Annotated in this window: 66 protein-coding genes (1 of these 66 cut by a window edge); 22 read left to right on the top strand and 44 right to left on the bottom strand. The window is 60.2% G+C overall.

The genetic code is table 11. The features are described from left to right. The 4 genes from ribBA to nrdR form a co-directional block, all read right to left on the bottom strand. A protein-coding gene (gene ribBA, locus AC1MDC_RS12285) for a bifunctional 3,4-dihydroxy-2-butanone-4-phosphate synthase/GTP cyclohydrolase II (RefSeq protein WP_011336136.1) crosses the window boundary here: on the bottom strand, positions 1-416 show its start. It extends 676 nt beyond the left edge of the window; only the first 416 of its 1092 coding nucleotides appear in the window; the start codon lies at positions 414-416; the stop codon falls past the left edge of the window. Positions 417-432: 16 nt separating this feature from the next. Next, a complete protein-coding gene (locus AC1MDC_RS12280) occupies positions 433-1095 on the bottom strand; it encodes a riboflavin synthase (protein WP_480393058.1) in 663 nt (220 codons plus the stop codon). Between the two features lie 62 nt (positions 1096-1157). Then, complete coding sequence (gene ribD / locus AC1MDC_RS12275; RefSeq protein WP_480393057.1) at positions 1158-2276, bottom strand: bifunctional diaminohydroxyphosphoribosylaminopyrimidine deaminase/5-amino-6-(5-phosphoribosylamino)uracil reductase RibD; 1119 nt, start codon at positions 2274-2276, stop codon at positions 1158-1160. Beyond that, complete coding sequence (gene nrdR, locus AC1MDC_RS12270; protein ID WP_007906838.1) at positions 2273-2737, bottom strand: transcriptional regulator NrdR; 465 nt, start codon at positions 2735-2737, stop codon at positions 2273-2275. The genes ribD and nrdR overlap by 4 nt, the downstream gene beginning before the upstream one ends. Before the next feature lie 128 nt (positions 2738-2865). On the opposite strand from nrdR, the gene AC1MDC_RS12265 reads away from it, so the two are divergent. The 3 genes from AC1MDC_RS12265 to trxA are packed head-to-tail and all read left to right on the top strand — an operon-like array spanning position 2866 to position 4895. Next, entirely contained in the window at positions 2866-3330 is a 465-nt protein-coding gene (locus tag AC1MDC_RS12265) for a YbaY family lipoprotein (protein ID WP_007955577.1), read from the top strand. Further along, positions 3327-3983 carry a class I SAM-dependent methyltransferase gene (locus tag AC1MDC_RS12260; protein ID WP_085697652.1) on the top strand — a complete coding sequence of 219 codons (657 nt, stop codon included), beginning with the start codon at positions 3327-3329 and terminating at the stop codon, positions 3981-3983. The genes AC1MDC_RS12265 and AC1MDC_RS12260 overlap by 4 nt, the downstream gene beginning before the upstream one ends. A 39-nt stretch (positions 3984-4022) precedes the next feature. Next, positions 4023-4895 carry a thioredoxin gene (trxA, locus tag AC1MDC_RS12255; protein WP_480393056.1) on the top strand — a complete coding sequence of 291 codons (873 nt, stop codon included), beginning with the start codon at positions 4023-4025 and terminating at the stop codon, positions 4893-4895. 4 nt (positions 4896-4899) lie between these two features. Here trxA and AC1MDC_RS12250 read toward each other — a convergent pair whose 3' ends face one another. Further along, positions 4900-5256: a hypothetical protein gene (locus AC1MDC_RS12250; protein WP_227233673.1), complete on the bottom strand. Its 357-nt coding sequence runs from the start codon at positions 5254-5256 to the stop codon at positions 4900-4902. 134 nt (positions 5257-5390) lie between these two features. Here AC1MDC_RS12250 and AC1MDC_RS12245 point away from each other — a divergent pair, with 134 nt between their 5' ends. The 5 genes from AC1MDC_RS12245 (at position 5391) to AC1MDC_RS12225 (ending at position 9430) form a co-directional block, all read left to right on the top strand. After that, a complete protein-coding gene (locus tag AC1MDC_RS12245; RefSeq protein WP_085705107.1) occupies positions 5391-5987 on the top strand; it encodes a DUF2796 domain-containing protein in 597 nt (198 codons plus the stop codon). 14 nt (positions 5988-6001) lie between these two features. Next, complete coding sequence (locus tag AC1MDC_RS12240; protein ID WP_085705109.1) at positions 6002-6712, top strand: ABC transporter ATP-binding protein; 711 nt, start codon at positions 6002-6004, stop codon at positions 6710-6712. A gap of 1 nt (position 6713) precedes the next feature. Continuing rightward, positions 6714-7979 (top strand): ABC transporter permease, encoded by a 1266-nt coding sequence (locus AC1MDC_RS12235; protein ID WP_085697656.1) that lies wholly within the window; start codon positions 6714-6716, stop codon positions 7977-7979. Between the two features lie 11 nt (positions 7980-7990). Continuing rightward, complete coding sequence (locus tag AC1MDC_RS12230; RefSeq protein WP_480393055.1) at positions 7991-8509, top strand: DUF3299 domain-containing protein; 519 nt, start codon at positions 7991-7993, stop codon at positions 8507-8509. Between the two features lie 222 nt (positions 8510-8731). Continuing rightward, positions 8732-9430, top strand: a complete 699-nt coding sequence (locus AC1MDC_RS12225; RefSeq protein ID WP_085697657.1) for an OmpW/AlkL family protein — start codon at positions 8732-8734, stop codon at positions 9428-9430. A 177-nt stretch (positions 9431-9607) separates the two neighbouring features. Here the strand turns inward: AC1MDC_RS12225 and AC1MDC_RS12220 are convergent, their stop codons facing one another. Then, the gene (locus AC1MDC_RS12220) at positions 9608-10537 is read right to left on the bottom strand and encodes an NAD-dependent epimerase/dehydratase family protein (RefSeq protein ID WP_480393054.1); all 930 of its coding nucleotides are present in this window, start codon (positions 10535-10537) and stop codon (positions 9608-9610) included. Then, positions 10530-11414 carry a sugar nucleotide-binding protein gene (locus tag AC1MDC_RS12215; protein WP_085697659.1) on the bottom strand — a complete coding sequence of 295 codons (885 nt, stop codon included), beginning with the start codon at positions 11412-11414 and terminating at the stop codon, positions 10530-10532. Before AC1MDC_RS12215 ends, AC1MDC_RS12220 begins: the two co-directional genes overlap by 8 nt. A gap of 178 nt (positions 11415-11592) precedes the next feature. Here AC1MDC_RS12215 and AC1MDC_RS12210 point away from each other — a divergent pair, with 178 nt between their 5' ends. Then, positions 11593-15885: a DEAD/DEAH box helicase gene (locus AC1MDC_RS12210; RefSeq protein WP_480393053.1), complete on the top strand. Its 4293-nt coding sequence runs from the start codon at positions 11593-11595 to the stop codon at positions 15883-15885. Here the strand turns inward: AC1MDC_RS12210 and AC1MDC_RS12205 are convergent. Further along, on the bottom strand, positions 15879-17984 hold the full coding sequence (locus AC1MDC_RS12205) for a mechanosensitive ion channel family protein (protein WP_227233678.1): 2106 nt from the start codon (positions 17982-17984) through the stop codon (positions 15879-15881). The genes AC1MDC_RS12210 and AC1MDC_RS12205 overlap by 7 nt on opposite strands. 319 nt (positions 17985-18303) lie before the next feature. Between AC1MDC_RS12205 and AC1MDC_RS12200 the strand changes: the two genes are divergently transcribed. The 5 genes from AC1MDC_RS12200 (at position 18304) to AC1MDC_RS12180 (ending at position 23605) form a co-directional block, all read left to right on the top strand. After that, a complete protein-coding gene (locus tag AC1MDC_RS12200) occupies positions 18304-19515 on the top strand; it encodes an MFS transporter (protein ID WP_085697662.1) in 1212 nt (403 codons plus the stop codon). Positions 19516-19618: 103 nt separating this feature from the next. Continuing rightward, complete coding sequence (locus AC1MDC_RS12195) at positions 19619-20545, top strand: DUF72 domain-containing protein (RefSeq protein WP_480393052.1); 927 nt, start codon at positions 19619-19621, stop codon at positions 20543-20545. Next, a complete protein-coding gene (locus tag AC1MDC_RS12190) occupies positions 20542-21339 on the top strand; it encodes an endonuclease/exonuclease/phosphatase family protein (RefSeq protein ID WP_085697664.1) in 798 nt (265 codons plus the stop codon). The genes AC1MDC_RS12195 and AC1MDC_RS12190 overlap by 4 nt, the downstream gene beginning before the upstream one ends. Next, positions 21336-22622 carry a cardiolipin synthase ClsB gene (clsB, locus tag AC1MDC_RS12185; RefSeq protein WP_480393051.1) on the top strand — a complete coding sequence of 429 codons (1287 nt, stop codon included), beginning with the start codon at positions 21336-21338 and terminating at the stop codon, positions 22620-22622. Before AC1MDC_RS12190 ends, clsB begins: the two co-directional genes overlap by 4 nt. Further along, on the top strand, positions 22619-23605 hold the full coding sequence (locus AC1MDC_RS12180; RefSeq protein WP_085697666.1) for a lysylphosphatidylglycerol synthase domain-containing protein: 987 nt from the start codon (positions 22619-22621) through the stop codon (positions 23603-23605). Before clsB ends, AC1MDC_RS12180 begins: the two co-directional genes overlap by 4 nt. 111 nt (positions 23606-23716) lie before the next feature. On the opposite strand, the gene AC1MDC_RS12175 is transcribed toward AC1MDC_RS12180, so the two are convergent. The 3 genes from AC1MDC_RS12175 to AC1MDC_RS12165 form a co-directional block, all read right to left on the bottom strand. Further along, complete coding sequence (locus tag AC1MDC_RS12175) at positions 23717-24475, bottom strand: alpha/beta hydrolase family protein (protein ID WP_085705118.1); 759 nt, start codon at positions 24473-24475, stop codon at positions 23717-23719. Further along, positions 24465-25571 (bottom strand): DUF3182 family protein, encoded by a 1107-nt coding sequence (locus AC1MDC_RS12170; protein ID WP_480393050.1) that lies wholly within the window; start codon positions 25569-25571, stop codon positions 24465-24467. Before AC1MDC_RS12170 ends, AC1MDC_RS12175 begins: the two co-directional genes overlap by 11 nt. Positions 25572-25748: 177 nt before the next feature. After that, positions 25749-26744: a GlxA family transcriptional regulator gene (locus tag AC1MDC_RS12165; protein ID WP_085697668.1), complete on the bottom strand. Its 996-nt coding sequence runs from the start codon at positions 26742-26744 to the stop codon at positions 25749-25751. 101 nt (positions 26745-26845) lie between these two features. Between AC1MDC_RS12165 and AC1MDC_RS12160 the strand changes: the two genes are divergently transcribed. From AC1MDC_RS12160 to AC1MDC_RS12130, 7 genes are all read left to right on the top strand, one after another. Next, complete coding sequence (locus AC1MDC_RS12160) at positions 26846-27400, top strand: cysteine hydrolase family protein (RefSeq protein ID WP_266200606.1); 555 nt, start codon at positions 26846-26848, stop codon at positions 27398-27400. Positions 27401-27555: 155 nt separating this feature from the next. Further along, a complete protein-coding gene (locus AC1MDC_RS12155; RefSeq protein ID WP_007955624.1) occupies positions 27556-28224 on the top strand; it encodes a YjfI family protein in 669 nt (222 codons plus the stop codon). Between the two features lie 17 nt (positions 28225-28241). Beyond that, positions 28242-28940 carry a PspA/IM30 family protein gene (locus tag AC1MDC_RS12150; RefSeq protein ID WP_007955625.1) on the top strand — a complete coding sequence of 233 codons (699 nt, stop codon included), beginning with the start codon at positions 28242-28244 and terminating at the stop codon, positions 28938-28940. 123 nt (positions 28941-29063) lie between these two features. Next, entirely contained in the window at positions 29064-29714 is a 651-nt protein-coding gene (locus AC1MDC_RS12145; RefSeq protein ID WP_085697670.1) for a DUF2491 family protein, read from the top strand. Between the two features lie 13 nt (positions 29715-29727). After that, on the top strand, positions 29728-30153 hold the full coding sequence (locus tag AC1MDC_RS12140; RefSeq protein WP_085697671.1) for a DUF350 domain-containing protein: 426 nt from the start codon (positions 29728-29730) through the stop codon (positions 30151-30153). Between the two features lie 17 nt (positions 30154-30170). Continuing rightward, the gene (locus tag AC1MDC_RS12135; protein ID WP_108563377.1) at positions 30171-30863 is read left to right on the top strand and encodes a DUF1190 domain-containing protein; all 693 of its coding nucleotides are present in this window, start codon (positions 30171-30173) and stop codon (positions 30861-30863) included. Positions 30864-30865: 2 nt separating this feature from the next. Next, positions 30866-32023: a glutathionylspermidine synthase family protein gene (locus AC1MDC_RS12130; RefSeq protein WP_480393049.1), complete on the top strand. Its 1158-nt coding sequence runs from the start codon at positions 30866-30868 to the stop codon at positions 32021-32023. A 76-nt stretch (positions 32024-32099) separates the two neighbouring features. Here the strand turns inward: AC1MDC_RS12130 and AC1MDC_RS12125 are convergent, their stop codons facing one another. Together AC1MDC_RS12125 and AC1MDC_RS12120 are read right to left on the bottom strand one after the other, a co-directional pair. Next, complete coding sequence (locus AC1MDC_RS12125) at positions 32100-32618, bottom strand: single-stranded DNA-binding protein (RefSeq protein WP_007966163.1); 519 nt, start codon at positions 32616-32618, stop codon at positions 32100-32102. A gap of 9 nt (positions 32619-32627) precedes the next feature. Next, positions 32628-34025, bottom strand: coding sequence for an MFS transporter (locus AC1MDC_RS12120; RefSeq protein ID WP_085697674.1), 1398 nt, complete (start codon positions 34023-34025; stop codon positions 32628-32630). 191 nt (positions 34026-34216) lie between these two features. On the opposite strand from AC1MDC_RS12120, the gene uvrA reads away from it, so the two are divergent. Next, the gene (uvrA, locus tag AC1MDC_RS12115; protein ID WP_085705126.1) at positions 34217-37051 is read left to right on the top strand and encodes an excinuclease ABC subunit UvrA; all 2835 of its coding nucleotides are present in this window, start codon (positions 34217-34219) and stop codon (positions 37049-37051) included. Between the two features lie 65 nt (positions 37052-37116). On the opposite strand, the gene bfr is transcribed toward uvrA, so the two are convergent. From bfr to AC1MDC_RS11960, 31 genes are all read right to left on the bottom strand, one after another. Further along, a complete protein-coding gene (gene bfr, locus AC1MDC_RS12110) occupies positions 37117-37584 on the bottom strand; it encodes a bacterioferritin (RefSeq protein WP_085697676.1) in 468 nt (155 codons plus the stop codon). A gap of 149 nt (positions 37585-37733) precedes the next feature. Next, entirely contained in the window at positions 37734-39188 is a 1455-nt protein-coding gene (locus tag AC1MDC_RS12105) for a catalase (RefSeq protein ID WP_480393048.1), read from the bottom strand. A 237-nt stretch (positions 39189-39425) separates the two neighbouring features. Further along, complete coding sequence (gene rplQ / locus AC1MDC_RS12100; RefSeq protein WP_007955635.1) at positions 39426-39812, bottom strand: 50S ribosomal protein L17; 387 nt, start codon at positions 39810-39812, stop codon at positions 39426-39428. A 42-nt stretch (positions 39813-39854) separates the two neighbouring features. Beyond that, on the bottom strand, positions 39855-40856 hold the full coding sequence (locus AC1MDC_RS12095) for a DNA-directed RNA polymerase subunit alpha (protein WP_003186012.1): 1002 nt from the start codon (positions 40854-40856) through the stop codon (positions 39855-39857). Between the two features lie 22 nt (positions 40857-40878). Next, entirely contained in the window at positions 40879-41499 is a 621-nt protein-coding gene (gene rpsD / locus AC1MDC_RS12090; protein WP_003176404.1) for a 30S ribosomal protein S4, read from the bottom strand. An 18-nt stretch (positions 41500-41517) separates the two neighbouring features. Continuing rightward, positions 41518-41907, bottom strand: coding sequence for a 30S ribosomal protein S11 (gene rpsK, locus AC1MDC_RS12085; RefSeq protein ID WP_002555466.1), 390 nt, complete (start codon positions 41905-41907; stop codon positions 41518-41520). 30 nt (positions 41908-41937) lie between these two features. Then, the gene (rpsM, locus tag AC1MDC_RS12080; RefSeq protein WP_009045849.1) at positions 41938-42294 is read right to left on the bottom strand and encodes a 30S ribosomal protein S13; all 357 of its coding nucleotides are present in this window, start codon (positions 42292-42294) and stop codon (positions 41938-41940) included. A 130-nt stretch (positions 42295-42424) separates the two neighbouring features. Then, entirely contained in the window at positions 42425-42541 is a 117-nt protein-coding gene (gene rpmJ / locus AC1MDC_RS12075; RefSeq protein WP_002555468.1) for a 50S ribosomal protein L36, read from the bottom strand. Between the two features lie 27 nt (positions 42542-42568). Then, positions 42569-43897 carry a preprotein translocase subunit SecY gene (secY, locus tag AC1MDC_RS12070; RefSeq protein WP_003228718.1) on the bottom strand — a complete coding sequence of 443 codons (1329 nt, stop codon included), beginning with the start codon at positions 43895-43897 and terminating at the stop codon, positions 42569-42571. After that, positions 43898-44335, bottom strand: coding sequence for a 50S ribosomal protein L15 (rplO, locus tag AC1MDC_RS12065; RefSeq protein WP_011336169.1), 438 nt, complete (start codon positions 44333-44335; stop codon positions 43898-43900). 3 nt (positions 44336-44338) lie between these two features. Continuing rightward, the gene (gene rpmD, locus AC1MDC_RS12060; protein ID WP_003176408.1) at positions 44339-44515 is read right to left on the bottom strand and encodes a 50S ribosomal protein L30; all 177 of its coding nucleotides are present in this window, start codon (positions 44513-44515) and stop codon (positions 44339-44341) included. 2 nt (positions 44516-44517) lie between these two features. Beyond that, positions 44518-45018: a 30S ribosomal protein S5 gene (gene rpsE, locus AC1MDC_RS12055; RefSeq protein WP_007955637.1), complete on the bottom strand. Its 501-nt coding sequence runs from the start codon at positions 45016-45018 to the stop codon at positions 44518-44520. A 3-nt stretch (positions 45019-45021) separates the two neighbouring features. Then, positions 45022-45372 carry a 50S ribosomal protein L18 gene (rplR, locus tag AC1MDC_RS12050; protein WP_003186037.1) on the bottom strand — a complete coding sequence of 117 codons (351 nt, stop codon included), beginning with the start codon at positions 45370-45372 and terminating at the stop codon, positions 45022-45024. Between the two features lie 10 nt (positions 45373-45382). Next, entirely contained in the window at positions 45383-45916 is a 534-nt protein-coding gene (gene rplF / locus AC1MDC_RS12045) for a 50S ribosomal protein L6 (protein ID WP_085697678.1), read from the bottom strand. 12 nt (positions 45917-45928) lie between these two features. After that, a complete protein-coding gene (gene rpsH, locus AC1MDC_RS12040; protein WP_011336171.1) occupies positions 45929-46321 on the bottom strand; it encodes a 30S ribosomal protein S8 in 393 nt (130 codons plus the stop codon). Between the two features lie 208 nt (positions 46322-46529). Beyond that, the gene (gene rpsN / locus AC1MDC_RS12035) at positions 46530-46835 is read right to left on the bottom strand and encodes a 30S ribosomal protein S14 (RefSeq protein ID WP_007955639.1); all 306 of its coding nucleotides are present in this window, start codon (positions 46833-46835) and stop codon (positions 46530-46532) included. Between the two features lie 13 nt (positions 46836-46848). After that, positions 46849-47388 carry a 50S ribosomal protein L5 gene (gene rplE / locus AC1MDC_RS12030; RefSeq protein WP_003194642.1) on the bottom strand — a complete coding sequence of 180 codons (540 nt, stop codon included), beginning with the start codon at positions 47386-47388 and terminating at the stop codon, positions 46849-46851. Between the two features lie 20 nt (positions 47389-47408). Further along, complete coding sequence (gene rplX, locus AC1MDC_RS12025; RefSeq protein ID WP_003186046.1) at positions 47409-47723, bottom strand: 50S ribosomal protein L24; 315 nt, start codon at positions 47721-47723, stop codon at positions 47409-47411. Between the two features lie 11 nt (positions 47724-47734). Then, the gene (gene rplN / locus AC1MDC_RS12020; protein WP_002555479.1) at positions 47735-48103 is read right to left on the bottom strand and encodes a 50S ribosomal protein L14; all 369 of its coding nucleotides are present in this window, start codon (positions 48101-48103) and stop codon (positions 47735-47737) included. A gap of 23 nt (positions 48104-48126) precedes the next feature. Further along, a complete protein-coding gene (gene rpsQ, locus AC1MDC_RS12015) occupies positions 48127-48393 on the bottom strand; it encodes a 30S ribosomal protein S17 (protein ID WP_003194644.1) in 267 nt (88 codons plus the stop codon). 2 nt (positions 48394-48395) lie between these two features. Next, positions 48396-48587: a 50S ribosomal protein L29 gene (gene rpmC, locus AC1MDC_RS12010; RefSeq protein ID WP_002555481.1), complete on the bottom strand. Its 192-nt coding sequence runs from the start codon at positions 48585-48587 to the stop codon at positions 48396-48398. After that, complete coding sequence (rplP, locus tag AC1MDC_RS12005) at positions 48587-49000, bottom strand: 50S ribosomal protein L16 (protein ID WP_003228729.1); 414 nt, start codon at positions 48998-49000, stop codon at positions 48587-48589. Before rplP ends, rpmC begins: the two co-directional genes overlap by 1 nt. A 12-nt stretch (positions 49001-49012) precedes the next feature. After that, the gene (rpsC, locus tag AC1MDC_RS12000; protein ID WP_085688068.1) at positions 49013-49699 is read right to left on the bottom strand and encodes a 30S ribosomal protein S3; all 687 of its coding nucleotides are present in this window, start codon (positions 49697-49699) and stop codon (positions 49013-49015) included. A gap of 13 nt (positions 49700-49712) precedes the next feature. After that, the gene (gene rplV, locus AC1MDC_RS11995) at positions 49713-50045 is read right to left on the bottom strand and encodes a 50S ribosomal protein L22 (protein ID WP_003103908.1); all 333 of its coding nucleotides are present in this window, start codon (positions 50043-50045) and stop codon (positions 49713-49715) included. Between the two features lie 11 nt (positions 50046-50056). Next, positions 50057-50332, bottom strand: a complete 276-nt coding sequence (gene rpsS, locus AC1MDC_RS11990) for a 30S ribosomal protein S19 (RefSeq protein WP_003228731.1) — start codon at positions 50330-50332, stop codon at positions 50057-50059. A gap of 16 nt (positions 50333-50348) precedes the next feature. Continuing rightward, positions 50349-51173, bottom strand: coding sequence for a 50S ribosomal protein L2 (gene rplB / locus AC1MDC_RS11985; protein WP_007924198.1), 825 nt, complete (start codon positions 51171-51173; stop codon positions 50349-50351). 14 nt (positions 51174-51187) lie between these two features. Next, positions 51188-51487, bottom strand: coding sequence for a 50S ribosomal protein L23 (rplW, locus tag AC1MDC_RS11980; protein ID WP_002555488.1), 300 nt, complete (start codon positions 51485-51487; stop codon positions 51188-51190). Next, positions 51484-52086 carry a 50S ribosomal protein L4 gene (gene rplD, locus AC1MDC_RS11975; protein ID WP_003228735.1) on the bottom strand — a complete coding sequence of 201 codons (603 nt, stop codon included), beginning with the start codon at positions 52084-52086 and terminating at the stop codon, positions 51484-51486. The genes rplW and rplD overlap by 4 nt, the downstream gene beginning before the upstream one ends. Positions 52087-52098: 12 nt before the next feature. Further along, positions 52099-52734, bottom strand: coding sequence for a 50S ribosomal protein L3 (gene rplC / locus AC1MDC_RS11970; protein ID WP_007955641.1), 636 nt, complete (start codon positions 52732-52734; stop codon positions 52099-52101). Between the two features lie 80 nt (positions 52735-52814). Then, complete coding sequence (gene rpsJ, locus AC1MDC_RS11965) at positions 52815-53126, bottom strand: 30S ribosomal protein S10 (RefSeq protein ID WP_003186070.1); 312 nt, start codon at positions 53124-53126, stop codon at positions 52815-52817. 157 nt (positions 53127-53283) lie between these two features. Beyond that, positions 53284-53482, bottom strand: a 199-nt coding sequence (locus AC1MDC_RS11960; protein WP_455752439.1) for an EF-Tu C-terminal domain-related protein, incomplete at its 5' end; no start/stop codon positions are given.

Genomic DNA, 53482 nt, shown 5'->3' with positions numbered 1-53482 from the left:
GCCAGGGTGCCACCGGCCTGGGCCATCAGCGGGAAGATGTGGCCCGGGCTGACGATATCTTCAGCCTTGGCGTCTTTCGCAGCCGCCGCTTGCACGGTGCGCGCGCGGTCAGCGGCGGAGATACCGGTGGTCACGCCTTCGGCCGCTTCGATCGAGACGGTGAACTTGGTGCCGAAACCGGAACCGTTGCGTGGCGCCATCAGCGGCAGCTTCAGGGTTTCGCAGCGCTCGCGGCTCATCGGCATGCAGATCAGGCCACGGGCGTACTTGGCCATGAAGTTGATGTGCTCGGCCTTGCAGCACTCGGCGGCCATGATCAGGTCGCCTTCGTTCTCGCGGTCTTCGTCATCCATGAGGATGACCATCTTGCCTTGGCGGATGTCTTCAACCAGTTCTTCGATGCTATTGAGCGCCACAAGGCACCCCCTTCAGTCAGGATTTGAGGTAGCCGTTGGCGGCCAGAAAGCTTTCAGTGATGCCGCCAGACGTTGGCTCTGCAGCCTTGTCGCCCAACAGCAGACGCTCGAGATAACGCGCCAGCAAGTCGACTTCCAGGTTCACCCGGCGACCTGGCTTGTAGGACGCCATGATGGTTTCGCTCAGGGTGTGCGGGATGATCGTCAGCAGGAATTCGGCGCCATCGACCGCGTTCACGGTCAGGCTGGTGCCGTCGACGGTGATCGAGCCTTTGTGGGCGATGTACCTGGCCAGCTCTCTCGGCGCGCGGATGCGAAATTCCACGGCGCGGGCATTGTCGCTGCGCGAGACCACTTCGCCGACACCGTCGACGTGACCGCTGACCAGATGGCCGCCGAGACGGGTGGTCGGGGTCAGGGCTTTCTCCAGGTTGACCGGGCTGCCGCTTTTCAGGTCATTCATGGCAGTGCAGTCGAGGGTTTCGCGACTGACGTCGGCAGCGAAGCCGTTGCCCGGCAGTTCCACGGCGGTCAGGCACACGCCGTTGACCGCGATGCTGTCGCCGAGTTTGACGTCGCTCAGGTCGAGCTTGCCGGTTTCGACATGCACCCGCACATCACCGCCCTTTGGGGTCAATGCGCGGATACTGCCGATGGATTCGATGATGCCGGTAAACATGGGGTTCTCCTTGAGAACGAAGCCAGCGCTAACGCGATGGCCGGGAATTATACGCTCGCTGATCAGACAGGGATTGCAGTGACTCGCCAGTCATCGCCAACCGCGCGAATTTCAGTGATTTTCAGCTCCGGCGCATCCTTCATATAAGCGAGTGGCCAGTCCAGAAGCGGACGCGCCGTGGAGCCGAGGAACTTGCCGGCGATGAAGATCACGAACTCATCGACCAGACCGAGCTGGGCAAATGCGCCTGCCAGTCGCGGTCCGGCCTCGACCAGGACTTCGTTGACACCTCGGTTGGCCAGCTCGATCAGCAACTGATGCAGATCGACCTGACCATCATCGCCCGGCACGATCAGGCATTCCGGGCCGTTGGCGTACTGTTCTTCGATGGCCACGCAGGTGGCGACCAGCGCCGGGCCGGCCTTGAAGAACGGCGCATCCAGCGGCACTCGCAGACGCCCGTCGATCAGCACCCGCAGCGGCGGACGGCTCAGGGCCAGCGCGGTTTGTTCGGCATCCAGCCCCAGCTCGTCGCCGCGCACCGTCAGGCGTGCGCCATCGGCCAGCACCGTGTCGGCACCGGTTAGTACCACGCTGGCCTGGGCGCGCAAACGCTGCACTGCAGAACGCGCGGCCGGGCCGGTGATCCATTGGCTCTCGCCGCTTTCCATCGCCGTGCGGCCGTCGAGGCTCATGGCCAACTTGACCCGCACAAACGGCAAGCCGTGTTCCATGCGTTTCAGAAAACCTTGATTGAGCTTGCGCGCTTCTATTTCCAGTACGCCGCTTTCGGTGGCGATACCGGCATCGGCCAGACGCTGCAGACCGCGTCCGGCGACTTGTGGATTCGGATCACGCATTGCCGCGACCACCCGGCCCACACCGGCGTTCACCAGCGCATCGGCGCACGGCGGCGTGCGGCCGTGGTGGCTGCAAGGTTCGAGGGTGACGTAAGCGGTCGCGCCCCGGGCCTGCTCACCGGCGGCGCGCAGGGCGTGGACTTCGGCGTGCGGTTCGCCGACGCGTTCATGCCAGCCTTCGCCGACAATCTGCCCGTCGCGCACGATCACGCAGCCGACCCGTGGATTGGGATGAGTCGTGTAATGCCCCTTGCGCGCCAGTTCCAGGGCCCGGGCCATGAAGCGGGCGTCGAGGATGGCCTGCTCGGCGGCGGTGGTCATTCTTTCACCGGTTCACGGGCAAGGCGGTCGATCTCTTCGCGGAATTCGTTGAGGTCCTGGAAGCGGCGGTACACGGATGCGAAACGGATGTAGGCGACTTCATCGAGCTTTTTCAGCTCGGCCATCACCAGTTCGCCGACCACGAGGGATTTGACCTCGCGCTCACCGGTGGCGCGCAGCTTGTGTTTGATATGGACCAGCGAGGATTCGAGGCGCTCGACGCTCACCGGACGTTTCTCCAGGGCGCGTTGCATGCCGGCGCGGAGTTTTTCTTCGTCGAACGGTTGGCGGCTGCCGTCGGTTTTGATCAGGCGCGGCAACACCAGTTCGGCCGTCTCGAACGTCGTGAAACGTTCGCCGCAGGCCAGGCATTCACGCCGGCGGCGCACCTGTTCGCCCTCGGCGACCAGACGCGAGTCGATGACCTTGGTGTCGTTGGCACCGCAGAAGGGACAGTGCATGGTGGCTGGCAACAAAAAAAGGGAGGGCCATGGTAGCGCATCCCGGTGGCAAGACAAGCCATAGGCTTTGCGGTATACAGACTGCCATGATCGTTTGATCCATGGATTTCATTTTGCTGGAGCCGCCAATGTCCCTACGACCGCTCGTTTTGCTCAGTGTTTTCAGCCTGCTGGTGGCCTGTGGCAGCGATGCGCCCAAGCCTCAGCCGCCAACGCCGGGCCCGGCGCCGCAACAGGCGCAGAAAAAAGCCCGGGAAGCCGCCGACCTCGGCCCGCTGCCCGCGTATCAACGGGAACTGAGCGGCACCCTGCAAGGCGTGCCGGCCGGCGCCGAAGTCGAACTGGCGCTGCTGGTGATCGACGCCAAGGATCGCCCGCAACAATTGCTCGCCAGTTCCAGTCTGATCGGCAACAACCAGATTCTGCCGTTCCACCTGCGCTTCAACCCCGACGCTTTCCCGGTCGGCGCGCGGGTTGAATTGCGCGGCCGCGCCAGCCAGTCCGGCCAGTTGATCCTGCACCTGCCGTCGCAGACCATCACTCAGCCGACCACCCAGGCCCTGGGCCAACTGCAATTTGTCAAAGCACCATGAATGCACCGCAAGACCTGCAACAGTCGCTGGGCCAATTGCTCGGCGACGCGCGACTGAAAGCCTGTGCGTTGCCGGACACCGATTTGCGGCTGTGGCTGATTGACGGCGACAACATGGCGCGCGAATTCAGTCAGGAAGAAACCCAACGCATCCTGCATGAACCGCCGTACTGGAGTTTCTGCTGGGCCAGTGGTCTGGCAGTGGCGCGGTATCTGGCGGCGTTTCCCGAGTGGGTTCGCGGCAAGCGGGTGCTGGATTTCGGCGCTGGTTCCGGGATCGCCGGGATCGCGGCGGTGAAGGCCGGCGCACTGGAAGTCGTGGCCTGCGACCTGGATCCGCTGGCGATTGCCGCCTGTCGGGCGAATGCCGAACTCAATGATGTGCAGATGAGTTATTCCACGGATTTCTTCGCCGAAGCGGATCGCTTCGATCTGATCCTGGTGGCCGACGTTCTGTATGACAGGGAAAACCTGCCGCTGCTCGACGCCTTCCTGAGCCGTGGCCGCGAAGCGCTGGTGGCGGATTCGCGGGTTCGCGATTTCCGGCATCCGCTGTACCGGCGCATCGAAATGCTCGAAGCCATGACCCTGCCGGATCTGGCCGAGCCCGAAGAGTTTCGCCATGTCAGCCTCTACCATGCGGCCCGCGCCTGACCGTATAGTTGCCCCATTCACGCTTTCACGAGAGACCCCATGAGTCAGCAAACGCCGTACATCTTCGACGCCACGACGGCCGACTTCGACCAGTCGGTGATCGAGGCCTCCTTTCAAAAACCGGTGCTGGTGGATTTCTGGGCCGAATGGTGTGCGCCATGCAAGGCGCTGATGCCGATGTTGCAAGGCATCGCCGAGAGCTATCAGGGCGAGTTGCTGCTGGCCAAGGTCAATTGCGATATCGAGCAGGACATCGTCGCCCGTTTCGGCATCCGCAGCCTGCCGACCGTGGTGCTGTTCAAGGACGGCCAACCGGTGGACGGCTTTGCCGGTGCGCAACCGGAATCCGCGGTGCGCGCCCTGCTTGAACCGCATGTGCAGATGCCGGCACCGTCCGCCGCCGATCCGTTCGAACAGGCTCAGGCACTGTTTGACGAAGGCCGTTACGCCGACGCGGAAGCGACACTGGTGACGCTGCTGGGCGAAGACAACACCAACGCCAAGGCGCTGATTCTCTACGCTCGCTGCCTGACTGAACGCGGTGAACTGGGTGAGGCGCAAACCGTGCTCGACGCGGTCAAGAGCGACGAACACAAGGCTGCACTGGCCGGTGCCAAGGCGCAGATCAAGTTCCTCGGCCTGGCCCGTGACCTGCCGGATGCCGCCGACCTGAAAAGCCGTCTGGCGCAGAACCCGCAGGACGATGAAGCGGTGTATCAACTGGCGATCCAGCAACTGGCCCGTCAGCAATACGAAGCGGCGCTGGACGCACTGCTCAAGCTGTTCATCCGCAACCGCAACTACAGCGAAGGTCTGCCGCACAAGACCTTGCTGCAAGTCTTCGAGCTGTTGGGCAACGATCACCCGCTGGTGACCGCTTACCGGCGCAAGGTGTTTGCCGCGCTGTACTAAGCGCTTATTCGATCCAGCTGTAGAGCGGCGTATCACCGCCGCTCAGCACTTTCACATCGGCCGAATGACGCAGGCGCACCAGCAAGCGCTTGCCCGCCGCTGCGCTGCCGGTCAGTCCTTCGAGCTGATCCAGCAACTCCGGCCCGCTGAGTTGCCCGGCCTTGCGCAGCAAATCCCTGGCGACCTGCCACAACGCGTCATCCTGATTCACCGGTTTCGCCGCAGGCGCTGCAGCAGCTTGCGGCTGGGCGGCCTGCACCGGCATACCCAACTGCGCACCGAGCCGCGCCCAGTCGCTTTCATCCAGTTCCAGGGTCAAATCCACCGGCAACGCACCGACGGTTCCGCGTATCCGCACCATAACTTCGCTCCCGCACATTTCTGACCTGCATGCTCCCATGGGACTTGTATAACGCCAAGCGGGCGGGCAAACTCTGCGCACTTTCGTTATAAGATTACATAACAAACTCTTCACTTTACTTCCCGGAGACCGCCATGCGTCGTCTGCTGCTCGCTTTGCCGTTTGCCCTGTTGCCGCTGGCCATCGCCCATGCCGCCGATGAGCATGATCACGACCATGAGCACGGCAGCCTCGGTGCCCACGAACATGGCGTCGGTCGTCTGAACGCCGCCCTCGACGGCCAGACCCTGGAGCTGGAGCTGGAAAGCCCGGCGATGAACCTCGTGGGTTTTGAACACGTCGCCACCAGCGATGCCGACAAGGCCAAAGTCGCCGCCGCTCGTGCGCAGCTGGAAAAACCGCTGGCGCTGTTCAGTCTGCCGGCCGCCGCCGGTTGCAAAGTCACCAGCCAGGAACTGGAAAGCCCGCTGTTCGGCGACAAGCCGGATGCCGACGACCACGACGACGAAGAAGAAGCCGGCAAGGATGGTCACGAGCATCATCATGACCACAGTGAAATCCACGCCCACTACCAGTTCAGCTGTGCAGCGCCGGGTGCGTTGAAAACCCTCGATCTGGCAAACCTTTTCAATACCTTCCCGGCCACCCAGAAAATTCAGGTACAACTGATCGGCCCGAGCGGCCAGCAAGGCACGGAAGTGACGGCCAAGGCCGCCGCCCTGAAGTTCTGACACGAAACGGCGCCATGACCCAAGCACTCATCGAACTGTCTGACCTGGGCTTCAACTGGCCCGGTCACCCGCCGCTGCTGGACATCCCGGCGTTTCGCCTGGAAGCCGGCGAAACCCTGTTCCTCAAGGGCCCCAGCGGCAGCGGCAAGACCACCCTGCTCGGCCTGCTCGGCGGGGTGCAGAAACCCGGTCGCGGCAGCATTCGGCTGCTCGGCCAGGAGCTGACCGAACTGGGTGCCGGCGCCCGCGATCGTTTTCGCGTCGATCACACCGGCTACATTTTCCAGCAGTTCAACCTGCTGCCGTTTCTCTCGGTGCGCGAGAACGTCGAGCTGCCGTGCCACTTCTCAAGGCTGCGTGCCGAGCGTGCGAAGCAGCGCCACGGCAGCGTCGATCAGGCTGCCGCCACTCTGCTCGCCCACTTGGGCCTGAAGGACGAAAGCATCCTGAGTCGCCGCGCCGATTCGCTGTCGATCGGTCAGCAACAGCGGGTCGCCGCGGCCCGAGCGTTGATCGGTCAGCCGGAACTGGTGATCGCCGACGAACCGACCTCGGCGCTGGATTACGACGCCCGGGAAAACTTCATTCGCCTGCTGTTCGCCGAGTGCCGCGAAGCTGGATCAAGTCTGTTGTTCGTCAGCCACGACCAGAGCCTGGCGCCGCTGTTCGACCGTCATCTGTCCCTGGCCGAACTCAATCGCGCCGCCACGTCTGCCGAGGTCTGAGATGTATCTGTTCCGTCTGGCCATGGCCAGCCTCGCCAACCGGCGTTTCACCGCTCTGCTCACTGCTTTCGCCATCGCGCTTTCCGTCTGCCTGCTGCTGGCCGTCGAGCGGGTGCGCACCGAAGCCAAGGCCAGTTTCGCCAGCACCATCAGCGGCACCGACCTGATCGTCGGCGCCCGCTCGGGGTCGGTGAACTTGCTGCTGTACTCGGTATTTCGCATCGGCAACGCCACCAACAACATCCGCTGGGACAGCTTCGAACACTTCGCCAGCAACCCGAAGGTGAAGTGGGCGATCCCGATGTCCCTCGGCGATTCCCATCGTGGCTACCGGGTGATGGGCACCACCCAAGCCTATTTCGAGCATTACCAGTACGGTCGTCAGCAACACCTGGAACTGGCCGACGGCCGCGCCTTCGCCACCGATCCGTTCGAAGTGGTGCTCGGTGCCGAAGTGGCCGAGGCCCTGCATTACAAGCTCGGCGACAAGCTGGTGCTGGCCCACGGCGTGGCGGCGATCAGCCTGGTCAAGCACGACGACAAGCCGTTCACCGTGGTCGGGATTCTCAAGCGCACCGGCACCCCGGTGGATCGCACGTTGCACATCAGCCTCGGCGGCATGGAGGCGATTCATATCGACTGGCACAACGGCGTGCCGGCCCGTGGTAACGGTCGGATCAGCGCCGATCAGGCACGCAACATGGACCTGACGCCGCAAGCAATCACCGCGTTCATGCTCGGCCTCAACAGCAAGATCTCCACCTTCGCGCTGCAACGGGAAATCAACGAATTCCGTGGCGAGCCGATGCTGGCGATCCTGCCGGGCGTGGCCTTGCAGGAATTGTGGAGCCTGATGAGCACCGCCGAAAAAGCGTTGTTCGTGGTCTCGCTGTTCGTGGTGCTGACCGGGTTGATCGGCATGCTCACGGCGATTCTCACCAGCCTCAACGAACGTCGCCGCGAAATGGCGATTCTGCGCTCGGTGGGCGCGCGACCGTGGCATATCGCGAGCCTTTTGGTGCTGGAAGCGTTCGCTCTGGCGCTGACCGGGGTGATCGCCGGGCTGGCGTTGCTGTACCTCGGCATCGCCGCCGCTCAGGGTTATGTGCAGGCCAATTACGGCTTGTATCTGCCGCTGGCCTGGCCAAGCGAGTATGAATGGACGCTGCTCGGTGGCATTCTGGCTGCCGCGCTGCTGATGGGCAGCGTGCCGGCCTGGCGCGCGTATCGCCAATCCTTGGCCGATGGCCTGTCGATCCGTTTATGAGGATGTTCACCATGCCCCGCGCCGCCCTTGCGCTGCTGATGCTGGTTGCCCTGCCCGTCTGGGCGGCGGCACCGAAAGACCTGACCTGGTCGGAGATGATCCCGCCGGACGCGGCGCCTGAAGTGCCGAACATGACGCCGCTGCATGACCTGTCGAAGATGGGCGATGCGCTGTCGGCCGAGTCCGCACCAGCGGCGAAACAGGACATGCCCAACGCCCCGGTAGTGCAAAGCCTCGACGGCCAGAACATTCGCCTGCCGGGCTACATCGTACCGCTGGAAGTCAGCGAAGAAGGGCGCACCACGGACTTCCTGCTGGTGCCGTATTTCGGCGCCTGCATCCACGTGCCGCCACCGCCGTCGAACCAGATCGTGCACGTGAAAAGCGAACTCGGCGTGAAGCTCGATGAGCTGTATCAGCCGTACTGGGTCGAAGGGCCGTTGCAGGTCAAACCGTCCACCAGCGAACTGGCTGACGCCGGGTATCAGATGGAAGCTGACAAGATTTACGTGTACGAACTGCCGGAGTAAATCCGGTCATTCTGTACTGTTTGGCCCATTGTCTTCGCGAGCAAGCTCGCTCCCACAGTTGACCGAGCTCTAATGTGGGAGCGAGCTTGCTCGCGAAGGGGTCGGCAAAGGTTCCACAAAAAAAACGCCCATCACTGTTTCATTGAGCTGAGTCAAAAGACCGTATCAGACGGATTCGTACCATAGGACATCAAACATTTTTAACGTCCTTTGGGAGCTTCCATGAACAAGTCCTTGCTCAGCGCCTCGCTGTTTGCCCTCGCGCTCGCAGCCCCGCTCGCCCACGCCCACGAAGCCGGCGACATCATCGTTCGCGCCGGTGCGATCACCGTCAACCCGAAGGCCGACAGCTCCAGCGTCAAGGTCGATCAGGGTCCGCTGAGCGGCGCCAACCTGGGCGGCAAGGCGACCATGAGCAGCGACACCCAACTGGGTCTGAACTTCGCCTACATGCTGACCAACAACATCGGTATCGAGCTGTTGGCCGCCTCGCCCTTCGAGCATGACGTGAAGATCAAGGGCACCGCCCTGCCGGCCGCCAATGGCAAGCTCGGCACCCTGAAACACCTGCCGCCGACCCTGAGCGTGGTCTACTACCCGCTGGATGCGAAGTCGGCCTTCCAGCCGTACATCGGCGGCGGCATCAACTACACCTGGATCTACGACGAGCACGTCGGTAGCGAAGCCCAGTCCAACGGCTTCAGCAACTTCAAGGCGAAAAACTCCTGGGGCCTGGCCTGGCAGGTCGGCGCCGACTACATGCTGACTGACAACATCATGCTCAACGCCCAGGTGCGCTACATCGACATCGACACCCGCGCCACCGTCGAGAACAACGCCGTGGCTCCGGGCACCCGTGCACGGGTGAATGTGGACGTTGATCCCTTCATCTACATGGTTGGTCTAGGCTACAAGTTCTGAAGAACGTTCACGTGGTGGTGAATGAGGCTTGGTGGCGGGCAGCTCAGAACTGACGGCGATGTTACGCCATCGACCGGGGAGCAAGCTCCCTCGCTACAGGAAACAGGTTTGAAACCCGAATTCCGGCCGTGAAAAAGGCGCCTGTCAAAAGGCGCCTTTTTCATGTCTGCAAGAAGCTCAGCGGCCGAGCAGACGGGCCAGGCCGACGTTCATCGGCGTTGGTGTCGGGCAGTTGAATCGCTCAAGCAACCGGCGGTTGTTCGCCCGCGAATGGCGGATGTCACCGGAGCGCGCCGGGCCGTAGCTGACAGACGGCAACTCGCCGACCACCGCTTCGAGCGCGGCCAGCATCTGCTTGAGATTGGTCGCCTGATTCCAGCCGACGTTCACCGCACCGACATCCACTTGCGGCTTTTCGATTGCCTGCACCAGCACATCGACCAGGTCTTCGACGTACATGAAATCCCGGGTCTGCTCGCCATCGCCGAATACGGTGATCGGCAGGCCTTTCTGCGCGCGCTCGCTGAAAATGCTGATCACCCCGGAGTACGGCGAGGACGGATCCTGGCGCGGACCGAAGATGTTGAAGAAGCGGAAGATTGCCGGTTCCAGACCGTGCTGACGGCGGTAGAAATCGAAGTACTGCTCGCCGGCCAGTTTGTCCGACGCGTAAGGCGTCAACGGCGCCTTGGGCGTGTCTTCGTCAATCGACTCGCCTTCGCCATTGTTGCCGTATACCGCTGCGCTGGAAGCGTACAACACGCGCTTCACACCGGCCTCGCGCATGGCTTCGCAGACGTTCAGCGTGCCGATGAAATTGCTCTGATGAGTCTTCACCGGATCATCCACCGACGCCTGCACCGATGCCACGGCGGCCAGGTGCGCGACTGCGCTGCAACCTTCCATCGCCCTGGCGACCAGCGCCGCATCGGCGACGTCGCCGACGATCAGCTCGACCTTGGGATTGTCCAGCGGCAGATTGCTGCGCTTGCCGGTCGACAGATCATCGAGGATCCGCACCGAATGGCCCTTGGCAAGCAGCGCGTCAGTCAGGTGCGAGCCGATGAAACCGGCACCGCCGGTGATTAAAACAGGGCCTTCAGCCATGACGATAAAACCTATCCAGTAAGCCCGGGAGCGCGGCACGCCAGGCGCGCGGCTTGATCCCGAAGGTGTGCAGAATTTTCTTGCAGGCGAGCACCGCGTGTTGCGGCTCTTCGGCAGCGTCCGGCCGCGCGGCGTGGGCCTGGGCGGTCGGGGATTCGATGGCCAGCGGGTGCAGGCTGCGCGCTTCGGTGAGAATCGCCTGGCCCAGCGCCAGCGGTGTGGTCGCCTCGTGGCCGGCGTAGTGGTAAGTGCCCCACAGCGGCGCGGCGCAATCGAGTTGTTTGAGCACCGAGATGATCACTCGGGCCGCATCGTCGACCGGGGTCGGATTGCCACGACGGTCATCGGCCAGCAGCAATTCTTCCGGCTGTTCGGCCCGGGCCAGGAAGCGCCCGAGGATGCCTTCCGGGCTGTCGTCGAGCAGCCAGCCGAAGCGCAGCAGCACGTGTTGCGGGCAAGTGGCCCGTACGCTTTGCTCGATTCGCCACAACGCCTGACCGCGCAGGCCCAACGGCACCGGCTCGTCCTTTTCGCTGTAGGCGGTGGCGCGGGAACCGTCGAACACCCGATAGCTGGAAGGCTGCACCAGCACAATGTTGTGGTGCTGGCACAGTTCGGCCAGTCGCTCGATGGCGCGTTCCTGCCCGGCCAGACGGGTTTCGCTGACGGTCTCGGCCTGGAACCAGTCGAAATAGTAGGCAAGGTTGATCAATGCATCGGGACGGGTGTCGTCGAGCAATTGGGTCAGGCTCGCGGCATCCCAGCCGTCTTCGGGCGGGCGGGGGGCGAGGAAACCGATGTCTTCCTCTGCACCGAGGCGAATCAGCGCCTGCCCAAGGGCATTTCCGCCGCCCAGTAACATAAGGCGCATTCGCATAGAGTCAGCAGGCCCAGTCTGATTGGAACGATGGCTTTGGCGACGATGCCTGTGGCAGCGTCGTCGATAATTGCCGGAATCGTTGCATTTTGCGGGTTTAGTGCGCAACCGTCACCCGTAAAGTGTAGATCCCGAGCGGTACTTGCAACTTCGCCCGCCCACCCGCATAACTGAAACCATGAATTTGCCCCTTCCCACGGACGCGGCGCTGGCAGGCTTTCACCCCGCCGTCAGCGCCTGGTTCAGCAGCACCTTCCCGACGGTGACGGCCGCCCAGGCCCGCGCATGGCCGTTGATCCGCCAGCGCCGCTCGACACTGATCGCCGCGCCCACAGGCTCCGGCAAGACCCTCACCGCGTTCCTCGCCGTGCTCGACGATCTGGTCCACCGTGGCCTGGAAACCCCGGACGGTCTGCCGGACGAAACCCTGGTGGTTTACGTTTCGCCGCTCAAGGCGCTGTCCAACGACATCCGCATCAACCTGCAGAACCCGCTGGCCGGAATTACCGAGCAGTTGCGCCAAATGGATCTGCCGCCGCTGGAAATCACCACCGCCGTGCGCACCGGCGACACCCCGCAGAAAGAGCGCGCCGCCATGCGCAAGAGCGCGCCGCACATTCTGGTGACCACCCCGGAATCGCTCTACGTGCTGCTGGGTTCGGATTCGGGGCGAAAGATGCTCGGCACCACGCGCACGGTGATCGTCGATGAAATCCATGCCATCGCTGCCGGTAAACGAGGCAGCCACCTGGCCTTGAGCCTCGAACGCTTGCAGGCCCTGTGCGCTGAACCGCTGACCCGCATCGGCCTGTCGGCCACGCAAAAACCGATCGATGCGGTGGCGCGGTTTCTGGTCGGTCATGAGCGCCCCTGCGAAATCATCGACATCGGCCACGCCCGCCCACGGGACCTGGGCATCGAAGTGCCGCCGGTGCCGTTGTCGGCAGTGATGGCCAATGATGTCTGGGAACGGGTCTACGACCGCCTCGCCACGCTGGCCCGCGAACACCGCACCACGCTGATTTTCGTCAACACCCGGCGCCTGGCCGAACGCCTGAGCCGGCACCTCAGCGAACGCCTCGGCAAACACGCGGTGGCCGCGCACCACGGCAGTCTGGCCAAGGAGTTTCGCCTCGATGCGGAACAGCGGCTCAAGCGCGGCGAGCTGCAAGTGCTGATCGCCACCGCGTCGCTGGAACTGGGGATCGACATCGGCGAAGTCGACCTTGTCTGTCAGATCGCCTCACCGCGTTCGATTGCCGGTTTTCTGCAGCGAGTCGGCCGCTCCGGACACCAGGTCGGCGGCACGCCCAAGGGCCGTCTGTTTGCCACCACCCGTGACGACCTGATCGAATGCGCCGCGCTGCTCGACTGCGTGCGCCGGGGTGAACTCGATACGCTGCACATCCCCGAAGCGCCGCTGGATGTGCTGGCGCAGCAGATCATCGCCGAGGTCAGTTGCCAGGAATGGGCCGAGGACGATTTGCTTGCGCTGTTGCGACGGGCCGAGCCCTACGCCCGCCTCGACGAAAAACATTATCAGGCGCTGCTGGCGATGCTCGCCGAGGGCTACAACGGCCGTCAGGGCATGCGCAGCGCCTACCTGCACCACGACGCCGTCAGCCGAACCCTGCGCGGACGACGCGGCGCCCGGCTGACCGCCGTCACCAGCGGCGGCACCATCCCCGACAACGCCGACTACAGCGTATTGCTCGAACCCCAGAGCCTGAACATCGGCAGCGTCAACGAAGACTTCGCCGTGGAGAGCATCGCCGGCGACGTGTTCCAGCTCGGCAACGCCTCCTATCGCATCCTGCGGGTGGAAACCGGCAAGGTACGGGTCGAGGACGCCCAGGGTCAGCCTCCGACCATTCCGTTCTGGCTCGGCGAGGCGCCGGGGCGCAGCGACGAATTGTCGGCGGCCGTGGCGCGCCTGCACGCGCAGCTCGATCAATTGCTCAGCGCCAGCCCCGGCAATCTGCAACCGGCCCTCGACTGGCTGACCGACACTCTCGGCCTGAACCTGGCCAGCGCCGAACAGCTGGTCGATTACCTGGCCCGTGCCCGCCTCGCCCTCGGCGCCTTACCGTCGCGAGACACGCTGCTGATGGAACGGTTTTTCGACGAGTCCGGCGGCACCCAACTGATCATCCATTCGCCGTTCGGCAGCCGTATCAATCGCGCCTGGGGCCTGGCCTTGCGCAAGCGCTTCTGCCGCACCTTCAACTTCGAATTGCAGGCCGCCGCCAGCGAAGACGCGATCGTGCTGTCGCTATCCACCAGCCACAGTTTCGAACTCGACGAGGTCTGGCGTTACCTGCACAGCAACAGCGCCGAGCACATCCTGATTCAGGCGGTACTGGATGCGCCGCTGTTCGGTGTGCGCTGGCGCTGGAATGCCGGGGTGGCGCTGGCCCTGCCGCGCTACACGGGCGGGCGCAAAGTCGCGCCGCAATTGCAGCGGATGAAAAGCGAAGACCTGATCGCCAGTGTGTTTCCCGATCAGATCGCCTGCCTGGAAAACCTCGCCGGCGAACGGGAAATCCCCGCGCATCCGCTGGTGGAACAGACCCTCGACGATTGCCTGCATGAAGCGATGGACAGTGAAGGCTGGCTCGAACTCCTGCGGCGCATGGAGCGCGGCGAAGTGCGTTTGATCGCCCGCGACCTGCCGGCGCCCTCGCCGCTGGCGGCGGAAATCCTCAGCGCCCGGCCCTACACCTTTCTCGACGATGCGCCGCTGGAAGAACGTCGCACCCAGGCCGTGCTCAACCGCCGCTGGAGCGATCCGCAATCCACCGATGACCTCGGCGCACTGGACGCCGATGCGATCGAAGCCGTGCGCGAAGAGGCGTGGCCGACGCCAGACAGCGCCGATGAAATGCACGAAACATTGATGAGCCTGGCCTGCATCAGCGACCGCGAAGTCGAGGCCAATCCGCCGTGGCGCGGTTGGCTGAATGCTCTGGCCGATACCGGGCGAGCCTGCCAGTTGCAGATCAATCCCAAGCATTCACTGTGGCTGGCGAGAGAACGCCTGACGTGTCTGCAAGCGCTTTATCCACAGGCGCAATCGGCACTCCCCGCATTACCCGGTTTCGACAAAGCATGGACGGCCGATGACGCACTGGTCGAAGTGATCCGCGCGCGGCTCGGCGCATTCGGTCCTTTACCACTGGCGGCGATTGCCGGGCCGCTGGCCTTGATGCCGGCCTCTGTTCATCAAGCCCTCGCTCAACTGGAGCACGAAGGTTATGTGCTGCGGGGCCATTTCACGCCGGGATCGACCGTTGAGGAGTGGTGCGAACGACACCTGCTGGCACGCATTCACCGCTACACGGTCAAGCGTCTGCGCCGGGAAATCGAGCCGGTGGCGTTGCAGGATTTCATGCGGTTTCTGTTCGACTGGCAGCATTTATCCGCGTCCACTCGGGGTCAGGGCAGCACCGTGTTGCCGGCGATTGTCGGTCAGTTCGAAGGCTATCCGGCTGCCGCATCGGCGTGGGATAGCGACATCCTTCCGGCGCGGCTCAAAGACTATTCACCGAGCTGGCTGGATCTGTGCCGCAGCGGCAAACTGGTATGGACGCGCCTCAGCGCCCGGCAAAACATCAGCGGCACGGCATTGCGCAGCACACCGATCGTGTTGCTGCCGCGCAGTCAGGTCGGCTTGTGGAGTGCACTGGCCGAACAGACGCCGCTCAGCGAACTGTCGCCCAAGACCCGAAAGGTTTTCGACGCGCTGAGCCAGCACGGCGCGCTGTTCTTCGATGAGCTGATTCATGAAGCGCACCTGCTGCGCACCGAACTGGAAATCGCCTTGCAGGAACTGGTCGGCGCCGGTCTGGTGAATGCCGACAGTTTTGCCGGGTTGCGGGCACTGATCACCCCGGCGAGCAAGCGCCAGCAGCGCAGCAGTCGACGCGGGCGTGGGGCGTTTGTCGGTGGCATGGACGATGCAGGGCGCTGGGCGCTACTGCGTCGCGGGCTGGTTGTGGAAAACCGTCAAACAGCGTCGCCCGAAACCCTCGAGCACGTCGCCATGACCTTGTTGCGGCGCTATGGCGTGGTGTTCTGGCGCCTGCTGGAGCGCGAGGCCGACTGGTTGCCGAGCTGGCGCGAACTGCTGCGTACATTCCATCGACTGGAAGCACGCGGCGAGATTCGTGGCGGGCGATTTGTCAGCGGGCTGGCGGGCGAGCAATTCGCCCTGCCCGAGGCGATTCCCCTGCTGCGCGAAGTCCGCCGTCGCCCACATGACGGCAGCCTGGTCGCGGTGTGCGGCGTCGACCCGCTGAACCTCGCCGGCACCTTGCTGCCCGGGGCGAAAGTACCGGCGCTGGCGAGCAATCGGCTGGTGTATCGCGACGGGTTGCCGGTCGCTACCGAGGTCGCGGGCAAGCAGCAGTTCTGGGTGGAGCTGGACTTCGCCGCCATGAACGAAATCCGCAACAAGCTGACCCGTCACTGAGTGCGGGCCTGCTCCGGCAACACCACCGATGACTGCGCCGCAGCCACCTCTTCCTCCTGGCGCTTGGGCAACAAAACCTGCTGTGGATAAGTCTGCGCGAAATGCACCCAAGGGCTGTTATCCACAAGCTTTTTCAAACGCTGGTTGAACGCGCGGCTCACCGCGTATTGCCCGCCCGACACCGTGCGGAATTGCGCGGTCAGCACCACGCCGTTCAGGTCCATTTTGTCCACGCCGAACACATCCAGCGGCCCTTGCAGGTTGTACTTGAGGAACGGGTCTTCGCGGATCGAATCCCCCGCCTCGCGGATCAGCTCGATGGCCTTGTCGACATCGGTGTCATAGGTGAACTGCACCGAGAAAAACGCGAACGCAAACTGCCGCGATTGATTGGTCACCGCCTTGATCTGACCGAACGGCACCGAATGCACGAAGCCCTTGCCGTCGCGCAGGCGCAGGGTGCGAATGGTCAGGCCTTCTACCGTGCCGGCGTGCCCGGAATCGAGCACCACCCAATCGCCGATCGACAGGGTGTCTTCGATGATGATGAACAACCCGGTGATGACGTCCTGCACCAGTTGCTGCGAGCCGAAACCGATAGCCAGGCCGACCACCCCGGCACCGGCCAGCAGCGGCGCGACGTTGATCCCGAGGTTGGCCATGGTGGTGATCGCGCAGATCACCACCAGGATGATTTTGATCGCATTGCGCAGCAGCGGCAGGATGGTTTTCACCCGGGTGCTGGGCTGGCGCGCCGAGCGCTTGCTGACCGGTGGTTTCAGCGCTTCCTGAATCGCCGTGTCGAGCACCACCCACAGCAGCCATGTCACGAGGAAGATCAGGCCGATGCTGCTCAGGGCATTGCTGATCGCCCGACCGACCGTGCTGCTCTGCGCGAAGTCGAGCAGTGACACACCCCAGATCCGCCCGAGAATGTCGATGAACACAATCGCGATGACGATCCGCAGCAAGGCGTGCAACAGGCTGAGAAAGCGTTCTTTGTAGGCGCTGCTACGCTGGATCGCCTCGGCCTTGCGCGACTTGAACAGATGCTGGAGGACGGTGCTGAGAAACACCGTGCCGATCAACAGCACGGTGGTGAACAACGCGCAGCGCAGGGCTTTCTGGTTGTCCTCGCCGATGCCGATCAGATTGACCGCCGAGACCAGCACCATCAGCACGATCGGCCAGTACCAGAGCCCGGAAAAAATCCGCAGCGACTCCTGCAGCGACGGCTGTTTCAAGCGCTGGGCCAGCGAGCGATTGCGGATCAGGTGCGCCACCGGCCGACGCAGGCGAATCACCAGCAGACCGAAGATGATCGACGCCAGCAGACCGGTGAACACCGCGATGCTGCTGGTGATGTTGCCGCCCAGTTGCCGGGCGATCTGCGGGCTGGTGAGCGCGTCACTCAATGCGGCGAGAAAGCCGATCAGGAACAGCGGCTTCGGGCAGTAGTCGCGGATGATCTGCACGGCGCGACGTTTGTGGCCGACGTTGAACATCATCACCACGCACAACAGCATCGACGTGGAAAATATCCCGCTGCTGGTGGCATAGGCTAGACACAGCGCCAGCGCCCGGCCGATCGAGGCCGACAGAAAATGGCTGACGTACAGGGTCAACGGCAGGCAGATCAGCGCGGGCAACGTGTAGGGCAACAGGTAACCGAGCAGGTCCTGACTGCGTTGCCGGGTGCGCAACCAACGCCCTTCCTGCAGACGCTTGGCCAGCAGGCTGCCGAGCACCGTCAATACGGCAAACGTGCCCAGCCAAACGCCGGAGAGCATCAGGAAATCTCCCGCCACGCCCCAGCCGGAGCGGTTCGAAGGTTGATTGACCAGCCTGTCGACTTCATCTGCCGCCCGGTCGGCGCGCAGGCGCCAGGCGTCGACCAGATGCTCGTTGAGATCGAGTTTGTCCTGCACGTCGTCGATGCTGGAACTGATGGCGCCGAGCAGTCCGCCCTGCACGATCGGTTCCGGTTTGGCCGGCTCTTCACTGGTCGCCGGAACACCCGGCAGGCTGGCGGCTTGCACTGCATTGCCGCCGAACAACAGCAATGTCCCCAATAGAATCGCGATCCTGAACCTGGTCAAAACGCAGAGCTCCCTTGGTTGAACCTGTAAAGAACTGATCGGTTTTGGCCCGGCAAGTTCGGTTTTGATCGTTCCCCCGCCCACTCCCCTTCACTGATCGTCCCCAAGCTCCGCGTGGAAATACAGCGAGAGGCGCTCCGCGTCTCAAAGAGCGGACGCAGAGCGTCCACGGAGGCATTCCCACGTAGAGCGTGGAAACGAACACCTTTAGGGGGGATATTTGCGTCGCACGCAAATATCAAATGCCCCTCCCTGTATTTTTCCACCCCCACCAAACCCCGACACTGCGCTCCATTCAATCCCCCACCGGAGTGCCGTCATGCCCATTGCCCTGCTCGCGCTGACTCTCAGCGCTTTCGCCATCGGGACGACCGAGTTCGTCATCGTTGGCCTGCTTCCCACCATCGGCGCCGATCTCGGCGTCAGTCTGCCGTCCGCCGGTCTGCTGGTCAGTCTCTACGCTCTGGGCGTAGCCATCGGTGCGCCGGTGCTGACCGCCCTCACCGGCAAGGTCCCGCGCAAACTGTTGCTGCTGTCGCTGATGGTGCTGTTCACCCTCGGCAATCTGCTGGCCTGGCTGGCGCCGAGTTATGAATCGCTGGTGCTGGCGCGGATCGTCACCGGTCTGGCCCACGGCGTGTTCTTCTCCATCGGTTCGACCATCGCCACCAGCCTGGTCCCCAAGGAAAAAGCCGCCAGTGCGATCGCGATCATGTTCACCGGCCTGACCGTGGCGCTGGTCACCGGCGTGCCGCTGGGCACGTTCATCGGTCAGCATTTCGGCTGGCGTGAAACCTTCCTCGCGGTATCGGCACTTGGCGTCATCGCGTTCATTGGCAGCCTGCTGTATGTGCCGAACAACATCGCCCACAGCAAACCCGCATCACTGTTGCAGCAATTGCAGGTGCTCAAGCAACCGCGCCTGTTGCTGGTGTACGCCATGACCGCCATCGGTTACGGCGGCTCGTTCATCGCCTTCACGTTCCTGGCGCCGATCCTTCAGGACATCTCCGGTTTCAGCGCCAGCACCGTCAGCCTGGTGTTGCTGGTGTATGGCGTGTCGGTGGCGGTCGGCAACATCTGGGGCGGCAAACTGGCGGACAAACGCGGGCCGATCAGCGCGCTGAAAATCATCTTTGCCCTGCTCGCCGCCGTGCTGTTCGCGCTCACCTTCACCGCCGGCAATCCCTGGCTGGCGCTGGCCACCGTGCTCGTCTGGGGCGCAGTCGCCTTCGGCAACGTGCCGGGCTTGCAGGTGTATGTGGTGCGTCAGGCTGAACATCACACACCGCACGCAGTGGATGTGGCATCGGGCCTGAACATCGCCGCGTTCAACCTCGGAATTGCCGGCGGTGCGTGGGGTGGCGGCTTGATCGTCGAACACATCGGCCTGATCCATACGGCGTGGATCGGCGGCCTGGTGGTGCTGGTGGCATTGGCTCTGACGGCGTTGAGCGGACGCCTCGATCGCCTGGGCCCGGTGTACGCCGAACCTGCCGAAGGCTCGGCCCGGATCGTCACCGGGCACTGATCCGGCACAGCCCGACCGTCCGTAATCCCGTCGAAACTTTCCCGAACCGCCCACAGTCATCCACAGACAGAGGCCGTATGGGGACTTTCGACGGGAGGGCGGCATGGCAACGATTCATATCGGTATTTCAGGCTGGCGTTACGCCCCGTGGCGCGGGGACTTTTACCCGAAGGGGCTGGCGCAAAAACGCGAATTGCAGTTCGCCTCACGGGCGGTCAACAGCATCGAAATAAACGGATCGTTCTACGCCCTGCAACGGCCCGAACGCTACGCCCAGTGGTACGCCGAAACACCGGATGACTTCGTGTTCAGCATCAAGGCGCCGCGCTTCATCACCCACATTCGCCGCCTGCGCGATATCGAAAAACCCCTGGCCAATTTCTTCGCCTCCGGGGTGCTGGAACTGAAGGAAAAGTTCGGCCCGATCCTCTGGCAATTCCCGCCCAACTTCACGTTCGACCCCGAACGCTTCGAAGCCTTTCTCGACCAGTTGCCCCACGACACCCAGGCGGCCGCCGAGCTCGCCCGCCAGCACGATTCGCACCTGCACGGCCACGCGAGCATGAAGGCTTACAGCAAAAAACCGCTGCGCCATGCCGTGGAAATCCGCAACGACAGTTTCATCGACCCGGACTTCGTGCGTTTGCTCAAACGCTACAACACCGCGCTGGTGATCGCCGACACCGCCGGGAAATGGCCGTACCGCGAAGACCTCACCAGCGATTTCGTCTACCTGCGCCTGCACGGTGCCGAGGAGCTTTACGCCAGCGGTTACACCGACGCCGCGCTGCAACGTTGGGCCGAGCGGATCGACGCCTGGCACCATGGCCGGCAACCGGACGACGCCCATTTGATCGCGCCGCGTCTGAAACCTCGGGCCCGTAAATCCCGTGAGGTTTTCTGCTACTTCGACAACGACATCAAGGTCCGCGCGCCTTTCGATGCCCGCAGCCTGTTGCAGCGTTTCGATCTGGATAAAAACCTCGAAACCATGCCCGGTGAGCCGGCCGCCGAAGGAGTACTCGCATGAGCATTCCCGAGCCGGTCGGCTTCACCGACGAACAGACCACAGTCATCAACACGGTACGCCGTTTCACCGTGCTGACGGTCAACACCCACAAGGGTTTCACCGCACTGAACCGGCGTTTCATCCTGCCGGAATTGCGCGAAGCGGTGCGCAGCGTGTCCGCCGATGTGGTGTTTCTTCAGGAAGTCCACGGCACCCACGAGCATCACCCCAAACGCTACGCAAACTGGCCGACGATGCCGCAGTACGAGTTTCTCGCCGACAGTCTCTGGCCGCAGTTCGCCTACGGGCGCAACGCGGTGTATCCGGACGGCGATCACGGCAATGCCGTGCTGTCGAAATTCCAGATCGTGCGCCATGACAATCTCGACGTTTCGATCAGCGGCCATGAAAACCGGGGGTTGCTGCACTGTGTGCTGCGCCTGCCGGAAGACGACCGTGAAGTGCATGCGATCTGTGTCCATCTGGGCCTGCGCGAAAGCCATCGCAACGATCAGTTGCGCCTGCTGCGAGAGCGCCTGGCCGAGCTGCCTGATGACGCGCCGGTGATCGTCGCCGGCGATTTCAACGACTGGCGCCAGCGCGCCGATGCCTTGCTTGAACCCTGTGGCCTGCGTGAAGTGTTTGCGGCGCATCACGGCAAACCGGCGCGCAGTTTCCCCGCCCGCATGCCGTTGCTGCGCCTGGACAGGATCTATGTGCGCAACCTCAAGGCCAGTCAGCCAAAAGTGCTGGCGAACCGTCCATGGTCACACCTTTCCGACCACGCACCACTATCGGTGGAGATTGAACTATGAGCAGTGCACCGTTGGAGAAATCCGCCGTGGAGCCGGTCAGCATCACCCCGCCCGTACGCGAGCCGGGCACCGTCGATGTCGAGTATCGCTGGCAGGGCAACAACCGCGTCGAGCTGCTGGAAAACGGCGAGGAATTTTTCCCCCGGGTGTTCGAAGCGATGCGCGCGGCGAAAAGCGAAATCCTGCTGGAGACCTTCATCGTCTTCGAAGACAAGGTCGGCAAGGAGTTGCAGGAAATTCTTATCGATGCCGCCCGGCGCGGCGTGCGCACCACCGTCAGCCTCGACGGCTTCGGTTGTGGCGAACTGAGCGCCGGTTATCTGACCGCGTTGAGCGATGCCGGCGTGCATCTGCAGATCTTCGATCCGGCCCCCAAGCATTTGGGGATTCGCACCAACTGGTTCCGGCGGTTGCATCGCAAGATCGTGGTGGTCGACGGGTTGGTCGCGTTCATTGGCGGGATCAATTTTTCCGGCGATCACCTGGCCGATTTCGGCCCCGAAGCGAAGCAGGATTACTCGGTAGAAGTTCAGGGCCCGGCGGTGACCGACATCCATCATTTCGCCCTGCTGCAAAGCGGCCGACCGGGACGCGCAAGGTTTTGGTGGCAACGGCGTCGGCAGCGTCGCGCGGAAATGGCGTTCGATGATCACGACGGCCAGGTGCGTCTTGTGTTCCGCGACAACGACCAGCACAACACCGATATCGAAGACGTCTATTTGCAGGTGCTGCGCCGCGCCCAACGGCGGGTGGTGATCGCCAACGCCTACTTCTTTCCCGGCTATCGCCTGCTGCGCGAGATCCGCAACGCAGCCCGGCGCGGGGTCGAGGTGCGGCTGATTCTGCAGGGACAGCCGGACATGCTGGTGGCCAAACTCGCCGCGCGCATGACCTACGACTACCTGCTCAAGGCCGGTGTGCAGATTCATGAATATTGCGAGCGGCCGCTGCACGGCAAAGTGGCGCTGGTGGATGAAGAATGGAGCACCGTCGGCTCAAGCAATCTCGACCCGTTGAGCCTGTCGCTGAACCTGGAAGCCAACGTGCTGATTCGCGACCGAGCCTTCAATCGTCTGCTGTTCGAACGCCTCGAAGACCTCAGCCACAACCACTGCAAGGCGATGGACGCCTCGAAGTCGCCACGCGGACGAATCTGGCACATGACCGTGGGCTTTCTGGTGTTTCACTTCCTGCGGCATTTCCCGGCCATGGCCGGCTGGCTGCCGGCACACAAGCCACGACTCAAACCCTTTTTCCAGGCCTCCGGGAGGGATCCTTCATGAGCCATTCCGAAGCCCACGCGGCGGTGCATCCGGCACCGGCGGGCAAGTCCCGCTGGAGTCGCTGGAAACGTCCGCTGACCCTGCTGTTTTTTCTTGCGCTGATCGTCCTGCTGACGATGTTCGCCAGCCGTATCGAATGGGCCGAGGTGCTGCAAACCCTCGCCGACTTCAAGGTGCGCACGCTGATCATCGCCTCCAGCCTGACCTTGCTGAGCTTTCTGGTGTACGCCAGTTTCGACCTGATCGGCCGCACCTACATCCGCCAGGACTTGACCTGGAAACAGATCCTGCCGGTGGGCGTCATCAGCTATGCGTTCAACCTCAACTTGAGCGCATGGGTCGGCGGGATTGCCATGCGCTATCGGCTGTATTCGCGGCTCGGGGTGAGCAAAAGCAACATCGCCAAGATCCTCGGCCTGAGCCTGGCGACCAACTGGTTCGGCTACATGACCATCGCCGGCGTGGTGTTTGCCAGCGGGCTGGTACGCATGCCGCCGGGCTGGAAAGTCAGCAGCGGCGCGTTGCAGGGCATTGGTGTGTTGCTGCTGTTGGTGAGCGCCGGTTATCTGATCGCCTGCCAGTTTTCCCGGCGGCGCGAGTGGTCGATTCGCGGGGTGGAAATCAATCTGCCGTCGCTGCGCATGGCGGTTCTGCAATTGCTGCTCGGGGCGCTGAACTGGTCGCTGATGGCAGCGGTGATTTTCACGTTGCTGCCGAGCAAGCTCGACTACCCGTTGGTGCTCGGGGTGCTGCTGATCAGCGCGATTGCCGGGGTCATCACCCACATTCCTGCCGGGCTCGGCGTGCTCGAAGCAGTGTTCGTGGCGCTGCTGCAACACGAGGCTTCGCGCGGCAGTCTGGTGGCCGGGTTGCTGGCCTATCGGGCGATCTATTTCCTGCTGCCGCTGCTGATCACCGTGCTGATGTACCTGGTGGTGGAAGCCAAGGCCAAGGCGTTACGGATCGAGAAGAAGCCGTCCTGATTTTTTTATGGCTGGTGGCCCCTTCGCGAGCAAGCCCGCTCCCACAGGCGCAATGCATTCAAAATGTGGGAGCGCGCTTGCCCGCGAAGGCGTCCGAAGAAACACCACAAATCATGAGGACTGAATAATGCTCAACCGCTCGCCCACCACCATTTCGGTGATCCAGTCGACGAGAATCGAGGTGTAGGCCTGCTGCGAGGTCGGATCGCTCAGGGCGTGGTCGGCGCCGTCGATGATGCGGTGGGTCAGCGAGTGAGTCTGCTGGCACGCGGCGCGATAACTCATGATCGTCGCGTGAGGCACATAGTCGTCGGTTTCCGATTGCACCAGCAGCACATCCCCGGTGAATTGCGAGCAGGCGTGCAAGGCGCGGTTGCTGTCGGCACGCACCAGCGTACCGCGATAATCGCGCAGGTCGGCCTTGTCCAGATCGCGCTTGGGCGTGTGCCATTGTTCGTCTCGGTACAGCGCGGGCACCCGCAGCGCCAGCCAGCGCACCGGCCGCAGCGAGGTAAGGATCGAGGCGAGATAACCGCCGTAGCTGGTGCCAACCACCGCGATGGCCGAGGTGTCCAGCGCCGGATGGGCGAGCAGCCGGTCGTAGGCCGCCATCAAGTCACGCAGGTTGTCTTCGCGGGTGACCCGGCTCAGCGGAATGCCGGTGCCGCCGGTGTGGCCGCGCAAGTCGAACGTCAGGCACACGCAGCCCAGGCCGGCGATGCCTTTGGCCCGTTCCAGATCGCGCTCCTGACTGCCACCCCAGCCGTGCACGAACAACACGCCGGGGACTTTCGATTTGGGACTGAGGAACGTCCCGCTCATCTGTTCATCATCAATGTCGATTTGAATGCTTTCGCTTCTAGCCGTCATAGGATTTGACCGTTACGTATTTGAGGAGAAAGTCGCTGTTCTCGGCCGGGCCGCGATACACCTCGATGGCATCCGCCGGCAGGGCCTGATCGGTATAGGTTTCCACCGACGACACGCGGATCGCGCGCATCGAGGGGTCGTTGACGAAGCTTTGCAGCGCCGCCACTTCCGCGCTGCTGGCACCGCCCATGCGCCAGGACTGTTCGAGCACGCCGCTGCGCGGTCGGCGTTCACTGTCCAGGCCTTGGGCGATGTCGTAATTGCGCCGCGAAGCGTAGAAGCGCGGATAGGCTTCGTCCGCCGCCCGGTCGAACACCTGCGCCTGCCGGATCGCCAGACGCACGTCGTCAGCCAGATCCAGCTTTAGTAAGTCCTCATAGCCACCCTGTACCACCAGCAGGTTCGAGCCGCCGTACACCTCTTCGCCGTGGGCGTCCCTGGTCAAGTATTGATCACCGCAGTAACTCAACACTTTGTCGCCGATGAACGACTGCCCAACGCTGTGGGTGGTTACCTGACTCAAGTCCTGCTCCAGTACCACGCCATCGCGGAACAGTTTTTCAGCGTCAGGTCGGGCGAGAACTTCGTCGAACGCATCCAGGCTCTTGATCACTTCCTGTCCGCGCCCTGCACAGGCGTGAATCGGCTTGAGACGGATCGGCCCGCTGTACAAAAGATGTTCGGCGGCGGGCCGCGCATCTTCCAGCGCAAAGACGCTGAGCCCGTCCAGCACCACGGTGCGCACCCGATCGGAAAACAGCGGCGACCAGCCTTGCGGTGCATGAGCCTGATGGCTGCGCAAACCGTGGCTGATGGCTTTAGTGCAAATAAAATCGTGCTCGACGAAACCGCCCCACAAATCGTCCGGGCTGCTCACGCCCAGTTCGCGAGCCGCCGCGCCGACGAGGGTCTGGGTCGGCAGCAGATAAATATCCCGGCCGCGATGTTTTTCGGCGTCGTAACTGCCGCCAAACTTCAGGCCGAGGATCTGCGCCAGCCATCGCGCGAGGGCCTTGTTGGTCTGCGCTTCATGTTGTGGCGCGCCGGGCCGAATCGAATGGGCGACGACCACTTTCCTGCGGGATGTCGGGGTCATGCGTCCCCCTTCCAACGGCGGTTTGAATGTAGGTCAGAGGGTGCAGAGATCAGGCCAACGGGCGTTCAGTGGAAACATCCCGTTAATCAGCCACTTGGACACCCCGTGCTGGCACCGCGCCTGTTTCAATCTGCACGACTGCTCTGTCGGCTCCGGCATTTTGCACGACAGGCGGGTTTACTTCGCGACGGTCGGCGGCGGGCTGACGCCGAATCGCGTGCGGTATTCACTCGGCGCCAGCCCGGTGATTTTCTTGAACGTCGCGCGAAAAGCTCCCGGGTCCTGATAACCCACCGTCCAGGCAATATGGTCGATGGTGCCATTGGTGAACTCGAGCATTTCCCGAGCCTTGCCGACCCGCAGGTGCTGACAGTATTCGGTGGGTTTAAGACCGGTCGCCGCACGAAACCGCCGCAGGAAAGTGCGCTCCTCCAGGCCTGCGCGTTCGGCCATCGCCGTCAGTGAGACATCGGTCGCGCCATTGCCTTGCAGCCAGTGCTGAACCTTGAGAATCGCGCCGTCGCCGTGATTGAGAATCGGCGCAAAATTGCTTCCGCACTCGCTTGCGCTGTCGCTGTGTTCCACCACCAGAAACCGCGCAGTGCTGCTGGCGATGCTCGGCCCGAGCAAGCGGTCCACCAGCCGCAATCCAAGCTCGGACCAGGCCATCAGCCCCGCCGTGGTAATCAGGTCACCATCGTCGACAATCGGCGTGTCGGCCTTGAGCCTGATGTTGGGGTAACACTCGGCGAAGGCCTTGGCCGACGTCCAGTGCGTGGTCGCGCTGCGACCGTCGAGCAAGCCGCTTTCGGCCAGCAACCACGAGCCGACACAGACCCCACCGAGTGTCGCGCCCCGCGCATGTTGCTCACGTAACCAGGGGATCAGACCGGCCGGCATCTGTGCAGCGGAAAAACCGGCGATGGACGGTGGGATCAGTACCGCCAGCAAACCGTTTTCGGCACCGGGAAGGCTGTCGTAAACGCGCACGGGGGGCTGATCACCGTCGACCTGCCAATGACTGATCCGCAGCAGTGGCAGCTGTGCCGTCTGATGCTCGGCAGCGATCCGGTTGGCCACCCCGAACAGATCGGTCAGGCCATGTACCGCCGCCATTTGCGCGCCGGGATAGATCAGCACGCCGAGCTCCGCGACGATCCTTTCAGCAGCCATTGTCAGTTTTCCCCTGTGTATTGTCGGTGCGGCCAATCCTCGAAAACGTGGCCAGCACCAATACTGAATCCACACCCACCCATAACGTCGAGGACACACCCATGGCCAAGCAAGCGCTCATCGTAGTCGATATCCAGAACGACTACTTCCCCCAAGGCAAGTGGCCGCTGGCCGGCGCCGACGCCGCCGCCGACAACGCCGCCCGGTTGATCGCGGCATTCCGCGAGGCCGGCGATTCGGTGGTGCACATCCGCCACGAATTCACCTCGCCCGAGGCGCCGTTTTTCACACCCGGCTCCGAAGGCGCGAAACTGCATCCGAAAGTGCTCAACCGCGCCGACGAGCCGGTAGTGCTCAAGCATTTCGTCAACTCGTTCCGCGAAACCGAACTGCAATCGATCCTCGACGAACAAGGCATCAAGGAACTGGTGGTGGTCGGTAGCATGAGCCACATGTGCGTCGACGGCATCACCCGTGCGGCGGCAGATCTGGGTTACACCGTCACGGTAATCCACGACGCCTGCGCCACCCGCGACCTGGAATTCAACGGCCTGACCGTGCCTGCCGCCCATGTGCATGCGGCATTCATGTCGGCGCTGGGGTTTGCCTATGCCAGCGTGGTATCCACCGACGAGTTCCTCGCCGCCAGCCGCTGAGCCCTGCGCGGACACACCCGGAAAAACCTGCGCCCGCCTCGTTGCGGGCGCTTTTGTTTGTGTGTCACAAAAATCTCACGCGTGAGCCATTGATGGCATTTTGATTTGGCTGTAGTGTCGCTCACGCGTGAGATGTTCATAACGGAGTCATCGCCATGAAAAGCCGCTCCCCCGCCACCAAGTCAGAGAGCCCAAAGGGAGTGCGCTCGACACCGTCCGCGAAAAAACCGTCGAGCTTCTACATGAAGCAGATGCGCGCGGGCCTGGCTGCCGCCGGTTATGTGAAACACGAAACTTGGGTGCTTCCGGAAAACCGGAGCTTGCTCAAGCAAATGGAGCAACAGCTACGCCAACCGATTCTGGCTGGCTCTTTCATGTCGGAGAATTACATGAGCGCAGGCAATAACTGGAACATCGATAGCCTCTACAACGCTTTCAAGGCGCTGGACGAGGTGGCTTCGCAAGAGATCACGCTGTCTCTGATCCAGAGCTCCGAACCCAGCCTCAAGCTGGAAATGAACGAATTCGGCGGTCTGCCGATTCACATCGCCCTCGCCGGTCAGCAGATCATCGTCGACACCGTGCTGGTGGACATCGATTCGATCACCGACGTGCGCGCTTTCAACGACGCCGTGCTGCGCAGCCGGGAAATGTTCCCGCTGTCGTCGATCGGCATCGAGACCATGCCCAACGGCCAGACCGTCTACAACATGTTTGGTGCACTGAGTGCCGATTCGAGCCTGACCAACGTGGTCACCGAGGTGAAAACCCTGGTCGACAACGTGCAGCGCGCCAGCGAAGCCTTCGAACACTTCTTCAAGTAATCAACAGGGAATATCCAATGACTCAGTCCATCTGGAGCAAGTTGTTCACCGCGCTGCGCGGCGGCGCCAACGAAGTCGGCGAAGCGATCGCCGACCAACAGGCCCTGCGCATCCTCGATCAGGAAATCCGTGACGCCGACAGCGCGCTGTCCAACGCCCGTCGCGAACTGGTCACCATCATGGCCAAGCACAAACTGTCTGCCGACCGCGTGAGCGAGTACGAAGCCAAGATCAAGGACCTGGAAGCCAAGGCCGTTTCCGCCCTGAACGCCGGCCGTGAAGATCTGGCACTGGAAGTGGCCGAAGCCATCTCGACCCTGACCAACGACCTGGGCGTCGAGAAAAAACAGAGCGACGAATTCGGCACCTACGCCGACAACATGCGCAAGGACATCAACAAGGCCGAAGCGCGGATCAAGAGCCTGCGCCAGCAAGTGGACATGGCCAAGGCCCGGGAAAGCGTGCAGAAGGCTCAGGTCAGCGCTTCGATCGCCAGCGGCGGCGCCAACGGCAAACTGGAAACCGCTGTCGGCACCCTTAACCGTCTGCAAGCCAAGCAGCAGCAACGCGCGGCCGAGCTGAGTGCTGCCGACGAACTGGCCGATGCGTCGACCGGCAACGACCTGGATCGCAAGCTGCGCGAAGCCGGCATCACGCCGAACGAAGGCAGCGCCAACGCCATCCTCGAGCGTCTGAAGCAAAAGTCCGCCCAGTAACGGCGGCAAGAAAAAAGAAGGGCACCGGGTGCCCTTCTTTTTTGCCTGCCGGTTTGTCACGACGCCGGTACACTAGCGGCGTTTTGCCAACGAATAACTCCACCCGCTTCAAGGAATGTACCCATGGGATGGTTCAAAGATTTGCTCGGCACCAGCAACTGGCAGTCGGCCGCACCGGCGTCCAGGTCTGCCGGCGGCCCGCTCGGACTGGCGCAGGGCAAGGCGATCCGCTTCGACACGACCCTCGGCCTGTTGCTGGAGGGCAGCACCTCGGTACGGGTTCCCGACGCCCAGGCCATCTGGAGCGCCGGCTGGATCGACCTCGGTCAGTCGAACAAACTGCATCGCTACTACCTGAACGATGAAGAATTCTGGGTACAGGTCCATGTCACCGGTGACGACCAGATCGAGTCGGTGACGCTGTTCAATTACGTCAGCTATGTGACGGTCAACAGTAACGCCGAACTGCAGCGTCTGGCCGGCCCGAACAGCCTGATCGGCCTGCCGACCTATCGCCATGAAGGTGTCGAATACACCCGTGAATGGGGCACCGAACGCGGCCAGACCGAACTGGTGCCGCTCACCGAACAGGTGATCAACCCCGACGAGTCCTACACCATCAACCATCACTCGATGCTCTACGCCCGGGAAACCGGCCTGACCGATCGCCGCGAGCTCTTGCTGTTCTCCGTCGAGCAGGACGAAGAAGGCACGGTCAGCCTGAGCACTTCGCTGGGCATCTCGCTGTACACCACCGACTTGAGCACTATTTAAAAGGAAGTTTTCCATGCTGGAAGCGTTGTCCATTTCCCTGAACAAAGCCGCACTGGTCGGTTTCGTCGCCTACCTGATCGGCGCCGTGCTGCTGTTCATGCTGTTTCAATTCGTCTACACCCGCGTCACGCCGCACAAGGAATTCGAGCTGATCCGTTCCGGCAACGTTGCCGCCGCCATCGCTCTGTCCGGCGCAATCATTGGCTTCGCGATTCCGGCGAGCAACGTGATCGCTCACTCGATCAACGTCCTCGACTTCGTCCTCTGGGCGGTGATCGCGGCGGTGGTGCAATTGCTGGCGTTCCTGGCGACCGGGCTGGTGCTCAAGGGCACGTCCCAGCGTATTGCCAACGGTGAAATCGCCTCGGGCATTTATGTGGCGGCGGTGGCGATCAGCGTCGGTATGCTCAACGCCGCATGCATGACCCCGTCCTACTGATCGGCAGGAAGCCTGAGATGAAACGAAGCAAGTACGTTCAACTGTCGCTGGCCGCTTCGGTGGCCCTGGCGATTTCCGGTGAAGTGGCCGCCCAGGAACAGCAACGCAACTTCCAGAGCGTCGAACAATGCGTCGACGCCGAAGTGGCACCGGATGTCTGCTCGAACGCCTATGTCGCAGCCCTGGCCGAGCACCGCCGTATTTCCCCGGCCTACGACGACAAGGCTGCCTGCGACGCGGACTTTGCCGCTGACTGGTGTCAGAAAAATTCCGCCGGCCGTTTCGTGCCGAAACTCGGCGGCTTCAAGGTGCCGCAGGACGGTGAGCCGGCGCAGAACCTCGATGCGATCGCCAATGCCCAGATGCCCGCCGGCGACGCCGCCGCCGTGCAGAGCAATCAGACCAGCACTTCGCACTCGTCCAGCGGTGCAGGCAACGGCTGGCTTACTGGATGGCTGATCGGTAATGCCATGAGCAACAACCGCGCGAGCGACTCGCGGCCGGTTTACCGTGAGCGCAATACCCGCCAGACCTACGACACCTCGACGCTGAACCGCCGCATCGAATCGGCGCCGAGCCGCAACCAGCGGGACTACGACAGCGATTACCGCAAACCGGTCAACGTCGCTGCGTCCACCTCCCGTGGCGGCTTCGGCAGCCAGTCCAGCGCACGCAGTGGTTGGGGCGGCTGGGGCCGTTCGAGCAGCTGACCATGAAGAAGATCCACTGCGCCGAGCGCCACGACTGGAAGCAGACCGCCGAAAGCCTCGGCTTTCTGTTTCATACCATCGACGACGAGCCGTATTGGGACGAGCGCGCCTATTACCAGTTCACGCTCGCACAGATCGAAAACGATCTGGAGGATCCAACCACCGAGCTGCACGAGATGTGCATGGACCTGGTCGACCGCGTCGTGCACAGCGAAGAACTGCTGGATCGTCTGAGCATTCCGACGCCGTACTACGACATGATCCGAACGTCCTGGCTGGAAGGTCATCCGCATCTGTACGGGCGCATGGACTTCTCCTACAGCGGCAACGGCCCGGCGAAGCTGCTCGAACTCAACTACGACACGCCCACCAGCCTTTATGAGGCGTCGGCGTTCCAGTGGGGCTGGCTGGAGCAATGCATCGAGCGCGGGCTGCTGCCGCGCCATGCCGACCAGTTCAACAGCATCGACACCCGTCTGCACGAAGCCTTTGCCCAACTGAAACTCACGCGGCCGTTTTACTTCGCCTCGATGAAAGACTCGGTGGAAGACAAAGGCACCACGGATTATCTGCGGCTGATCGCAGAGAAAGTCGGCATCGAATCGCGGCATATCGACATCGAAGACATCGGCCTGAGCGCTGACGGTCGTTTCGTGGATCTTGAGGATCGCTGGATCCCGCACCTGTTCAAACTGCACGCCTGGGAATTCATCTTCCACGAGCCGTTCGGCGCGGCGATTGCCGAGTGCGACACCCAGTTCTTTGAACCGGCGTGGAAGTCGATCCTCTCCAACAAGGGCGCCCTGCCCCTGCTATGGGAGTTGCACAAGGGCCATCCGAATCTGCTGGCCGCGCACCTCGACCCGAATCCGGGCAGCGCGGTGCCCAAGGGCTGGGTGCGAAAACCGTACTTCTCTCGGGAAGGCGCCAACATCGAGTTGCAGACCGCCGAAGGTCTGATCGTCAAAGAGGATGGGCCCTACACCGATGCGCCCTTCATCCTGCAGGAATTTGCCCCATTGCCGAAGTTCGACGACAGCTACACGTTGATTGGCTCATGGGTGATCGGCGATCAGGCGGCGGGGATTGGTGTGCGGGAAGACAACAGCCTGATCACCAAGGATTCGAGCCGGTTTCTGCCACATCTGATTCTCGATTGAAAAACCTGCGCGCATGAAAAAGGCCCGTCGCATTCAGCGACGGGCCTTTTTTGTCTGGAGCGGACTCAGCAGCGAATCAGAACGGAATGTCGTCATCGAAGCTGTCGAAATCCGGAGCCGGTTGCGGTGCAGCCTGCTGCGGAGCCGGGGCCGGACGCTGCTGAGGTGCCGACTGCTGCGGACGCGGAGCCTGTTGGCGTGGCGCCTGCTGCTGATAATTGTTGCCACCGCCTTGTTGGTCGCCCTGTTGTGGACGGCCGCCGAGCAGTTGCATGGTGCCTTGCATGTCGACCACGATTTCGGTGGTGTAACGTTTGATACCGTCTTTTTCCCACTCACGGGTCTGCAGCTTGCCTTCGATGTAAACCTGCGAACCCTTGCGCAGGTATTCGCCGGCGATCTCGGCAACCTTGCCGAACATCGATACGCGGTGCCACTCGGTCTTCTCGACCTTCTGACCGGTCTGCTTGTCGGTCCACTGCTCGCTGGTCGCCAGACTCAGGTTGGTCACGGCGTTACCGTTGGGCAGGTAGCGTACTTCGGGATCCTGGCCGCAAGTACCGACCAGAATGACTTTGTTAACCCCACGGGCCATAACGTTCTCCTAGGCTTCGCACGCAGTCTGCGCCGGGTTGTTCACCAGGCGTTCGAGAGTGGTGCGATCCATTAATTCGGTGTCCAGTTTGATGTAGATCGCCGCTTCATCAGCGACTATCACTGCATCAGTTACCCCTACGAGGGCCTTGAGACGCTCGACCAGACCCGCTTCGCGGATCGCTTCGGGCGACAGCGGCAGGCGCAGGCTCGTCACGTAGGGAGGTTCGCGCATGGTAACAGCAAAGGCCAGCCAAAGTGCAGCCAGCCCGGCACATCCGAGGAACACAACCGACAGACCGCCATGCTGGAACATCCAGCCGCCGAGAATCCCGCCGAGTGCCGAACCGAGGAACTGACTGGTGGAATACACGCCCATGGCCGTGCCCTTGCCACCCGCCGGTGAAACCTTGCTGATCAGCGACGGCAGCGAAGCTTCCAGCAGATTGAACGCAGTGAAGAACACCACCGTCCCGATCACCAGAGCCCGCAGGCTGTCGCCGAATTGCCAGAAGAATAGCTCAGTGAGCATCAGCGTCATCACGGCGCCGAGCAAAACTCGTTTCATTTTGCGTTTCTTCTCGCCGTAGATAATGAACGGGATCATGGCGAAGAAAGAGATCAGCAAGGCTGTGAGGTAGACCCACCAGTGCTGTTCCTTGGGCAGACCGGCCTTTTCGACCAGTGCCAGGGGCAGAGCGACGAAGCTCGACATCAACATCGCATGTAACACAAAAATGCCCAGATCCAGCCGCAGCAGGTCCGGGTGCTTGAGCGTCGGCATCAGCGCCTGGCGCGCAACACCGGACTCGCGATGACTCAGCGGCCCGGTGGATTTCGGCACCATGAACATCACGATCACGATCCCGAGCAGCGCCATGCCGCCGGTGGCAAGGAACAGACCAGACAGACCGAACGCACGGGTGAGCAGCGGGCCGACCACCATCGCCACGGCGAACGACAGGCCGATGGTCATGCCGATCATGGCCATGGCCTTGGTGCGGTGCTGTTCACGGGTGAGATCGGAAAGCAGCGCCATGACCGCGGCGGAAATAGCACCGGCGCCTTGCAGGATCCGCCCGGCAATCACGCCCCAGATCGAATCGGCCTGAGCCGCCAGCACGCTGCCGAGGGCAAAGACGATCAGCCCGAGGTAAATCACCGGACGCCGGCCGATGCGGTCGGAAATGATCCCGAACGGAATCTGGAAAATCGCCTGGGTCAGGCCGTAAGCGCCGATCGCCAGCCCGATCAGGGCCGGGGTCGCTCCCGCCAGATCCATGCCGTAGGTGGCCAGTACCGGCAACACCATGAACATGCCAAGCATACGGAAGGCGAACACCAGGGCCAGACCGCTCGCCGCGCGGGTCTCGCTGCCACTCATGCGTTCGCTGTGGGGATCGTGCATGGAAAAACCTCGTGTGAACCGGCGGCGATTCTACCAGTCCCATCGAGAGACGGGGTATATCGCGACGCTTTGACGCGTACAGATGAAACTCTCTTCATGTAAGGCAAAAAACCCTTCACTTGATAGTGTGCATCCATCCAGTATTTGGCCGTATACTCCTGTGTTTTCGACGCCCGCCGAGCGAGGCCATTTTGGACAAGATCCTGATTCGTGGGGCCCGCACCCACAACCTGAAGAACATCGACCTGACCCTGCCACGGGACAAACTGATCGTCATCACCGGCCTGTCCGGATCCGGCAAGTCGTCCCTGGCCTTCGACACGCTGTACGCCGAAGGTCAGCGCCGCTATGTCGAATCCCTGTCGGCCTATGCCCGGCAGTTCCTGTCGATGATGGAAAAACCCGACGTCGACACCATCGAAGGCCTGTCGCCGGCGATCTCCATCGAACAGAAGTCGACTTCGCACAACCCGCGTTCCACGGTCGGCACCATCACCGAAATCTACGACTACCTGCGCCTGCTTTATGCCCGCGTCGGTACGCCGCGCTGCCCGGATCACGACATTCCGCTGGAAGCACAGACTGTCAGCCAGATGGTCGACCTGGTGCTGGCTCAGCCGGAAGGCAGCAAGCTGATGCTGCTGGCGCCGGTGATTCGTGAGCGCAAGGGCGAGCACTTGTCGGTGTTCGAGGAACTGCGCGCCCAGGGCTTCGTCCGTGCCCGGGTCAACGGCCGGCTCTGCGAGCTGGACGAACTGCCGAAACTGGATAAACAGAAGAAGCACACGATTGAAGTCGTGGTCGATCGCTTCAAGGTACGCGCCGACCTGCAACAGCGTCTGGCGGAATCCTTCGAGACCGCGCTGAAGCTGGCCGACGGCATCGCCCTGGTGGCGCCGATGGACGACGAGCCGGGCGAAGAAATGATCTTCTCCGCGCGTTTCGCCTGCCCGATCTGCGGCCATGCCATCAGTGAGCTGGAACCCAAGCTGTTTTCCTTCAACAACCCGGCCGGTGCCTGCCCGACCTGCGACGGTCTGGGCGTGAAGCAATTCTTCGACATCAAGCGCCTGGTCAACGGAGAACTGACCCTGGCCGAAGGCGCGATCCGCGGCTGGGACAGGCGCAACGTCTATTACTTTCAGATGCTCGGCTCACTGGCCGCACATTACGGTTTCAGCCTGGAGCAGCCGTTCAACGAGCTGCCGGCCGACCAGCAGAAATACATTCTGCACGGCAGCGGTTCGCAGAGCGTCGATTTCAAATACCTCAACGACCGGGGCGACATCGTCAAGCGCTCGCATCCGTTCGAAGGCATCGTGCCGAACCTTGAGCGTCGCTATCGCGAAACCGAATCGGCGAGCGTGCGCGAAGAACTGGCGAAGTTCCTCAGCACCCAGTCGTGCCCGGATTGCCGTGGCACCCGCCTGCGTCGCGAAGCGCGACACGTGTGGGTCGGCGAGAAAACCCTGCCGGCGGTGACCAACCTGCCGATCGGCGACGCTTGCGACTATTTTGGCGCGCTGAAGATGACCGGTCGCCGTGGTGAAATCGCCGACAAGATTCTCAAGGAGATCCGCGAGCGCCTGCAATTCCTGGTCAACGTCGGTCTCGACTATCTGTCGCTGGATCGTAGTGCCGATACCCTGTCCGGCGGCGAGGCACAGCGCATTCGTCTGGCCAGCCAGATCGGCGCAGGCCTTGTAGGTGTTCTCTATATCCTCGATGAACCCTCCATTGGTCTGCACCAGCGCGACAACGATCGCCTGCTCGGCACCCTCAAGCATCTGCGCGACATCGGCAATACGGTGATCGTGGTCGAACATGATGAAGACGCGATCCGTCTCGCTGACTACGTAGTGGATATCGGCCCCGGCGCCGGCGTTCATGGCGGGCAGATCGTCGCCGAAGGCACGCCGGACGAGGTCATGGCGCATCCGGACTCGCTGACCGGTAAATACCTGTCGGGCCGCGTCAAGATCGAAGTGCCGGCCAAACGCACACCGCGCAACAAGAAGCAGGTGCTGTCGCTCAAGGGCGCGCGGGGCAACAACCTGCGCAACGTAGACCTGGAAATCCCGATCGGCTTGCTGACCTGCGTGACCGGTGTCTCCGGCTCCGGCAAATCGACGCTGATCAACAACACGCTGTTCCCGCTGAGCGCCACGGCACTCAATGGCGCGACCACCCTGGAAGCGGCAGCCCACGACAGCATCAAGGGCCTGGAACATCTGGACAAGGTCGTCGACATCGACCAGAGCCCGATTGGCCGTACGCCGCGCTCCAATCCGGCGACCTATACCGGTCTGTTCACACCGATCCGCGAACTGTTCGCCGGCGTGCCCGAATCCCGCTCCCGTGGTTACGGCCCGGGGCGTTTCTCGTTCAACGTCAAGGGCGGTCGTTGCGAAGCCTGCCAGGGCGACGGTCTGATCAAGGTGGAAATGCACTTCCTGCCGGACATCTACGTTCCGTGTGACGTGTGCAAGAGCAAGCGCTACAACCGCGAAACCCTGGAGATCAAATACAAGGGCAAGAGCATCCACGAAACCCTCGAGATGACCATCGAGGAAGCGCGGGAGTTCTTCGACGCGGTGCCGGCGCTGGCGCGCAAGCTGCAAACACTGATGGATGTGGGCCTGTCATACATCAAGCTCGGGCAGTCGGCGACCACGTTGTCCGGTGGTGAAGCGCAGCGGGTCAAGTTGTCCCGTGAGCTGTCCAAGCGCGACACCGGCAAGACCCTGTACATCCTTGACGAGCCGACCACCGGTCTGCACTTCGCGGACATCCAGCAATTGCTCGACGTACTGCATCGCCTGCGCGACCATGGCAATACTGTGGTGGTGATCGAACACAACCTCGACGTGATCAAGACAGCCGACTGGCTGGTGGATCTCGGTCCCGAGGGTGGTTCGAAAGGTGGGCAGATCATCGCCACCGGTACGCCGGAGGAAGTGGCCGAGATGAAGCAGTCTCACACCGGGCATTACCTCAAGCCGCTGCTGATCCGCGATCGCGCCTGATCGCCGGACATGAAAAAGCCCCTGTCACTTCGTCAGTGACAGGGGCTTTTTTGTATCCGTTGGGATCAGGAGGCGTGCGACTGCAGATAGTTCTGGATACCGATCAGCTTGATCAGACCCAGCTGCTTTTCAAGCCAGTAGGTGTGATCTTCTTCAGTGTCGTTGAGCTGAACGCGCAAGATTTCGCGGCTGACATAGTCATTGTGTTGTTCGCACAGTTCGATGCCTTTGCACAGCGCGGCACGCACCTTGTACTCAAGGCGCAGATCCGCTTCGAGCATGGTCTCTACCGTGGTACCAACATCCAGGTCATCCGGGCGCATGCGCGGGGTGCCTTCGAGCATCAGGATCCGGCGCATCAGTGCATCGGCGTGACCGGCCTCTTCTTCCATCTCGTGGTTGATTCGTTCGTAGAGCTTGGTGAATCCCCAGTCCTCATACATCCGCGAGTGAACGAAATATTGGTCACGCGCGGCCAGTTCGCCGGTCAGCAACGTGTTGAGGTAATCGATAACGTCTGGGTGGCCTTGCATCGCCCTACATCTCCCTGCTTGAAAGTCTGTAGTTTGAACCAACCTGACTGGAAGGTCACCCACTTCGCGCAATAAAAGCGAAGATATTCTGAGAAAAGCAGCCTAAATAACGCAAAAACCGCCCGAATGAGGGCGGTTCTGCTTCTCGTTTAGACTTCGCTAAGCTGTACGTTAAGCAGCTTTGCGATTGCTTCTCCGTACGCCGAATCGGCCTTGTAGAAATGCTGCAACTGACGGTCGACGACATCACTCGACACACCTGCCATCGCGCCGGCGATGTTGCTGACCAGCAACGCTTTCTGTTCCTCGCTCATCAAGCGGAACAGCGCACCGGCGTGGCTGTAATAGTCAGTATCTTCACGGTGATCGTAGCGATCAGCCGCACCGTTCAACGCCAGCGCAGGCTCGGCATAGTGCGGCGCTTGTTTCGGCGACTCTACGTAGCTGTTCGGCTCATAGTTAGGCGCTGCGCCGCCATTGCTGCCAAAAGCCATCGAACCGTCGCGCTGGTAAGTATTCACCGGGCTGCGCGGGGCGTTCACTGGCAGTTGCTGGTGGTTGGTGCCTACGCGGTAGCGGTGGGCATCGGCGTATGCGAATACACGACCCTGCAGCATGCGATCCGGAGACAGACCTACGCCAGGCACCATGTTGCTTGGACCGAACGCAGCTTGCTCGACTTCAGCAAAGTAGTTGAGCGGATTACGGTTCAGTTCCAGCTCACCCACTTCGATCAGTGGAAACTCCTTCTGCGACCACGTTTTGGTTACGTCGAACGGGTTCTCGTAGTGAGCAGCAGCCTGGGCCTCGGTCATGATCTGGATGCACACGCTCCATTTCGGGAAGTCACCACGCTCGATAGCTTCGAACAGATCGCGCTGGGCGTAATCAGGGTCTGTGCCCGCCAGACGTGCCGCGTCTGCCGGCGCGAGGTTTTTGATCCCTTGCTTGGTCTTGTAGTGCCACTTCACCCAGTGCCGCTCGCCTTGAGCATTGATAAGGCTGTAGGTGTGGCTGCCGAAGCCGTGCATGTGGCGATAGCCGTCCGGGATCCCGCGATCAGAAAACAGAATGGTGACCTGGTGCAGCGCTTCAGGCGAATGCGACCAGAAGTCCCACATCATCTGCGCGCTTTTCAGGTTGCTTTGCGGCAGGCGTTTCTGGGTGTGGATAAAGTCAGGAAATTTCAGCGGATCGCGAATGAAGAACACCGGCGTGTTGTTGCCAACGATGTCCCAGTTGCCTTCTTCGGTGTAGAACTTGAGGGCGAAGCCACGCGGATCGCGCTCGGTGTCGGCCGAGCCACGCTCGCCACCCACCGTCGAAAAACGCAGGAAGGTCGGCGTCTGTTTGCCGACAGCAGAGAACAGCTTGGCACTGGTGTACTGCGTAATGTCGCGAGTGACCGTGAAAGTGCCGTATGCGCCCGAACCCTTGGCGTGCACACGACGCTCAGGGATGTTTTCCCGGTTGAAGTGAGCAAGCTTTTCGATCAGATGAAAATCATCGAGCAACAACGGACCACGAGGGCCGGCGGAGCGAGAGTTCTGGTTATCGGCGACAGGTGCGCCACTGGCGGTCGTAAGCGTCTTGTTCTGGCTCATGCGATCTTCTTCCTCTATCGGTCTTGACTGCCGGCTAATCGGCTTGCTGGGGAGTATCGATCATCAATATGACAGCCACAAATTCATTAACTCGTGGTCAGCAATAGATAAAAACTAACGACATATCCCCGCACATAGTGCAGACCCAAACAGGGTAGATGCTTGTACGAACGGCGCATTTCTTACAGCCACAAAAAACCGGGCACTGGGCCCGGTTCCTTGTTTCAGACTGATGTCTTACTCAGCGGATACAGCTTCACCGCCGACAGCACGATCAACCAGTTCGACGTACGCCATAGGCGCGTTGTCGCCAGCGCGGAAACCGCACTTGAGGATGCGCAGGTAGCCACCCTCACGGGTAGCGTAACGCTTGCCCAGGTCGTTGAAGAGCTTACCAACGATAGCTTTCGAACGAGTACGGTCGAAAGCCAGACGACGGTTAGCAACGCTGTCTGTCTTGGCCAGAGTGATCAGCGGCTCGGCAACGCGGCGCAGTTCTTTGGCTTTTGGCAGAGTAGTTTTGATCAGCTCGTGCTCGAACAGCGACACCGCCATGTTCTGGAACATGGCCTTGCGGTGCGAGCTGGTGCGGCTCAGGTGACGCCCACTTTTACGATGACGCATGGTTCATTCCTTACCAAACACTACGTTCGGTGATTACGACGATCAGGCAGTCGCCTTGTCGTCCTTCTTAAGACTTGCAGGCGGCCAGTTGTCGAGGCGCATGCCGAGGGACAGACCGCGGGAGGCCAGAACGTCCTTGATTTCAGTCAAGGATTTCTTGCCCAGGTTCGGAGTCTTCAACAGCTCTACTTCGGTACGCTGAATCAGGTCGCCGATGTAGTAGATGTTTTCCGCCTTAAGGCAGTTAGCCGAACGTACAGTCAGTTCCAGATCGTCAACCGGGCGAAGCAGGATCGGATCGATCTCGTCTTCCTGCTCGACAACCACTGGCTCACTGTCACCTTTGAGGTCGACGAACGCAGCCAGCTGCTGTTGCAGGATGGTTGCAGCGCGGCGGATAGCCTCTTCAGGATCCAGAGTACCGTTGGTTTCCAGATCAATAACCAGCTTGTCCAGGTTGGTACGCTGTTCGACACGGGCGTTTTCCACCACATATGCGATACGGCGAACCGGGCTGAACGAAGAGTCAAGCTGCAAGCGACCGATGCTGCGGCTTTCGTCTTCATCGCTCTGACGCGAGTCTGCTGGTTCATAACCACGACCACGAGCTACGGTGAGCTTCATGTTCAGGGCGCCGTTAGACGCCAGGTTAGCGATTACGTGATCGGGATTAACGATCTCGACATCATGATCCAGCTGAATATCGGCAGCGGTAACCACCCCCGAACCCTTCTTCGACAAGGTCAGCGTAACTTCGTCACGACCGTGCAGCTTGATGGCCAGACCTTTAAGGTTCAACAGGATTTCAATTACGTCTTCCTGTACACCTTCGATGGCGCTGTACTCGTGGAGCACACCGTCAATCTCGGCCTCGACTACTGCGCAGCCGGGCATTGAGGACAACAGGATGCGGCGCAGCGCGTTGCCCAGGGTGTGGCCAAAACCACGCTCGAGAGGCTCGAGAGTGATCTTGGCGCGGGTTGGACTGACAACCTGCACATCAATGTGGCGGGGTGTCAGGAACTCATTTACCGAAATCTGCATGGATGCACCTATTTTCTAGCCCTTACTTGGAGTAGAGCTCGACAATCAGGCTTTCGTTGATGTCGGCGGACAGATCACTGCGAGCAGGAACGTTCTTGAAAACGCCCGACTTCTTCTCAGTGTCTACTTCTACCCATTCTACGCGGCCACGTTGGGCACACAGATCGAGAGCTTGGACAATGCGAAGTTGGTTTTTTGCTTTCTCGCGAACAGCAACCACGTCACCAGCACGAACCTGGTAGGACGGAACGTTCACGGTCTGACCGTTAACGCTGATCGACTTGTGCGATACCAGCTGACGGGATTCGGCACGAGTCGAACCAAAGCCCATACGGTATACAACGTTGTCCAGACGGCATTCGAGCAGCTGCAGCAGGTTCTCACCGGTTGCACCTTTCTTGCCAGCAGCTTCTTTGTAGTAGCCGCTGAACTGACGCTCGAGAACGCCGTAGATACGACGGACCTTCTGCTTTTCACGCAGTTGGGTGCCGTAGTCGGACTGGCGACCGCGGCGTTGGCCGTGGATACCAGGTGCTGCTTCAATGTTGCACTTCGATTCGATCGCGCGCACGCCGCTCTTCAGGAAGAGATCGGTGCCTTCGCGACGAGCGAGTTTGCATTTTGGACCAATGTAACGAGCCATTCTTTACAATCTCCTGGATTACACGCGGCGCTTCTTCGGCGGACGGCACCCGTTGTGCGGGATTGGCGTCACGTCGGTGATGCTGGCGATCTTGTAGCCACAGCCGTTCAAAGCGCGGACTGCGGATTCACGACCTGGACCTGGACCCTTGACGTTCACGTCGAGGTTTTTCAGGCCGTATTCCAGCGCAGCTTGACCAGCACGCTCAGCAGCTACTTGAGCAGCGAACGGGGTGGACTTGCGGGAACCGCGGAAACCCGAACCACCGGAGGTAGCCCAGGAAAGAGCGTTACCTTGACGGTCGGTGATGGTCACGATGGTGTTGTTAAAAGAAGCATGGATGTGGGCGATGCCATCAACCACTGTCTTTTTAACTTTTTTACGAGGACGAGCAGCAGGTTTTGCCATGATTAAATTCCTGTCGATTCGCTGGGGCGATTACTTGCGGATCGGCTTACGCGGACCTTTACGGGTACGCGCGTTGGTCTTGGTACGCTGACCGCGTACTGGCAGACCACGACGATGACGCAGACCGCGATAGCAACCGAGGTCCATCAAGCGCTTGATTTTCATGTTGATTTCGCGACGCAGGTCACCTTCAGTGGTGAACTTCGCCACTTCGCCACGCAGCTGTTCAATCTGCTCGTCGCTCAGATCCTTGATCTTTGCGGCTGGGTTTACCCCAGTCTCTGCACAGATCTTTTGTGCAGTAGTGCGACCAACACCATAGATGTAGGTCAGCGAGATAACAGTATGCTTGTTATCTGGAATGTTAACGCCTGCAATACGGGCCATTCAGTGGGACTCCAATTGACAGCTACCTACGCCCCGGAAGCCAAGAAATAGGGCGCGAGATAATATCGCTGTAATAACAAATAATCAACCCGGTAGCGCACTAGCTACCGGGCTTGAAGCACAATCACACTCAGCCTTGGCGCTGTTTGTGACGCGGTTCCGCGCTGCAAATTACTCGAACAACACCTTCGCGGCGAATAATCTTGCAGTTACGGCACAGCTTTTTCACCGATGCACGAACTTTCATCACCAACTCCTCGAACCTTATGGGTACTCAGCGCAACATGCCGCTGCCGTAACCCTTCAGGTTGGCTTTCTTCATCAGGGATTCGTACTGGTGCGAAACGAGGTGCGATTGTACTTGGGACATGAAGTCCATCACAACCACGACCACGATCAGCAACGAGGTCCCGCCAAGGTAGAACGGAACGTTTGCTGCTACCACCAGGAACTGGGGCAACAAGCACACGGCCGTCATGTAAAGAGCACCGAACATGGTCAAGCGAGTCAAAACGCCATCAATATAGCGCGCGGACTGCTCACCTGGACGGATGCCCGGAATAAAGGCACCGGACTTCTTCAGGTTTTCCGCTACGTCTTTCGGATTGAACATCAACGCCGTATAGAAGAAGCAGAAGAAAATAATCCCTGCACTAAACAGCAGAATATTCAACGGCTGACCAGGAGCGATCGACTGCGAGATGTCCTGCAACCAGCCCATACCTTCAGACTGACCGAACCAGGCACCCAACGAAGCCGGGAACAGCAAAATGCTGCTCGCGAAAATAGCCGGAATAACACCGGCCATGTTCACCTTCAGCGGCAAGTGGCTTGTCTGCGCAGCAAAAACCTTGCGGCCCTGCTGACGCTTGGCGTAGTGAACAGCGATACGACGCTGACCACGCTCAATAAACACCACGAAACCGATAATCGCTACTGCCAGCAAACCGATGGCAACCAAAGCGAAGATGTTGATATCGCCCTGACGCGCAGACTCGAAAGACTGCCCGATTGCTCTCGGAAGACCGGCGACGATACCCGAAAAAATCAACATCGAGATACCGTTGCCTACACCACGCTCAGTAATCTGCTCACCCAGCCACATCATGAACATCGCGCCCGCCACAAACGTGGAGACCGCAACGAAATGGAAGCCAAAGTCACCAGTGAACGCAACGCCCTGCCCCGCCAGACCAATGGACATGCCAATGGCCTGAACGAGAGCGAGGACGACGGTGCCGTAGCGGGTGTACTGGCTAATCTTGCGACGGCCAGCTTCACCTTCCTTCTTCAACTGCTCCAGCTGCGGGCTGACGGCGGTCATCAACTGCATGATGATCGATGCCGAAATGTACGGCATGATCCCCAGTGCAAAGATGCTCATCCGCTCCAGCGCGCCGCCGGAAAACATGTTGAACAAGCTAAGAATGGTCCCCTCATTCTGTCGAAACAGGTCCGCGAGTCGATCCGGGTTGATACCTGGAACCGGGATGTGTGCGCCTATTCGGTAGACGATAATCGCCAGGAACAGAAAACGCAGACGAGCCCAAAGTTCAGACATACCGCCTTTGCCGAGCGCAGAGAGAGCACCTTGCTTAGCCATTTATTCCTCGAACTTGCCGCCAGCTGCTTCGATAGCCGCACGCGCACCTTTGGTGGCGCCGATTCCCTTGCCGATAGTGACAGCGCGAGCCACTTCACCGGACAGCATGATTTTCACGCGCTGTACGTTGACGTTGATCACGTTGGCATCTTTCAGGGACTGCACGGTGACGATGTCGCCTTCCACTTTAGCCAGCTCGGACAGACGCACTTCTGCGCGGTCCATGGCTTTCAGGGAAACGAAACCGAACTTCGGCAGGCGACGATGCAGCGGCTGTTGACCGCCTTCAAAGCCTGGAGCGATGGTGCCACCGGAGCGGGAAGTCTGACCTTTGTGACCACGGCCACCAGTCTTACCCAAACCACTACCGATACCACGGCCCGGACGATGCTTTTCGCGACGGGAACCCGGCGCTGGACTCAGATCATTGAGTTTCATCGATTAACCCTCGACACGCAGCATGTAGTAAGCCTTGTTGATCATCCCGCGATTCTCGGGAGTATCCTGGACTTCTACAGTGTGACCGATGCGACGCAGACCCAGACCCTTAACGCACAGTTTGTGGTTAGGGATGCGGCCGGTCATGCTTTTGATCAGCGTAACTTTAACGGTAGCCATGATTACTTGATCTCCTCAACACGCAGGCCACGCTTGGCTGCAATGGATTCAGGAGACTGCATAGCTTTCAGACCCTTGAAAGTGGCGTGAACCACGTTTACTGGGTTAGTCGAGCCGTAGCACTTGGCCAGAACGTTCTGAACGCCAGCAACTTCGAGGACAGCACGCATAGCGCCGCCAGCGATGATACCGGTACCTTCAGAAGCAGGCTGCATGTACACCTTCGAAGCGCCATGGGCAGACTTCATTGCGTACTGCAGAGTGGTGCCGTTCAGATCAACCTGGATCATGTTGCGGCGAGCAGCTTCCATTGCCTTCTGGATCGCAGCAGGCACTTCACGCGACTTGCCACGGCCGAAGCCAACACGCCCTTTACCATCACCAACCACGGTCAACGCGGTGAAAGTGAAGATACGGCCGCCTTTAACGGTTTTGGCTACGCGGTTAACTTGAACCAGCTTCTCGATGTAGCCTTCGTCGCGCTTTTGGTCGTTATTTGACATAACTTAGAACTCCAGCCCAGCTTCACGAGCAGCATCAGCCAGCGCTTTAACGCGGCCATGGTACTTGAAGCCAGAGCGGTCGAAAGCCACCTGCGAGACGCCAGCGGCCTTAGCACGCGTAGCGACCAGCTGGCCAACCTTAGTGGCCGCGTCGATGTTGCCAGTGGCGCCATCACGCAGTTCTTTATCCAAAGTCGAGGCGCTTGCCAGGACTTTGTTGCCGTCGGCCGAAATGACCTGGGCGTAGATGTGCTGCGAAGAGCGGAACACGCAGAGACGCACGACTTCGAGTTCGTGCATTTTCAGGCGTGCTTTGCGAGCGCGACGCAGTCGAGTAACTTTTTTGTCGGTCATTTGCTATGCCCTACTTCTTCTTGGCTTCTTTACGACGGACGACTTCGTCCGCGTAGCGCACACCTTTGCCTTTGTACGGCTCTGGTGGACGGAAGTCGCGGATCTCGGCGGCCACTTGACCTACCAGCTGCTTGTCGATGCCCTTGATCAGGATATCGGTCTGGCTAGGAGTCTCAGCGGTGATGCCTTCCGGCAGTTCGTAATCCACTGGGTGCGAGAAGCCAAGAGCCAAGTTCAGCACCTGACCTTTTGCTTGCGCTTTATAACCAACACCGATCAGCTGGAGCTTGCGCTCGAAGCCTTGGCTTACGCCCTGGACCATGTTGTTTACCAACGCACGAGTGGTACCGGCCATTGCGCGAGTCTGCTGATCGCCATTGCGAGCAGCAAAACGCAGCTCACCGGCTTCTTCAACGATCTCAACGGACGAATGGACGTTCAGTTCAAGAGTACCCTTGGCACCCTTCACCGAAAGCTGTTGGCCTGCGAATTTTACTTCGACACCGGCTGGCAGCTTAACGGGGTTCTTAGCGACGCGAGACATGCTTATCCCCCCTTAGAACACAGTGCAAAGAACTTCGCCGCCGACACCGGCAGCGCGCGCAGCACGATCAGTCATCACACCTTTGTTGGTGGAGACGATAGACACGCCGAGACCGCCACGTACTTTTGGCAGTTCTTCGACGGACTTGTACTGACGCAAGCCTGGACGGCTAACGCGCTTGACTTCTTCGATAACCGGACGGCCTTCGAAATATTTCAGCTCGATAGACAGCAGTGGTTTGGTTTCGCTGCTGATCTGATAACCCGCGATGTAACCTTCGTCCTTAAGAACTTTAGCTACAGCCACCTTCAACGTGGAAGAAGGCATGCTTACGACGGACTTTTCAGCCATCTGGGCATTACGGATTCGAGTTAGCATGTCCGCTAACGGGTCCTGCATACTCATGGGCTAGACGCTCCTAATACAGAAAAATTAGCCTTGCGGCTACTACTTGTCGCCGAGAAATTCCGGGCAGAAAAACACGGGCTCAGGCGAGCCGGTCATTCTAGACACACCCCAGAAATGAATCAAGCCCCAAAAGGGGCTTGATTCATGTTCAAGGCCACCGATGGTCAGGTTCTTGCGACCCCGACCATCGAGACTTTGACAGCAATTACCAGCTGGCTTTAACCAGACCTGGAACGTCACCACGCATTGCAGCTTCACGCAGCTTGTTACGGCCCAGGCCGAACTTGCGGTAAACGCCGTGCGGACGACCGGTCAGACGGCAACGGTTACGCATGCGCGAAGCGCTAGCGTCACGTGGTTGCTTCTGCAGAGCTACGGTAGCTTCCCAACGCGCTTCTGGACTTGCGTTCAGATCGACGATGATAGCTTTCAGCGCTGCACGCTTGACGGCGTACTTGGCAACGGTGAGCTGACGCTTCAGCTCACGGTTTTTCATGCTCTTCTTGGCCATTTTCCTACTCCAATCAGTTGCGGAACGGGAATTTGAAAGCACGCAGCAGAGCGCGGCCTTCGTCATCGTTCTTGGCAGTGGTGGTCAGGGTAATGTCCAGACCGCGGAGAGCATCGATCTTGTCGTAGTCGATTTCCGGGAAAATGATCTGCTCTTTCACGCCCATGCTGTAGTTGCCACGACCGTCGAAGGACTTGGCATTCAGGCCGCGGAAGTCGCGAACCCGAGGCAGGGAGATCGACAGCAGACGATCCAGGAACTCGTACATACGCTCACGGCGCAGGGTCACTTTGACGCCGATCGGCCAACCTTCACGGACTTTAAAGCCAGCGATGGATTTGCGAGCGTAGGTCACAACGACTTTCTGGCCGGTGATCTTTTCCAGGTCAGCAACAGCGTGCTCGATGACTTTTTTGTCACCGATCGCTTCGCCCAGACCCATGTTCAGGGTGATTTTGGTAACGCGCGGAACTTCCATCACGTTGCCAAGCTTCAGTTCTTCCTTCAGCTTGGGAGCGATTTCCTTCCGGTAAATCTCTTGTAGTCGTGCCATGGTCTTCTACCTAGCAGTGTTCAAGCATCAACCGCTTTTTGGGTCGACTTGAAGACACGAATTTTCTTACCGTCTTCCACTTTGAAACCAACGCGATCAGCCTTGTTGGTTTCGCCGTTGAAGATGGCAACGTTGGAAGCGTGCAGTGGCGCTTCTTTCTCGACGATACCGCCCTGTACGCCCGACATCGGGTTAGGCTTGGTATGACGCTTGACCAGGTTCAGACCACCAACAACCAGACGGTTGTCAGCGAGAACCTTCAGCACCTTACCGCGCTTACCTTTGTCTTTGCCGGCGATCACGATGATCTCGTCGTCACGACGAATCTTTTGCATGTCGGATCTCCTTACAGCACTTCTGGGGCGAGCGAGACGATCTTCATGAACTTCTCGGTACGAAGTTCACGGGTCACTGGCCCAAAGATACGGGTGCCGATCGGCTCTTGCTTGTTGTTCAGCAGAACAGCAGCGTTGCCATCAAAGCGGATAATGGAGCCATCAGCACGACGTACGCCGTGACGAGTGCGGACTACAACAGCAGTCATCACTTGGCCTTTTTTCACCTTACCGCGAGGAATTGCTTCCTTCACGGTAACTTTGATGATGTCACCGATACCAGCGTAACGACGATGGGAGCCACCCAGCACCTTGATGCACATAACGCGGCGAGCGCCGCTGTTATCGGCCACATCGAGCATGGATTGAGTCTGAATCATATAATTTCTCCGACCCCTAGCCCTTAGACTTCCACAGCGCGTTCGAGAACATCAACCAGCGCCCAAGACTTGGTCTTGGCCATCGGACGAGTTTCACGAATAGTGACTTTGTCGCCGATGTGGCACTGATTGGTTTCGTCGTGCGCGTGCAGCTTAGTCGAACGCTTAACGTATTTACCGTAGATCGGGTGCTTAACGCGACGCTCGATCAGAACGGTGATGGTTTTGTCCATCTTGTCGCTGACAACACGGCCAGTCAGCGTACGGACAGTTTTTTCGGCTTCAGCCATGATCACTTACCTGCCTGCTGGTTGAGCACAGTCTTCACGCGAGCGATGTCACGCTTAACTTGCGAGAGCAGATGAGACTGCCCCAACTGGCCAGTTGCTTTCTGCATGCGCAGATTGAACTGGTCGCGCAGCAAGCCGAGCAGTTGCTCGTTCAGCTGCTGTGCGGATTTTTCACGAAGTTCATTCGCTTTCATCACATCACCGTCCGTTTAACAAAGGAGGTGGCGAGCGGCAGCTTTGCAGCAGCCAGGGCGAAAGCCTCACGCGCCAGCTCTTCAGAAACACCCTCGATTTCATACAGGACTTTGCCTGGCTGAATCTGGGCAACCCAGTATTCCACGTTACCCTTACCTTTACCCATACGAACCTCGAGAGGCTTCTTGGAGATCGGCTTGTCCGGGAATACACGGATCCAGATCTTGCCACCACGTTTTACGTGACGGGTCAGAGCACGACGCGCTGACTCGATCTGACGAGCGGTGAGACGACCACGAGCAACAGACTTCAGCGCGAACTCGCCGAAGCTGACTTTGCTACCGCGCAGTGCCAGACCACGGTTGTGGCCGGTCATCTGCTTGCGGAACTTCGTACGCTTTGGTTGCAACATTTGGCGTACCCCTTACTTAGCAGCTTTTTTACGAGGCGCTGGTGCTTGTGGTTTCAGTTCTTCTTGGCGACCACCAATTACTTCGCCTTTGAAGATCCAAACCTTTACACCGATCACACCATAGGTGGTGTGAGCTTCGTAGGTGGCATAGTCGATATCGGCACGCAGGGTGTGCAGTGGCACACGACCTTCGCGATACCATTCAGTACGTGCGATTTCAGCACCGCCGAGACGACCGCTCACTTGGATTTTGATGCCTTTGGCACCAATGCGCATGGCGTTCTGTACGGCGCGCTTCATGGCGCGACGGAACATCACACGACGCTCCAGCTGCTGAGCTACGCTCTGGGCAACCAGCATACCGTCGAGCTCCGGCTTACGGATCTCTTCGATATTGATGTGCACAGGCACACCCATTTGCTTGGTCAGGTCCTGACGCAGTTTTTCAACATCCTCACCTTTCTTCCCGATAACGATACCTGGACGAGCGGTGTGGATGGTGATGCGTGCAGTTTGAGCCGGGCGATGGATATCGATACGGCTTACGGACGCGCTTTTTAGTTTGTCTTGGAGATACTCACGCACCTTCAGATCTGCGAGCAAATAGTCCGCATAAGTCCGACCGTCTGCGTACCAGACGGAGGTGTGCTCCTTGACGATTCCCAGGCGAATGCCAATGGGATGTACTTTCTGACCCATCTCTTCGACTCCGTTACTTGTCAGCAACCTTGACAGTGATATGGCAAGACCGCTTGACGATGCGATCAGCACGGCCTTTGGCACGTGGCATGATGCGCTTCAGCGAACGCCCTTCGTTGACGAAAACGGTGCTGACCTTCAGGTCATCAACGTCTGCGCCTTCGTTATGCTCGGCGTTGGCTACGGCCGACTCCAGCACTTTTTTCATGATCTCGGCGGCTTTCTTACTGCTGAAAGCCAACAGGTTGAGCGCTTCGCCCACCTTCTTCCCGCGGATCTGGTCGGCGACCAAGCGGGCTTTCTGGGCGGAGATTCGAGCGCCCGACAACTTAGCGGCTACTTCCATTTCCTTACCCCTTAACGCTTGGCTTTCTTGTCTGCCACGTGCCCGCGATAAGTGCGGGTACCGGCGAACTCGCCCAGTTTGTGGCCGACCATGTCTTCGTTTACGAGAACTGGGACGTGCTGACGACCGTTGTGTACAGCGATGGTCAGACCGACCATTTGTGGCAGGATCATCGAACGACGCGACCAAGTCTTAATTGGTTTGCGATCGTTTTTTTCCGCCGCCACTTCGATCTTCTTCAGTAGGTGAAGATCAATAAAAGGACCTTTTTTCAGAGAACGTGGCACTGTCGTATCCCTCTATTTACTTGCGACGACGGACGATCATTTTGTCGGTACGCTTATTACCACGAGTCTTCGCGCCCTTAGTCGGGAAGCCCCATGGCGATACCGGATGACGACCACCAGAGGTACGACCTTCACCACCACCATGTGGGTGGTCAACCGGGTTCATGGCAACACCACGAACGGTTGGGCGAACGCCACGCCAGCGCTTGGCACCAGCTTTACCCAGCGAACGCAGGCTGTGCTCGGAGTTCGAGACTTCGCCCAGGGTCGCACGGCACTCAGCCAGTACTTTACGCATTTCACCGGAACGCAGACGCAGGGTCACGTAAACGCCTTCACGAGCGATCAGCTGAGCCGAAGCACCAGCGGAACGAGCGATTTGCGCGCCTTTACCTGGCTTCAGTTCGATGCCGTGTACGGTGCTACCAACTGGAATGTTGCGCAGTTGCAGAGCGTTGCCCGGCTTGATCGGCGCCAGAGCACCTGCGATCAGCTGGTCGCCAGCGCTCACGCCTTTAGGGGCGATGATGTAGCGACGCTCGCCATCTGCGTACAGCAGCAGAGCGATGTGAGCAGTACGGTTTGGATCGTATTCGATACGCTCGACAGTGGCAGCGATGCCATCTTTGTCGTTGCGACGGAAGTCGACCAGACGATAATGCTGCTTATGACCACCACCGACGTGACGAGTGGTAATGCGGCCATTGTTGTTACGACCACCAGACTTCGATTTTTTCTCGAGCAGCGGTGCGTGAGGAGCGCCTTTATGCAGCTCCTGGTTGACCACCTTGACCACAAAACGGCGGCCAGGGGAAGTCGGTTTGCATTTAACGATTGCCATGATGCACCCCTTCCTTACTCAGCACTGCTGCTGAAATCGAGATCTTGGCCTGGCTGAAGGGAGATAACTGCCTTCTTCCAGTCATTACGCTTGCCCAGACCGCGAGCGGTGCGCTTGCTCTTACCCAGAACATTCAGGGTAGTAACACGCTCAACTTTCACGCTGAACAGGCTTTCGACGGCCTTCTTGATTTCCAGCTTGGTTGCGTCAGTAGCAACCTTGAAAACGAACTGGCCTTTCTTGTCTGCCAGAACCGTAGCCTTCTCGGAAACGTGCGGGCCAAGCAGAACTTTAAATACGCGTTCCTGGTTCATCCCAGCAGCTCCTCGAATTTCTTCACGGCCGACACGGTGATCAACACCTTGTCGTATGCGATCAGACTAACTGGATCGGAACCTTGCACGTCACGTACATCTACGTGTGGCAGGTTACGAGCAGCCAGGTACAGGTTCTGATCAACAGCGTCCGACACGATCAGAACGTCGGTCAGGCTCATGTTGTTCAGTTTGCCCAGCAGGTCTTTGGTTTTCGGAGTTTCAACTGCGAAATCCTGAACCACGACCAGACGATCAGTACGCACCAGCTCAGCAAGGATGGAGCGCATTGCTGCGCGATACATCTTCTTGTTCAGCTTCTGGGAGTGATCCTGTGGACGAGCTGCGAAGGTGGTGCCGCCGCCGCGCCAGATTGGGCTGCGGATAGTACCGGCACGAGCACGGCCAGTACCTTTCTGACGCCATGGGCGCTTGCCGCCACCACGAACGTCGGAACGGGTCTTCTGCTGCTTGCTACCCTGACGGCCGCCAGCCATGTAGGCCACGACTGCTTGGTGAACCAGCGTCTCGTTGAACTCGCCGCCAAATGTCAGTTCGGAAACTTCGATCGCTTGAGCGTCATTTACATTTAATTGCATGTCAGCTTCCCCTTAACCGCGAGCCTTGGCTGCCGGACGTACAACCAGGTTGCCGCCAGTAGCGCCAGGTACAGCGCCCTTGACCAACAACAGATTGCGTTCAGCGTCCACGCGCACTACTTCCAGGGACTGCACGGTCACGCGCTCAGCGCCCATATGACCGGACATTTTTTTGCCCTTGAATACACGACCAGGAGTCTGGCACTGGCCGATAGAGCCTGGGACGCGGTGGGATACGGAGTTACCGTGGGTGTTATCTTGCCCGCGGAAGTTCCAACGCTTGATCGTACCCTGGAAGCCTTTACCTTTGGACTGACCGGTTACATCAACCAGTTGACCAGCAGCGAAGATTTCAGCGTTGATCAGATCGCCGGCCTGGTACTCGCCTTCTTCAAGACGGAATTCCATAACGGTACGACCAGCGGCAACGTTCGCCTTGGCGAAGTGGCCAGCTTGAGCAGCTGTAACACGGGAAGCACGACGCTCGCCGACAGTGACTTGCACTGCACGATAGCCATCGGTTTCTTCAGTTTTGAACTGGGTGACGCGATTCGGCTCGATCTCAATGACCGTGACCGGAATGGAGACACCTTCTTCGGTGAAAATACGGGTCATACCCGCTTTACGACCGACTACACCAATAGTCATGTTGTAAACCTCATGAGTGTACGGGGCTTTCACCCGCTATGGCCGCCCATTTCAGAGCGTTACACGACCAAGACCGAGTCTTAGCCGAGGCTGATCTGCACTTCCACACCGGCCGCAAGATCAAGCTTCATAAGAGCATCAACGGTTTTATCCGTTGGCTGGACGATGTCCAGAACGCGCTTATGAGTGCGGATCTCGTACTGGTCACGCGCGTCTTTGTTGACGTGCGGGGAAACCAGAACGGTGAACCGCTCTTTACGGGTAGGCAGTGGAATTGGACCACGCACTTGAGCACCAGTACGTTTCGCGGTTTCCACGATTTCCTGGGTTGATTGGTCGATCAGGCGATGGTCAAAAGCCTTCAACCTGATACGGATTTGCTGATTTTGCATTGGATTTCAGACTCCGGCTGCTATTCCCACCGGGCGCAATACGCCCGTTAAAAGGAGGCGCAATTCTATAGACGCCCCCGATAGGTGTCAACCCAATAAAAAAGCCCCCGCTAAGCGGGGGCTTTTTCAACTCATCAAAGCTATCTCAACAAAGAGATCACTCGATGATTTTAGCTACGACACCAGCACCAACGGTACGGCCGCCTTCACGGATTGCGAAACGCAGACCGTCTTCCATCGCGATGGTTTTGATCAGGGTAACAGTCATTTGAATGTTGTCACCTGGCATTACCATTTCAACGCCTTCTGGCAGTTCGCAGTTACCGGTCACGTCAGTAGTACGGAAGTAGAACTGT

The sequence above is a fragment of the Pseudomonas sp. 1 genome (genome assembly GCF_056626735.1).
This window is presented reverse-complemented; position numbering and strand designations above follow the sequence as displayed.

What these genes read in the sequence shown, in the direction of transcription:
- AC1MDC_RS12135 (WP_108563377.1), top strand. Translation starts at nt 30,171, where the DNA reads ATGAAACGAAGCAAGTACGTTCAACTGTCGCTGGCCGCTTCGGTGGCC.
- rpmJ (WP_002555468.1), bottom strand. Translation starts at nt 42,541, where the DNA reads ATGAAAGTTCGTGCATCGGTGAAAAAGCTGTGCCGTAACTGCAAGATT.
- rpsN (WP_007955639.1), bottom strand. Translation starts at nt 46,835, where the DNA reads ATGGCCAAGAAGAGCATGAAAAACCGTGAGCTGAAGCGTCAGCTCACC.
- AC1MDC_RS12195 (WP_480393052.1), top strand. Translation starts at nt 19,619, where the DNA reads ATGGCAACGATTCATATCGGTATTTCAGGCTGGCGTTACGCCCCGTGG.
- AC1MDC_RS12280 (WP_480393058.1), bottom strand. Translation starts at nt 1,095, where the DNA reads ATGTTTACCGGCATCATCGAATCCATCGGCAGTATCCGCGCATTGACC.
- rplO (WP_011336169.1), bottom strand. Translation starts at nt 44,335, where the DNA reads ATGAAACTCAATGATCTGAGTCCAGCGCCGGGTTCCCGTCGCGAAAAG.
- AC1MDC_RS12250 (WP_227233673.1), bottom strand. Translation starts at nt 5,256, where the DNA reads ATGGTGCGGATACGCGGAACCGTCGGTGCGTTGCCGGTGGATTTGACC.
- trxA (WP_480393056.1), top strand. Translation starts at nt 4,023, where the DNA reads ATGAGTCAGCAAACGCCGTACATCTTCGACGCCACGACGGCCGACTTC.
- rpsE (WP_007955637.1), bottom strand. Translation starts at nt 45,018, where the DNA reads ATGTCAAATAACGACCAAAAGCGCGACGAAGGCTACATCGAGAAGCTG.
- ribD (WP_480393057.1), bottom strand. Translation starts at nt 2,276, where the DNA reads ATGACCACCGCCGCCGAGCAGGCCATCCTCGACGCCCGCTTCATGGCC.
- clsB (WP_480393051.1), top strand. Translation starts at nt 21,336, where the DNA reads ATGAGCAGTGCACCGTTGGAGAAATCCGCCGTGGAGCCGGTCAGCATC.
- rplV (WP_003103908.1), bottom strand. Translation starts at nt 50,045, where the DNA reads ATGGAAGTAGCCGCTAAGTTGTCGGGCGCTCGAATCTCCGCCCAGAAA.
- AC1MDC_RS12220 (WP_480393054.1), bottom strand. Translation starts at nt 10,537, where the DNA reads ATGGCTGAAGGCCCTGTTTTAATCACCGGCGGTGCCGGTTTCATCGGC.
- AC1MDC_RS12125 (WP_007966163.1), bottom strand. Translation starts at nt 32,618, where the DNA reads ATGGCCCGTGGGGTTAACAAAGTCATTCTGGTCGGTACTTGCGGCCAG.
- rplR (WP_003186037.1), bottom strand. Translation starts at nt 45,372, where the DNA reads ATGACCGACAAAAAAGTTACTCGACTGCGTCGCGCTCGCAAAGCACGC.
- AC1MDC_RS12165 (WP_085697668.1), bottom strand. Translation starts at nt 26,744, where the DNA reads ATGGCTGCTGAAAGGATCGTCGCGGAGCTCGGCGTGCTGATCTATCCC.
- AC1MDC_RS12260 (WP_085697652.1), top strand. Translation starts at nt 3,327, where the DNA reads ATGAATGCACCGCAAGACCTGCAACAGTCGCTGGGCCAATTGCTCGGC.
- AC1MDC_RS12235 (WP_085697656.1), top strand. Translation starts at nt 6,714, where the DNA reads ATGTATCTGTTCCGTCTGGCCATGGCCAGCCTCGCCAACCGGCGTTTC.
- secY (WP_003228718.1), bottom strand. Translation starts at nt 43,897, where the DNA reads ATGGCTAAGCAAGGTGCTCTCTCTGCGCTCGGCAAAGGCGGTATGTCT.
- AC1MDC_RS12130 (WP_480393049.1), top strand. Translation starts at nt 30,866, where the DNA reads ATGAAGAAGATCCACTGCGCCGAGCGCCACGACTGGAAGCAGACCGCC.
- rpmC (WP_002555481.1), bottom strand. Translation starts at nt 48,587, where the DNA reads ATGAAAGCGAATGAACTTCGTGAAAAATCCGCACAGCAGCTGAACGAG.
- rplW (WP_002555488.1), bottom strand. Translation starts at nt 51,487, where the DNA reads ATGAACCAGGAACGCGTATTTAAAGTTCTGCTTGGCCCGCACGTTTCC.
- AC1MDC_RS12180 (WP_085697666.1), top strand. Translation starts at nt 22,619, where the DNA reads ATGAGCCATTCCGAAGCCCACGCGGCGGTGCATCCGGCACCGGCGGGC.
- rpsM (WP_009045849.1), bottom strand. Translation starts at nt 42,294, where the DNA reads ATGGCCCGTATTGCAGGCGTTAACATTCCAGATAACAAGCATACTGTT.
- rplE (WP_003194642.1), bottom strand. Translation starts at nt 47,388, where the DNA reads ATGGCACGACTACAAGAGATTTACCGGAAGGAAATCGCTCCCAAGCTG.
- rplQ (WP_007955635.1), bottom strand. Translation starts at nt 39,812, where the DNA reads ATGCGTCATCGTAAAAGTGGGCGTCACCTGAGCCGCACCAGCTCGCAC.
- rplC (WP_007955641.1), bottom strand. Translation starts at nt 52,734, where the DNA reads ATGACTATTGGTGTAGTCGGTCGTAAAGCGGGTATGACCCGTATTTTC.
- AC1MDC_RS12140 (WP_085697671.1), top strand. Translation starts at nt 29,728, where the DNA reads ATGCTGGAAGCGTTGTCCATTTCCCTGAACAAAGCCGCACTGGTCGGT.
- AC1MDC_RS12225 (WP_085697657.1), top strand. Translation starts at nt 8,732, where the DNA reads ATGAACAAGTCCTTGCTCAGCGCCTCGCTGTTTGCCCTCGCGCTCGCA.
- AC1MDC_RS12265 (WP_007955577.1), top strand. Translation starts at nt 2,866, where the DNA reads ATGTCCCTACGACCGCTCGTTTTGCTCAGTGTTTTCAGCCTGCTGGTG.
- AC1MDC_RS12150 (WP_007955625.1), top strand. Translation starts at nt 28,242, where the DNA reads ATGACTCAGTCCATCTGGAGCAAGTTGTTCACCGCGCTGCGCGGCGGC.
- rpsJ (WP_003186070.1), bottom strand. Translation starts at nt 53,126, where the DNA reads ATGCAAAATCAGCAAATCCGTATCAGGTTGAAGGCTTTTGACCATCGC.
- AC1MDC_RS12210 (WP_480393053.1), top strand. Translation starts at nt 11,593, where the DNA reads ATGAATTTGCCCCTTCCCACGGACGCGGCGCTGGCAGGCTTTCACCCC.
- AC1MDC_RS12170 (WP_480393050.1), bottom strand. Translation starts at nt 25,571, where the DNA reads ATGACCCCGACATCCCGCAGGAAAGTGGTCGTCGCCCATTCGATTCGG.
- nrdR (WP_007906838.1), bottom strand. Translation starts at nt 2,737, where the DNA reads ATGCACTGTCCCTTCTGCGGTGCCAACGACACCAAGGTCATCGACTCG.
- rplX (WP_003186046.1), bottom strand. Translation starts at nt 47,723, where the DNA reads ATGCAAAAGATTCGTCGTGACGACGAGATCATCGTGATCGCCGGCAAA.
- rpsQ (WP_003194644.1), bottom strand. Translation starts at nt 48,393, where the DNA reads ATGGCTGAAGCCGAAAAAACTGTCCGTACGCTGACTGGCCGTGTTGTC.
- AC1MDC_RS12145 (WP_085697670.1), top strand. Translation starts at nt 29,064, where the DNA reads ATGGGATGGTTCAAAGATTTGCTCGGCACCAGCAACTGGCAGTCGGCC.
- rplD (WP_003228735.1), bottom strand. Translation starts at nt 52,086, where the DNA reads ATGCAATTAAATGTAAATGACGCTCAAGCGATCGAAGTTTCCGAACTG.
- rpmD (WP_003176408.1), bottom strand. Translation starts at nt 44,515, where the DNA reads ATGGCTACCGTTAAAGTTACGCTGATCAAAAGCATGACCGGCCGCATC.
- AC1MDC_RS12120 (WP_085697674.1), bottom strand. Translation starts at nt 34,025, where the DNA reads ATGCACGATCCCCACAGCGAACGCATGAGTGGCAGCGAGACCCGCGCG.
- rpsK (WP_002555466.1), bottom strand. Translation starts at nt 41,907, where the DNA reads ATGGCAAAACCTGCTGCTCGTCCTCGTAAAAAAGTTAAAAAGACAGTG.
- rplB (WP_007924198.1), bottom strand. Translation starts at nt 51,173, where the DNA reads ATGGCAATCGTTAAATGCAAACCGACTTCCCCTGGCCGCCGTTTTGTG.
- AC1MDC_RS12230 (WP_480393055.1), top strand. Translation starts at nt 7,991, where the DNA reads ATGCCCCGCGCCGCCCTTGCGCTGCTGATGCTGGTTGCCCTGCCCGTC.
- AC1MDC_RS12160 (WP_266200606.1), top strand. Translation starts at nt 26,846, where the DNA reads ATGGCCAAGCAAGCGCTCATCGTAGTCGATATCCAGAACGACTACTTC.
- AC1MDC_RS12240 (WP_085705109.1), top strand. Translation starts at nt 6,002, where the DNA reads ATGACCCAAGCACTCATCGAACTGTCTGACCTGGGCTTCAACTGGCCC.
- rpsC (WP_085688068.1), bottom strand. Translation starts at nt 49,699, where the DNA reads ATGGGTCAGAAAGTACATCCCATTGGCATTCGCCTGGGAATCGTCAAG.
- AC1MDC_RS12190 (WP_085697664.1), top strand. Translation starts at nt 20,542, where the DNA reads ATGAGCATTCCCGAGCCGGTCGGCTTCACCGACGAACAGACCACAGTC.
- rplP (WP_003228729.1), bottom strand. Translation starts at nt 49,000, where the DNA reads ATGTTGCAACCAAAGCGTACGAAGTTCCGCAAGCAGATGACCGGCCAC.
- AC1MDC_RS12095 (WP_003186012.1), bottom strand. Translation starts at nt 40,856, where the DNA reads ATGCAGATTTCGGTAAATGAGTTCCTGACACCCCGCCACATTGATGTG.
- AC1MDC_RS12175 (WP_085705118.1), bottom strand. Translation starts at nt 24,475, where the DNA reads ATGACGGCTAGAAGCGAAAGCATTCAAATCGACATTGATGATGAACAG.
- AC1MDC_RS12155 (WP_007955624.1), top strand. Translation starts at nt 27,556, where the DNA reads ATGAAAAGCCGCTCCCCCGCCACCAAGTCAGAGAGCCCAAAGGGAGTG.
- rplN (WP_002555479.1), bottom strand. Translation starts at nt 48,103, where the DNA reads ATGATTCAGACTCAATCCATGCTCGATGTGGCCGATAACAGCGGCGCT.
- AC1MDC_RS12245 (WP_085705107.1), top strand. Translation starts at nt 5,391, where the DNA reads ATGCGTCGTCTGCTGCTCGCTTTGCCGTTTGCCCTGTTGCCGCTGGCC.
- AC1MDC_RS12200 (WP_085697662.1), top strand. Translation starts at nt 18,304, where the DNA reads ATGCCCATTGCCCTGCTCGCGCTGACTCTCAGCGCTTTCGCCATCGGG.
- AC1MDC_RS12215 (WP_085697659.1), bottom strand. Translation starts at nt 11,414, where the DNA reads ATGCGAATGCGCCTTATGTTACTGGGCGGCGGAAATGCCCTTGGGCAG.
- rplF (WP_085697678.1), bottom strand. Translation starts at nt 45,916, where the DNA reads ATGTCTCGCGTCGCTAAGAACCCCGTTAAGCTGCCAGCCGGTGTCGAA.
- AC1MDC_RS12105 (WP_480393048.1), bottom strand. Translation starts at nt 39,188, where the DNA reads ATGAGCCAGAACAAGACGCTTACGACCGCCAGTGGCGCACCTGTCGCC.
- rpsD (WP_003176404.1), bottom strand. Translation starts at nt 41,499, where the DNA reads ATGGCTCGTTACATTGGTCCAAAATGCAAACTCGCTCGTCGCGAAGGC.
- bfr (WP_085697676.1), bottom strand. Translation starts at nt 37,584, where the DNA reads ATGCAAGGCCACCCAGACGTTATCGATTACCTCAACACGTTGCTGACC.
- rpsH (WP_011336171.1), bottom strand. Translation starts at nt 46,321, where the DNA reads ATGAGTATGCAGGACCCGTTAGCGGACATGCTAACTCGAATCCGTAAT.